Source organism: Citrobacter sp. Cf072, assembly GCF_030334485.1.
Classification (GTDB): domain Bacteria; phylum Pseudomonadota; class Gammaproteobacteria; order Enterobacterales; family Enterobacteriaceae; genus Citrobacter; species Citrobacter freundii.
The window spans coordinates 57672-113955 of the sequence record NZ_JAOWDX010000043.1 but is presented as its reverse complement, the minus strand read 5'-3'; the positions used below and the strand labels follow the sequence as shown (position 1 = coordinate 113955).

At 53.6% G+C, this 56284-nt stretch carries 57 protein-coding genes (2 of these 57 only partly in view); 20 read left to right on the top strand and 37 right to left on the bottom strand.

Annotated elements, in window-relative coordinates; all coding sequences use genetic code 11:
- The 9 genes from OGX66_RS08580 to pmbA form a co-directional block, all read right to left on the bottom strand.
- Positions 1–1070: the 5' portion of a DgaE family pyridoxal phosphate-dependent ammonia lyase gene (locus OGX66_RS08580; protein WP_044713096.1), read on the bottom strand. 49 nt of this gene lie to the left of the window's left edge; only the first 1070 of its 1119 coding nucleotides appear in the window; its start codon is at positions 1068–1070; its stop codon lies beyond the left edge, outside the window.
- Complete coding sequence (locus OGX66_RS08575; protein ID WP_270924626.1) at positions 1054–2187, bottom strand: amidohydrolase/deacetylase family metallohydrolase; 1134 nt, start codon at positions 2185–2187, stop codon at positions 1054–1056. Before OGX66_RS08575 ends, OGX66_RS08580 begins: the two co-directional genes overlap by 17 nt.
- Positions 2188–2245: 58 nt before the next feature.
- On the bottom strand, positions 2246–2890 hold the full coding sequence (locus OGX66_RS08570) for a DUF4310 family protein (RefSeq protein ID WP_003830379.1): 645 nt from the start codon (positions 2888–2890) through the stop codon (positions 2246–2248).
- Positions 2891–2901: 11 nt separating this feature from the next.
- Entirely contained in the window at positions 2902–3678 is a 777-nt protein-coding gene (locus tag OGX66_RS08565; RefSeq protein ID WP_003025764.1) for a DUF4311 domain-containing protein, read from the bottom strand.
- A gap of 22 nt (positions 3679–3700) precedes the next feature.
- Complete coding sequence (locus OGX66_RS08560; protein ID WP_003025762.1) at positions 3701–4000, bottom strand: DUF4312 family protein; 300 nt, start codon at positions 3998–4000, stop codon at positions 3701–3703.
- Between the two features lie 2 nt (positions 4001–4002).
- Complete coding sequence (locus tag OGX66_RS08555; RefSeq protein ID WP_003830384.1) at positions 4003–4365, bottom strand: SFCGS family glycine-rich protein; 363 nt, start codon at positions 4363–4365, stop codon at positions 4003–4005.
- A 10-nt stretch (positions 4366–4375) separates the two neighbouring features.
- Positions 4376–4684 carry a glycine dehydrogenase gene (locus tag OGX66_RS08550; RefSeq protein WP_003025758.1) on the bottom strand — a complete coding sequence of 103 codons (309 nt, stop codon included), beginning with the start codon at positions 4682–4684 and terminating at the stop codon, positions 4376–4378.
- 331 nt (positions 4685–5015) lie between these two features.
- Complete coding sequence (gene cybC, locus OGX66_RS08545) at positions 5016–5402, bottom strand: cytochrome b562 (protein WP_003025756.1); 387 nt, start codon at positions 5400–5402, stop codon at positions 5016–5018.
- A 46-nt stretch (positions 5403–5448) separates the two neighbouring features.
- Complete coding sequence (gene pmbA / locus OGX66_RS08540) at positions 5449–6801, bottom strand: metalloprotease PmbA (protein WP_003830385.1); 1353 nt, start codon at positions 6799–6801, stop codon at positions 5449–5451.
- A 95-nt stretch (positions 6802–6896) separates the two neighbouring features.
- Here pmbA and yjgA point away from each other — a divergent pair, with 95 nt between their 5' ends.
- Positions 6897–7448, top strand: a complete 552-nt coding sequence (yjgA, locus tag OGX66_RS08535) for a ribosome biogenesis factor YjgA (protein WP_003025750.1) — start codon at positions 6897–6899, stop codon at positions 7446–7448.
- A 107-nt stretch (positions 7449–7555) separates the two neighbouring features.
- Here the strand turns inward: yjgA and mpl are convergent, their stop codons facing one another.
- On the bottom strand, positions 7556–8935 hold the full coding sequence (gene mpl / locus OGX66_RS08530) for a UDP-N-acetylmuramate:L-alanyl-gamma-D-glutamyl-meso-diaminopimelate ligase (protein WP_003844936.1): 1380 nt from the start codon (positions 8933–8935) through the stop codon (positions 7556–7558).
- Positions 8936–9110: 175 nt separating this feature from the next.
- Between mpl and fbp the strand changes: the two genes are divergently transcribed.
- A complete protein-coding gene (gene fbp, locus OGX66_RS08525; RefSeq protein WP_003025742.1) occupies positions 9111–10109 on the top strand; it encodes a class 1 fructose-bisphosphatase in 999 nt (332 codons plus the stop codon).
- Between the two features lie 114 nt (positions 10110–10223).
- Here the strand turns inward: fbp and OGX66_RS08520 are convergent, their stop codons facing one another.
- The 5 genes from OGX66_RS08520 to ytfQ form a co-directional block, all read right to left on the bottom strand.
- Positions 10224–11336: a methyl-accepting chemotaxis protein gene (locus tag OGX66_RS08520; protein ID WP_003839560.1), complete on the bottom strand. Its 1113-nt coding sequence runs from the start codon at positions 11334–11336 to the stop codon at positions 10224–10226.
- A gap of 103 nt (positions 11337–11439) precedes the next feature.
- Positions 11440–12441 carry a galactofuranose ABC transporter, permease protein YjfF gene (gene yjfF, locus OGX66_RS08515; RefSeq protein WP_003025736.1) on the bottom strand — a complete coding sequence of 334 codons (1002 nt, stop codon included), beginning with the start codon at positions 12439–12441 and terminating at the stop codon, positions 11440–11442.
- On the bottom strand, positions 12428–13450 hold the full coding sequence (gene ytfT, locus OGX66_RS08510; protein ID WP_008323019.1) for a galactofuranose ABC transporter, ATP-binding protein YtfT: 1023 nt from the start codon (positions 13448–13450) through the stop codon (positions 12428–12430). Before ytfT ends, yjfF begins: the two co-directional genes overlap by 14 nt.
- 13 nt (positions 13451–13463) lie before the next feature.
- Positions 13464–14966, bottom strand: a complete 1503-nt coding sequence (ytfR, locus tag OGX66_RS08505; RefSeq protein WP_003839558.1) for a galactofuranose ABC transporter, ATP-binding protein YtfR — start codon at positions 14964–14966, stop codon at positions 13464–13466.
- 103 nt (positions 14967–15069) lie between these two features.
- A complete protein-coding gene (gene ytfQ, locus OGX66_RS08500) occupies positions 15070–16026 on the bottom strand; it encodes a galactofuranose ABC transporter substrate-binding protein YtfQ (RefSeq protein ID WP_003025728.1) in 957 nt (318 codons plus the stop codon).
- Positions 16027–16335: 309 nt separating this feature from the next.
- Between ytfQ and ppa the strand changes: the two genes are divergently transcribed.
- Positions 16336–16863, top strand: coding sequence for an inorganic diphosphatase (gene ppa, locus OGX66_RS08495; protein WP_003025726.1), 528 nt, complete (start codon positions 16336–16338; stop codon positions 16861–16863).
- A 104-nt stretch (positions 16864–16967) separates the two neighbouring features.
- Here the strand turns inward: ppa and OGX66_RS08490 are convergent, their stop codons facing one another.
- Genes OGX66_RS08490 through tamA form a run of 3 tightly spaced genes read right to left on the bottom strand, consistent with a single transcriptional unit; the run spans position 16968 to position 22821 of the window.
- Positions 16968–17312, bottom strand: a complete 345-nt coding sequence (locus OGX66_RS08490; RefSeq protein WP_003025723.1) for a gamma-glutamylcyclotransferase family protein — start codon at positions 17310–17312, stop codon at positions 16968–16970.
- A 2-nt stretch (positions 17313–17314) separates the two neighbouring features.
- The gene (gene tamB, locus OGX66_RS08485; protein WP_044699164.1) at positions 17315–21091 is read right to left on the bottom strand and encodes an autotransporter assembly complex protein TamB; all 3777 of its coding nucleotides are present in this window, start codon (positions 21089–21091) and stop codon (positions 17315–17317) included.
- Positions 21088–22821, bottom strand: a complete 1734-nt coding sequence (tamA, locus tag OGX66_RS08480) for an autotransporter assembly complex protein TamA (RefSeq protein WP_003025718.1) — start codon at positions 22819–22821, stop codon at positions 21088–21090. Before tamA ends, tamB begins: the two co-directional genes overlap by 4 nt.
- 212 nt (positions 22822–23033) lie before the next feature.
- On the opposite strand from tamA, the gene msrA reads away from it, so the two are divergent.
- Entirely contained in the window at positions 23034–23672 is a 639-nt protein-coding gene (gene msrA / locus OGX66_RS08475) for a peptide-methionine (S)-S-oxide reductase MsrA (protein ID WP_016149464.1), read from the top strand.
- Positions 23673–23679: 7 nt separating this feature from the next.
- On the opposite strand, the gene OGX66_RS08470 is transcribed toward msrA, so the two are convergent.
- A complete protein-coding gene (locus OGX66_RS08470) occupies positions 23680–24735 on the bottom strand; it encodes a LacI family DNA-binding transcriptional regulator (protein WP_088902799.1) in 1056 nt (351 codons plus the stop codon).
- 190 nt (positions 24736–24925) lie between these two features.
- Here OGX66_RS08470 and OGX66_RS08465 point away from each other — a divergent pair, with 190 nt between their 5' ends.
- The 7 genes from OGX66_RS08465 (at position 24926) to paeA (ending at position 33707) form a co-directional block, all read left to right on the top strand.
- The gene (locus OGX66_RS08465) at positions 24926–26080 is read left to right on the top strand and encodes a Gfo/Idh/MocA family protein (RefSeq protein WP_088902800.1); all 1155 of its coding nucleotides are present in this window, start codon (positions 24926–24928) and stop codon (positions 26078–26080) included.
- Positions 26081–26096: 16 nt separating this feature from the next.
- On the top strand, positions 26097–27281 hold the full coding sequence (locus OGX66_RS08460) for a Gfo/Idh/MocA family protein (RefSeq protein ID WP_088902801.1): 1185 nt from the start codon (positions 26097–26099) through the stop codon (positions 27279–27281).
- The gene (locus OGX66_RS08455) at positions 27278–28345 is read left to right on the top strand and encodes a Gfo/Idh/MocA family protein (protein WP_044713112.1); all 1068 of its coding nucleotides are present in this window, start codon (positions 27278–27280) and stop codon (positions 28343–28345) included. Before OGX66_RS08460 ends, OGX66_RS08455 begins: the two co-directional genes overlap by 4 nt.
- An 11-nt stretch (positions 28346–28356) precedes the next feature.
- Positions 28357–29379 (top strand): Gfo/Idh/MocA family protein, encoded by a 1023-nt coding sequence (locus OGX66_RS08450; protein ID WP_003839535.1) that lies wholly within the window; start codon positions 28357–28359, stop codon positions 29377–29379.
- Positions 29380–29460: 81 nt separating this feature from the next.
- Positions 29461–31005 carry an MFS transporter gene (locus tag OGX66_RS08445; protein ID WP_003839533.1) on the top strand — a complete coding sequence of 515 codons (1545 nt, stop codon included), beginning with the start codon at positions 29461–29463 and terminating at the stop codon, positions 31003–31005.
- Positions 31006–31015: 10 nt separating this feature from the next.
- Complete coding sequence (locus tag OGX66_RS08440) at positions 31016–32086, top strand: glycoside hydrolase 5 family protein (protein ID WP_044713116.1); 1071 nt, start codon at positions 31016–31018, stop codon at positions 32084–32086.
- A gap of 280 nt (positions 32087–32366) precedes the next feature.
- Complete coding sequence (paeA, locus tag OGX66_RS08435; protein WP_003025713.1) at positions 32367–33707, top strand: polyamine export protein PaeA; 1341 nt, start codon at positions 32367–32369, stop codon at positions 33705–33707.
- 66 nt (positions 33708–33773) lie between these two features.
- On the opposite strand, the gene OGX66_RS08430 is transcribed toward paeA, so the two are convergent.
- Positions 33774–33980 (bottom strand): DUF1107 domain-containing protein, encoded by a 207-nt coding sequence (locus OGX66_RS08430; RefSeq protein ID WP_003025710.1) that lies wholly within the window; start codon positions 33978–33980, stop codon positions 33774–33776.
- Between the two features lie 328 nt (positions 33981–34308).
- Between OGX66_RS08430 and OGX66_RS08425 the strand changes: the two genes are divergently transcribed.
- Positions 34309–34866, top strand: coding sequence for a YtfJ family protein (locus OGX66_RS08425; protein ID WP_106902706.1), 558 nt, complete (start codon positions 34309–34311; stop codon positions 34864–34866).
- On the opposite strand, the gene cysQ is transcribed toward OGX66_RS08425, so the two are convergent.
- Complete coding sequence (cysQ, locus tag OGX66_RS08420; RefSeq protein WP_003025705.1) at positions 34856–35596, bottom strand: 3'(2'),5'-bisphosphate nucleotidase CysQ; 741 nt, start codon at positions 35594–35596, stop codon at positions 34856–34858. The two genes, OGX66_RS08425 and cysQ, sit on opposite strands and share 11 nt — an antisense overlap.
- A gap of 188 nt (positions 35597–35784) precedes the next feature.
- Between cysQ and cpdB the strand changes: the two genes are divergently transcribed.
- The gene (gene cpdB / locus OGX66_RS08415) at positions 35785–37728 is read left to right on the top strand and encodes a 2',3'-cyclic-nucleotide 2'-phosphodiesterase (protein WP_192468482.1); all 1944 of its coding nucleotides are present in this window, start codon (positions 35785–35787) and stop codon (positions 37726–37728) included.
- Between the two features lie 42 nt (positions 37729–37770).
- On the opposite strand, the gene OGX66_RS08410 is transcribed toward cpdB, so the two are convergent.
- Complete coding sequence (locus OGX66_RS08410; RefSeq protein ID WP_270927896.1) at positions 37771–38151, bottom strand: winged helix-turn-helix transcriptional regulator; 381 nt, start codon at positions 38149–38151, stop codon at positions 37771–37773.
- Between the two features lie 90 nt (positions 38152–38241).
- Here OGX66_RS08410 and OGX66_RS08405 point away from each other — a divergent pair, with 90 nt between their 5' ends.
- From OGX66_RS08405 to OGX66_RS08395, 3 genes are all read left to right on the top strand, one after another.
- On the top strand, positions 38242–39090 hold the full coding sequence (locus OGX66_RS08405) for an SDR family oxidoreductase (RefSeq protein ID WP_270924623.1): 849 nt from the start codon (positions 38242–38244) through the stop codon (positions 39088–39090).
- An 81-nt stretch (positions 39091–39171) separates the two neighbouring features.
- Entirely contained in the window at positions 39172–39996 is an 825-nt protein-coding gene (locus tag OGX66_RS08400) for an AraC family transcriptional regulator (RefSeq protein WP_016149455.1), read from the top strand.
- 76 nt (positions 39997–40072) lie between these two features.
- Positions 40073–41038, top strand: a complete 966-nt coding sequence (locus OGX66_RS08395; protein WP_106107785.1) for a DMT family transporter — start codon at positions 40073–40075, stop codon at positions 41036–41038.
- A gap of 63 nt (positions 41039–41101) precedes the next feature.
- Here the strand turns inward: OGX66_RS08395 and OGX66_RS08390 are convergent, their stop codons facing one another.
- Positions 41102–42655: a methyl-accepting chemotaxis protein gene (locus tag OGX66_RS08390; RefSeq protein ID WP_200057964.1), complete on the bottom strand. Its 1554-nt coding sequence runs from the start codon at positions 42653–42655 to the stop codon at positions 41102–41104.
- A 245-nt stretch (positions 42656–42900) separates the two neighbouring features.
- Between OGX66_RS08390 and ytfE the strand changes: the two genes are divergently transcribed.
- Positions 42901–43563, top strand: coding sequence for an iron-sulfur cluster repair protein YtfE (gene ytfE / locus OGX66_RS08385; RefSeq protein ID WP_003025690.1), 663 nt, complete (start codon positions 42901–42903; stop codon positions 43561–43563).
- 83 nt (positions 43564–43646) lie between these two features.
- On the opposite strand, the gene cycA is transcribed toward ytfE, so the two are convergent.
- Together cycA and bamJ are read right to left on the bottom strand one after the other, a co-directional pair.
- Positions 43647–45056, bottom strand: a complete 1410-nt coding sequence (cycA, locus tag OGX66_RS08380; RefSeq protein WP_003025688.1) for a D-serine/D-alanine/glycine transporter — start codon at positions 45054–45056, stop codon at positions 43647–43649.
- Between the two features lie 308 nt (positions 45057–45364).
- Positions 45365–45985: a BamJ family beta-barrel-assembly machinery protein gene (bamJ, locus tag OGX66_RS08375; protein ID WP_003025685.1), complete on the bottom strand. Its 621-nt coding sequence runs from the start codon at positions 45983–45985 to the stop codon at positions 45365–45367.
- Positions 45986–46204: 219 nt separating this feature from the next.
- Here bamJ and OGX66_RS08370 point away from each other — a divergent pair, with 219 nt between their 5' ends.
- Positions 46205–46855: a LysM-like peptidoglycan-binding domain-containing protein gene (locus OGX66_RS08370; protein ID WP_003025681.1), complete on the top strand. Its 651-nt coding sequence runs from the start codon at positions 46205–46207 to the stop codon at positions 46853–46855.
- A gap of 29 nt (positions 46856–46884) precedes the next feature.
- Here the strand turns inward: OGX66_RS08370 and OGX66_RS08365 are convergent, their stop codons facing one another.
- The 6 genes from OGX66_RS08365 to OGX66_RS08340 form a co-directional block, all read right to left on the bottom strand.
- Positions 46885–47808, bottom strand: a complete 924-nt coding sequence (locus tag OGX66_RS08365) for a DMT family transporter (RefSeq protein ID WP_286511365.1) — start codon at positions 47806–47808, stop codon at positions 46885–46887.
- A 142-nt stretch (positions 47809–47950) separates the two neighbouring features.
- On the bottom strand, positions 47951–48400 hold the full coding sequence (gene rplI / locus OGX66_RS08360) for a 50S ribosomal protein L9 (protein WP_003025676.1): 450 nt from the start codon (positions 48398–48400) through the stop codon (positions 47951–47953).
- A 41-nt stretch (positions 48401–48441) separates the two neighbouring features.
- Positions 48442–48669: a 30S ribosomal protein S18 gene (gene rpsR / locus OGX66_RS08355; protein ID WP_000135199.1), complete on the bottom strand. Its 228-nt coding sequence runs from the start codon at positions 48667–48669 to the stop codon at positions 48442–48444.
- A gap of 4 nt (positions 48670–48673) precedes the next feature.
- Positions 48674–48988, bottom strand: a complete 315-nt coding sequence (gene priB / locus OGX66_RS08350; RefSeq protein ID WP_003025674.1) for a primosomal replication protein N — start codon at positions 48986–48988, stop codon at positions 48674–48676.
- Positions 48989–48994: 6 nt separating this feature from the next.
- A complete protein-coding gene (gene rpsF, locus OGX66_RS08345; RefSeq protein ID WP_003025672.1) occupies positions 48995–49390 on the bottom strand; it encodes a 30S ribosomal protein S6 in 396 nt (131 codons plus the stop codon).
- 158 nt (positions 49391–49548) lie between these two features.
- Positions 49549–50313 (bottom strand): TSUP family transporter, encoded by a 765-nt coding sequence (locus OGX66_RS08340; RefSeq protein WP_003025670.1) that lies wholly within the window; start codon positions 50311–50313, stop codon positions 49549–49551.
- 298 nt (positions 50314–50611) lie between these two features.
- Here OGX66_RS08340 and yjfY point away from each other — a divergent pair, with 298 nt between their 5' ends.
- Positions 50612–50887, top strand: coding sequence for a DUF1471 family protein YjfY (gene yjfY / locus OGX66_RS08335; protein WP_003025668.1), 276 nt, complete (start codon positions 50612–50614; stop codon positions 50885–50887).
- Positions 50888–51019: 132 nt separating this feature from the next.
- Here yjfY and OGX66_RS08330 read toward each other — a convergent pair whose 3' ends face one another.
- Genes OGX66_RS08330 through ulaA form a run of 6 tightly spaced genes read right to left on the bottom strand, consistent with a single transcriptional unit; the run spans position 51020 to position 55429 of the window.
- Positions 51020–51706: an L-ribulose-5-phosphate 4-epimerase gene (locus tag OGX66_RS08330; RefSeq protein WP_044713128.1), complete on the bottom strand. Its 687-nt coding sequence runs from the start codon at positions 51704–51706 to the stop codon at positions 51020–51022.
- Positions 51706–52560 carry an L-ribulose-5-phosphate 3-epimerase gene (locus tag OGX66_RS08325; RefSeq protein ID WP_003839508.1) on the bottom strand — a complete coding sequence of 285 codons (855 nt, stop codon included), beginning with the start codon at positions 52558–52560 and terminating at the stop codon, positions 51706–51708. Before OGX66_RS08325 ends, OGX66_RS08330 begins: the two co-directional genes overlap by 1 nt.
- A gap of 9 nt (positions 52561–52569) precedes the next feature.
- Positions 52570–53220, bottom strand: a complete 651-nt coding sequence (gene ulaD / locus OGX66_RS08320) for a 3-keto-L-gulonate-6-phosphate decarboxylase UlaD (protein ID WP_003025660.1) — start codon at positions 53218–53220, stop codon at positions 52570–52572.
- A gap of 12 nt (positions 53221–53232) precedes the next feature.
- Entirely contained in the window at positions 53233–53700 is a 468-nt protein-coding gene (gene ulaC, locus OGX66_RS08315; protein ID WP_003025658.1) for a PTS ascorbate transporter subunit IIA, read from the bottom strand.
- A 10-nt stretch (positions 53701–53710) separates the two neighbouring features.
- A complete protein-coding gene (gene ulaB, locus OGX66_RS08310; RefSeq protein ID WP_003025655.1) occupies positions 53711–54016 on the bottom strand; it encodes a PTS ascorbate transporter subunit IIB in 306 nt (101 codons plus the stop codon).
- 15 nt (positions 54017–54031) lie between these two features.
- Positions 54032–55429 carry a PTS ascorbate transporter subunit IIC gene (ulaA, locus tag OGX66_RS08305; RefSeq protein WP_003025652.1) on the bottom strand — a complete coding sequence of 466 codons (1398 nt, stop codon included), beginning with the start codon at positions 55427–55429 and terminating at the stop codon, positions 54032–54034.
- Between the two features lie 367 nt (positions 55430–55796).
- Here ulaA and ulaG point away from each other — a divergent pair, with 367 nt between their 5' ends.
- Positions 55797–56284, top strand: the 5' end (the start) of a protein-coding gene (gene ulaG, locus OGX66_RS08300) for an L-ascorbate 6-phosphate lactonase (protein WP_003025649.1). The gene runs 577 nt beyond the window's last position; only the first 488 of its 1065 coding nucleotides appear in the window; its start codon is at positions 55797–55799; the stop codon falls past the right edge of the window.

Below are 56284 nucleotides of genomic sequence, written 5' to 3'. Positions count from 1 at the left end.
ATCTCCAGCTGCGCACGATCGACGCTGCGCACATCGGCTTCGATAATGCCTTCGTTAGCTTTGTAACCTCGGAAGTAAATCGCGTACTCGCCTTGTTTCAGGGCTTCAACCAGTTCGCCCGTGGCGATCCCGGTTACCGCTTCATCAAACTTAATTTCCGTGCGTGCGATGTCGCGCCCTGCGCTATCCCACACCACGCGGGCGCTCACGCCGTTAAGCTGGTTCAACGCATTAATGAACGGCGTCATTTTCTCGACCATCTCCGCGCCACTCTCTTTCTGCGCGTTCAGATACAGTTCGATGGCGCAGGTTAGGCCAAGAATTCCCTCTTTCCCCACCTTCATCGCCCGGCCAATTCCCGCCGTCTGGCGTTTCACCCACTCAACGTACTGGGTTTTACCTATCACCAGACCGCTGGTTGGTCCTTCAATCGCCTTCGCGCCACTATAAATAACCAGATCTGCGCCAACCCGGTAGTAGCATTGCAAATCTTCTTCCGCCGCCGCGTCCACGATCAGCGGCAGGTTATGCGTACGCGCCACCACCGCAGCCTGCTCCACGCTGAGCATACTTTTCTGGACGCAGTGGTGAGATTTGATATACAGAATGGCCGCCGTACGCGGTGTAATGGCCGCAGCCAGCTGCGCCGCGGAACATTCGTTGGCATAACCAGCCTCCACTAACTTACCGCCGCCAAGCGCCACCATGGTACCCACCGGAGCACCAAAGTTGACGTTGTGGCCTCTGGGCAGCACGATTTCGTTGTTCTCGATGGGCGTGACGTGCAGGTTCTCCAGCAGCCAGTCGCTGTCTTTAACCAATACGCCAGCCACCGACAGGGCGATCCCCGCCGAGGCGCAAGAGACAACGGTTGCCCCTTCCACTTCCAGCAATTTCGCGATGTAGTCGCCGGTTTTATTGACCAGATCTTTCATCTCGAAATAGTGGTTCATCCCCGCCATCGCCGCTTCAACCACTTCTGGTCGCGGCGTGGAAACGCCAAGCGCCGTCATGCGGCCGGAGGTATTAATCACCAGTTTTAAATCGTATTTCTCAAAAATCGAAGGCATGTTCCGCGCTCCCTTGTTCGGTCATATAGCCCTTGCCCGCACGTATTGCGGCAAGCGGCACCAGCAGTTGTTCAGCCTGCAGGCTGTCGTTTTCTGCATCTACCAGCACGGTTGGCTGGCGCTTAAGCGTAAAGAGGGTTAAATCAGCATCCAGACCGACCTGCAGTCGCCCCTTCTGTTTCAGGCGCAGGCCGTCGGCAGCATTGGCGGTAACGCACTCAATGACCTGCGGAAGCGACATCCCAATGGCGAGAAATTTCGACATCACATTCGCCAGAGAATGCACCGGGCCGCTGATACGGTTGCGACAGTAAATATCGGAACTGATGGTGTGTGGCAAAATCCCCAATTCAATAGCGCGTTTTGCCACCGCAAAGCTCAGGCTGGCGGTGCCATGCCCAACGTCCAGACGCACGCCGCGTGAAATCGCCCGCGTCACTGACGCCCGCAGCTCGCCTTGCGGCGTCAGAATGCGGTTCGGCTTACCGTTGTAGCAGTGGGTAATGATGTCACCCGCGCTCAGGCGCTCGGCGATCTCATCCAGGTCCGGCGGGTTGTTGCCGATGTGCACCATCAGCGGCAGGTCGCCGTTCTCTTTTTGCATCGCTTTGGCGCGCTCCAGCGGCATGATGCCATTTTCACCGACTACGCTGCTGCTCATACGTGCCTTCAGACCGACGATAAAATCAGGGTGGCGTTTCACCGCCTCTCGCACCGCATCAGCGTCAATATTGGCCATGTTGGCCAGCTCGTTCTGGGCGATAAGCCCAACGCGGGAGATATTCAGCAACGCATACACCTCGGTGGCAGCTTCCCGGGTCAGGGTGTAAAAATCGTCGATGTCATCCGCCCCGGTACTGCCCGCATCCACCACGGTAGTGACGCCGGTCGCAATACCGACGCTATCCGGCTGGTCGTGGTAAATCGGGGATTTCGGGTAGCAATGAACGTGGGAGTCAATCCAGCCTGCGCTGACGTAGCACTCGCCGCCCAGCTCAATGGTTTTCAGCGCCGGGCCATCAACGTCGCCCAACGCCGCGATCTTGCCGTCTTTGAGCGCAATATCGCTCACCGTATCGTCAACGAAGCGCGCACGGCGCAGGAGTAAATCAAACATCGCTCTCTCCTATGCCGGATGGCGGCGTAACCGCCTTATCCGGCCTGCAAATCAACAGTTAGCTAATGGCAATCGGGAAGATGGACCCGAGGATCATTGCCCCAAGAATCGCCCCGCCGGTAATCGGTTTTTGCCACAGATAAAACAGCAGCGCACCCGCCAGAGAACCGATTCCGATAGGAATAGAAGCCGTCATCGCGCTGAGGATAATCAACGGTCCGAGGAAGCGGCCGGAGGCGTTACCGGCCCCCATCATGACGTCCGCACCGTAGGTTGAATCACTCTGGTTGATGGTGAACTTACGCGCCAGAATGATGATGTAGCCAATCGCCAGACCAATCACCAGACCAGTGACCAGCGAGGCGGCAAAGTTGGCGACCGGGAAGATAATGCCCGCGCCCAGCAGCAGCGCCGGAACACCTAACCCAACCCCGGTCTGAATCGCCCCGCCGATATCCAGAATACCCACCAGCGAACCTTCAATGATGCGGGCAAACAGGAAGCTTGCGCCAAACGCCGCCACCGCCCCGTAGGAGCCGGTATCCATTCCCGCCTTCAGCATCGCCACAAAAGCCACTTCGTTAAATGCGCCAATACCGTACAGGTAGTACATGTGCGTTCCGGCAAATACGCCGGATGAGAGCAGGCCCACGAAGATCGGGAACGACCAGTCAGCGAACCAAAAACCTTTATTCTGTTCCATGATGACCTCCGTTATTTGCCGCTGAGCGAGTTGTGGATAAGTTCGAGCCAGTTAGGCACGGTCAGATGGAAGGATTCGATCATCTTCATGTCGAAACCGCGGAAGAAACCGCTCAGGACAAACAGCGCGACGATAGCTACCATCATCACTTTCGTGACGTGGTTCCAGCCGCTTTCTTCAACACCTTTGCCGATCAGAATGCCGAGCACCAGCCCCGGAACGGCGTTGCCCATGATCAGCTGCGCCGCGCCGCCAAAAACGGTGGCCCAGAAGCCGGATTTCTTACCGGCGTCGATCGCCGCCAGCCAGAAGATCACCGGCATCACGGTGTTAACCAGCAGGTTAGCCGCGGGCACCAGCACCTTGACGGCGGTAACCTGCAGCGCTTCCGGTACGGATGACGCAGTGAGGTTCAGGAAGGTCACTACGATCATCCCGATAACGCCGCAGGCAATTGCCATGCGCTTAGGATCGTGCAGCGTTTCACCGACGTTGCGATTTTTAATCATCAGCGCGGCGGCGCCCCAGTTGGGGATGATGCGATGGTCGACGTCCTGAGTGAACGCCCCCGCCGCAACGGAGGAAGCCCAGGCGTTAAAGAAGAAGCCCAGACCGAACGAGAAGTGAGAAGCCGGATCCCCTTCGCAGGAATTCAGTTCTCCAAGAGTACGAAACGCGCCCATTCCTTGAGTGGTAGGCGCATGAAACATGCGTGCAGCCCCAGCGCCGACACCAACGCCAACCAACGCGCCGATGATGAGCGATTTTATTAATATTATCAGGAACATAATTATGCCTTTTAATAGAAAATCAGCGTTGCGTAACGAAATCCACCTTGTCGAGATTGATGGCAGTCACGTTGACGGTCACGTCCAGCTCCACGCTGAAAGTGCGTCTTTCCCGGCGCAAAAAGAGGAATAAAAACGCCTCTTTACGCACCGATTCACGCGCTTGAACAACCTGCACATCCTGTGGCTCAATACGCAGTAAGATATGCGGCGACGCTTTCATCACCGCAGCCTGAACGTGGTTCAGGGCATCGGCAAAGGCGCGAGCTTTGGTCTCGCCCTTACCCGTGACTCTCACCGTGGTGGTGAATTGCTCTTTCATGCTTAAGCGCCGTGTTTCTTTTGCCAGGCCTGCACCAGGCGCTCGCCGAGCTCTTCTTTGTCCATAAAGCCGAATCCCAGTACGTTGCACCCTTCGTTGATGGCGGTTACCCCTTCATCGACCGAACGCATGCCGTATTTCGCCTTGTAGCCGTATTTGGTCTGCGCAGTAATCGCACCCGCACCACCGCTGCCGCAAAACGAGATACCAAAGGTGGCGTTTTCCGCCTTCATCACGTCACCCAGCTTCATATCTGCTGCAACACCCGGCACCACAACGGCACGGCCACCCGCTTTCTCTACGCCTGCCGCCACTTTCTGGCCTTTACCCAGACGATCGCCAATCACTACGGTAATCTGTTCCATCTTTTTCTCCTTAAAGGTTGTCTTTCGCGACTTCAAAGTGCACCGACAGCAGCCAGGCCTCTTCCTCAGGAAGATTGCCAAACTCGGCGACCACGTCGCGGGCAAGCGCCATTGACTCGGCAGATATTTCATCAAACAAGCTGGCATCGACTTCTGGTAAGGGTTCACCCGTTACCGAGCGGTGCGCCATGGCGCGAACATGCGACGTCAGCATCTGTTCCTGTACGGCGTTGGGAATAATGTTGCGTTCACGCAGCAAGGCATACACCTGCGCCAGCATGCGGTCGGCCAGTTCCACCGATTCCCCCATGTCATTCATTACAGCTCCGTTATTCACTCGTCTTACCCCGTTAATGTCTCTGAGGGTAAATTAGCGACGGAGGTTATAAGTTTGTAGCGAGTTGTTTTCCACTTCGAAGTGGAAAGGTGTGCAGCGATAGTGATCTGTGCCGCAAAAAGGGCTGGAACCACGATTTATCACCGGAAGAATGTGATTGAGATCGCAAGAGTGGGCAGCAAAATGGAAGGAAGTGCGAACAATGAATGGACGATAAAAATGAAAAAATGTGATGGGGATAGAGTTTACTTATGGGCGTGTAGTAGCGGGGGATTTTGTCCGGCCTACGGGTATGCAGGCCGGGTAGCGCAGATTAGCGGAACTTCTTGTGATTTTCGTTGCGCGTGGTTTTCAGCTCTTCCGCAACGGCTTTCGCCTCTTTAACTTTACCTTCGTTCGCCAGCTTCAGCGCGCCGTCAATCTGGCCGATCAGCGTGTCAAAGCCGTGGCGGAAATCTTTCATCTCCGGGCTGTCCGGGGATTTGTTTTCCAGCTTCGGCGGCGTACCTTTTTGCGCGTCCAGCGCGGCTGCACGCATTTTGGTTAACGCGTCTTTCAGTTCAGTCGCATTATCCGTTTTTTCGACAATTTTCAGGTTGTCGTTGAGGATCCCCATGTCATCTTCGAGATCGGCTGCAAACGCAGAAGAACCAAGAACCAGCGTTGAAGCCGCGACGATCGCTAACAGGTGTTTACGCATTGCTCACTTCCTTTTTTATTATTAAAAATTAACGCCTTAACGAGTATTACTGCCCGGCGATTTTCATCTCCGGTAACAATACCGAACCACATTGGATATTACTGCGCGTTTCAATATCGTTCCCCACGGTCACAATATTGCGCCACATCTCTTTTAAGTTACCGGCGATGGTAATTTCACTCACCGGATACTGAATTTCACCATTTTCGACCCAGAAGCCCGCCGCGCCGCGCGAGTAATCGCCGGTAATGCCGCTTACGCCCTGTCCCATCAGCTCAGTAACCACAAGACCTGTGCCCATCTCTTTGAGCAACTGCTCGAAGCTTAGACCTTGTCCCGGAATTCGCCAGTTGTGGATCCCGCCTGCATGACCAGTGCTCTTCAGCCCCAGCTTACGTGCGGAATAGTTGGTCAGCAGCCACTGAGTCAGCACGCCGTCTTTAATAATGTCGCGGCGTTCGGTCCGTACCCCTTCGCTGTCGAACGGCGACGACGCCAGTCCCTTCAGCAGGTGCGGATGTTCTTCAATAGTCAGCCATTCCGGCAGAATTTGTTTGCCCAGCGAATCCAGCAGGAAGGTGGATTTGCGGTACACAGAACCGCCGGCGATCGCGCCGACCAGGTGTCCGAACAGTCCGGTCGCCACTTCGTTGGCGAAAATCACCGGCGCTTTCATGGTGGACAGCTTACGCGGAGACAGGCGTGATAAGGTACGGCGAGCACAGTCAGCCCCCACCCACTCCGGCGTTTGCAGATCGCCCATCGCCCGGCCAATGGTGTAGGCGTAATCACGCTCCATATCACCATTTTCTTCCGCGATCACGCAGCTGGAAAGGGAATGACGCGTGGAGCAGTAGCCCTGCAGCATGCCGTGGCTGTTACCAAACACTTTGATGCCATAGTGGCTGTTAAAGCTGCCGCCTTCGGTATTGGTGATACGCTTATCAGCCTGCAGCGCCGCCTGTTCAGCACGAGCGGCCAGTTCGATGGCTTCATCAGGGGAAACTTCCGCCGGGTGGAACAGGTCCAGATCGGGCGCATCAAAGGCCAGCAGTTCTTTATCTGCCACGCCTGCGCACGGATCCGGCGAAGTGTAACGTGCAATGTCCAGCGCAGCCTGCACGGTGCGTGCAATCGCCTGCGGGCTTAAATCGGTGGACGATGCGCTGCCCTTACGGTTCTGGTGGTAAACCGTAATCCCCAGTGCACCATCGCTATTGAATTCGACGTTCTCCACTTCACCATAACGGGTGCTGACGCTAATACCCGTGGTCTTGCTCACAGCGACTTCCGCGCCATCCGACTTACCTGACGCTAATTCCAGTGCCGTCGAGACTGCTTCTTCCAGAATCTTACGCTGCGCTTCAACTTGTGAGATTACTTTCATCGCAAATGCCATAATGTAGAGAGAGTTTCTCTGAAGTCTAACAGAGAACCGTTTTTCAGTGCGCATCTTAACTGGTAACATTAGCCTCTTTTTTTAAGGAGCCTGAAATGACAAAGCAGCCCGAAGACTGGCTCGACGACGTTCCCGGTGATGACATCGAAGACGAAGACGATGAAATTATCTGGGTCAGTAAAAGTGAAATTAAACGCGATGCCGAGGAGTTAAAACGCCTGGGTGCGGAACTGGTTGATCTGGGGAAAAACGCGCTGGATAAGATCCCGCTTGATGCGGATTTACGTGCCGCCATTGAGCTGGCCCAGCGTATTAAGATGGAAGGACGTCGCCGCCAGTTGCAGTTGATTGGCAAAATGTTGCGCCAGCGCGATGTTGATCCTATCCGTCAGGCGCTGGACAAGCTGAAAAATCGTCACAACCAGCAGGTCGTTGTCTTCCATAAGCTGGAGCAACTGCGTGACCGTATGGTTGACGGTAGCGATGAAGCCATCGAAGAAGTGATGAATCTGTGGCCTGACGCCGACCGCCAGCAACTGCGTTCGCTGGTGCGTAACGCCAGGAAAGAAAAAGCGGGCAACAAGCCGCCAAAATCTTCCCGTCAGATCTTCCAGTATCTGCGTGAACTGGCGGAAAACGAAGCCTAACCTCTTCGTCTGCTGAAAGTGCCGGATGGCGGTGCAATCACCTTATCCGGCCTACAATCCGTTAACACGTTGTAGGCCCGGTAAGCGTAGCGCCACCGGGCATTTTTTTACTCTTCCGCTTCTGCCTGAGCTTTCTTCGCCAGGCCATCCAGCAGTTTTTGATGAATACCACCAAATCCGCCGTTGCTCATCACCAGAATGTGATCGCCTGGCTGCGCGGTTTTCACCACCATATCTGCCAGGGCATCCACATCGCCACTCCAGTGTGCCGGCTGAACGCAGGCTTCAGCGACTTCGGCTACCTGCCACGGAATATGCGGAGGTTGCAGCAGGAACACTTCGTCCGCACGGCCTAACGACGGCGCCAGATCGTCTTTGCACAGGCCCATTTTCATGGTGTTCGAGCGAGGCTCCAGCACTGCGATGATGCGCGCCGTACCGCCCACTTTACCGCGCAACGCCGCAAGCGTTGCCAGAATGGCCGTCGGGTGATGGGCAAAATCGTCATACACCGTCACGCCATTGGCTTCACCGCGCAGCTCAAGACGACGACGGGCGTTAATGAATGAACCGAGCGCATTAGCTGCATCTGCAGGCACGACGCCCACATGGCGCGCGGCCGCAATCGCCATCAGACCGTTATGCATATTGTGCTCGCCCACCAGGCCCCACTTCACTTCGCCGACTTTTTCACCGTCCAGCCACACTTCCCACTCAGAAGCATCGGTGGTCAGTTTTTTCGCCTGCCAGTGACCTTGTTCGCCCACCAGCTCTTGTTCGCTCCAGCAGCCCATCGCCATCGTCTGTTTCAGATTGATGTCGTTTTCCGGGTAGATGATGCGTCCCTGGCCCGGCACGATACGTACCAGGTGATGGAACTGTTTCTGGATCGCTTTCAAATCGTCAAAGATGTCCGCGTGATCGAACTCAAGGTTGTTGAGGATCAGCGTACGCGGGCAGTAATGCACGAATTTAGAACGCTTGTCGAAGAACGCGCAGTCGTACTCATCTGCTTCAATCACGAAGAAGTCGCTTTCGCCCAGACGCGCAGAAACCTCGAAGTTACCCGGTACGCCGCCGATCACAAAGCCAGGCTTATAGCCGCAGGCTTCGAGGATCCAGGTCGCCATTCCGGCGGTAGTGGTTTTGCCGTGCGTACCCGCAACCGCCAGTACCCAGCGGTCGCGCAATACAAAGTCATGCAGCCACTGCGGGCCAGACATGAACGGAATGTTCTTCTCGAGAACCGCTTCCACGCACGGATTACCACGGGTCATGGCATTGCCGATGATCACTAAGTCCGGCTGCGGGTCGAGCTGGCTGGCATCGTAACCCTGAATCAGATCAATGCCTTGCTTCTCAAGTAAGGTACTCATCGGCGGATACACATTGGCGTCCGAACCGGTTACTTCATGACCGAGCGAGCGCGCCAGCATCGCCAGACCGCCCATGAAAGTGCCACAAATTCCCAAAATATGAATGCGCATACGTCACTATCCTTTTTTAATCTGGGGGCCATTTTACGCACATGTCCGGCAAGTGAGAAACGCATTTCAGGATATTCCGCAGTTTGCTGGCGCGATTCACCTAAGCGCAACAATGGAAATATTTGTTAATATTGTTGCGGTCGCTTTACTCCACATAAATTGCAGGGAAAGTGTTATGAAAACGTTAGGTGAATTTATTGTCGAAAAGCAGCACGAGTTTTCTCATGCTACCGGTGAACTCACTGCTTTGTTGTCGGCAATAAAGCTGGGCGCCAAGATCATCCACCGCGATATCAACAAGGCCGGTCTGGTCGATATCCTGGGTGCCAGCGGTGCTGAGAACGTGCAGGGAGAGGTTCAGCAAAAACTCGATCTGTTCGCGAACGAAAAACTGAAAGCTGCACTGAAGGCGCGCGACATTGTGGCGGGCATTGCCTCGGAAGAAGAAGATGAAATCGTCGTCTTTGAAGGCTGTGAACACGCTAAATACGTTGTGCTAATGGATCCGCTGGATGGCTCATCCAACATCGATGTTAACGTCTCTGTCGGTACGATTTTCTCTATTTACCGCCGCGTAACCCCAGTCGGTACTCCGGTCACGGAAGAGGATTTCCTGCAACCGGGCAACAAGCAGGTTGCTGCAGGTTACGTGGTTTATGGTTCTTCCACCATGCTGGTGTACACCACCGGCTGTGGCGTGCACGCCTTCACCTACGATCCTTCTCTGGGCGTATTCTGCCTCAGCCAGGAACGTATGCGCTTCCCGGCGAAAGGCAGCACGTACTCCATTAACGAAGGTAACTACATCAAATTCCCGAACGGCGTGAAGAAGTACATTAAATTCTGCCAGGAAGAAGATAAGTCAACCCAGCGCCCGTACACCTCGCGCTACATTGGCTCTCTGGTTGCTGACTTCCATCGCAATCTGCTGAAAGGCGGGATCTACCTGTACCCAAGCACCGCCAGCCACCCGGAAGGGAAACTGCGTCTGCTGTATGAATGCAACCCAATGGCCCTGCTGGCCGAGCAAGCGGGCGGCAAGGCGAGCGACGGTAAAAATCGTATTCTGGATATCATCCCGGAAAGCCTGCACCAGCGCCGCTCCTTCTTCGTGGGTAACGACCATATGGTTGAAGATGTAGAACGCTTTATCCGCGAGTTCCCGGACGCGTAAGCGCAACATCCGGCCTACAGCACGTTGCAGGCCGGATAAGCGAAGTGCCATCCGGCACAATACGGTGATATTGCCGGATGGCGGCGTAAACGCCTTTATCCGGCCTACGCACAGTTACGCTGTCTGTAGCTTAAATACGGCCATTGCTTCGATTAGCGCTGAAGACTGTTCTTCCAGCGAGCGGGTAGCCGCTGACGACTGCTGTACCAGCGCCGCATTTTGCTGCGCCGTTTCATCCATCTGAATCACCGCAATATTCACCTGCTCTATGCCGCGACTCTGTTCCTGGGACGCACTGGCAATTTCACGCATTAGTTTGGTCATGCGCATGACTTCATTGGCAATCTCATCCATGGTTTCGCCCGCCTGCTGCGCCAGCTCACTACCTTCCCCTACGTGGGTGTGTGAATCACTGATTAACGTGCGGATCTCTTTGGCCGCCTCGGCGCTGCGGCTGGCCAGATTACGTACTTCACCTGCAACAACCGCAAAGCCCCGCCCCTGCTCACCGGCGCGCGCCGCTTCAACGGAAGCGTTGAGCGCCAGGATATTGGTCTGGAAAGCAATACCGTCGATTACGCTGAGGATGTCGGCGATTCGGCTGGAGCTGCCAGAAATATCGCGCATTTTCTCGATCACATAGCACACCATTTCGCTACCGCGATCGGCGGTATCCGACACCGATTTTGCCAGTTGGTGAGCCTGTTCCGCGTTCTGCGCATTCTGTTTCACCGTCGCCGTGAGTTCTTCCATGCTGGCGGCGGTCTGCTCCAGTGAAGTGGCTGTCGATTCAGTGCGTTGCGCCAGATGCTGGTTCCCGGCCGTCAGTTCACGACTGCCAATATCAATTTGCGAACTGGCATCGCGTACGCGTTGTACCGAGTCGCCCAGCGCATGGCGCATGTCATCCATTGCCGCGTTCAGTCGGTTGAATTCAGCGCTGGCCGACAGCGTGGTAACCGGTGATAAATCCCCCGTCGCCAGACGTTCCAGTTGCTCAACCATATTATCCAGCGGTTTGAGAAACTTATTTCGCAGCATAAACCAAATAACCGCCAGCAATGCGATAGCAGCCAACATCGCAGCGCTCATAATACCGTGATAAATCAATGATGTAATGACACGCGTCGAGGCATATAGCCCCATACCACCGGTCAGTAACAGAAGGAAAGTCAGCAAAGACAATAACACCAACAAACTTGATCGAATTGAAAGGGATTTTGGCATCGTTATATTTCCGGTTGTAGGGTTAAAACAGACCTGTACAGAACCTATCGACTACAACCGGAAAAAGTTTAGGTATTTAAATGTTTTGTGCAAAATCAGGATGTTACTTTGGTGTTGCCGCCGTACCCACTCGGGTAACCGGCGAGCTTTGACGATTTTCCCAAAGCACCGTCAGACCGCGTTGTAACGCTATAAAAATAAACAATAAAATGCCAATCGCGATCTTCGTCCACCAGGAACTTAATGTGCCATCAAAATTAATGTAGGTCTGGATTAACCCCTGAATGGCGACGCCAAACAACGTACCCAACACCGTTCCCACGCCGCCGCTTAGCAGCGTTCCGCCAATCACCACTGAGGCAATCGCATCCAGCTCAACGCCAACGCCCGCCAGCGCATAACCCGCCTGGGTGTAAATGGAAAACACAATGCCGGCAAGCGTCGCCAGCCCGGTAGACAGCATATAAATGCGGATCGTTGTGCTGCGAGTAGAAATGCCCATCAGGTTAGCAGAGGTGGCGTTGCCGCCAATGGCGTAAACCTGATTACCAAAGCGCGTACGGTGCGCAAGGAAGATGCCAATCACCACCACGCCCAGCATTAACAACCCCATCGCGCTCAGGCGACCGCCGCCAGGAATTTTCCATGCCAGACTTGAGAGCGTGTCATAAATCGGATGGTTAATTGGGATCGACTCTTCAGAGACCAGATAGCTGACGCCGCGCAGGAAAAACATTCCCGCCAGCGTAATAATGAATGCTGGGATCTTCAGCGCATCAATCAGTAACCCCATAAACGCGCCAAACGCACAGCCCATCAGCAAAATCAGGGGGAACGCCAGCAGCGGGGAAATACCCCAATAGCCAATGGCCTTCGCCAAAAATACACCGGTAAACGCGATCACCGAGCCAACGGAAAGGTCGATCCCGCCAGAGAGGATCACGAAGGTCATGCCCACGGCAATAATCCCTAAAAAAGCGTTATCGGTCAGGATATTGCAAATCACCCGGGTGGAAGCAAAAGCTGGAAACTGCGTCAGGCAGTAAAGGTAGCCCAGCACAAACACGCCGAGGGTGATCATCAGCGGTAAATTACGTTTTATCATGACCACGCACTCCTTTTATCAGGCTGATAAAGCGTTGTGATTGCACGACCAGCACACACAACACCACCACGGCTTTGACCACCTGATTCAGTTCCGGCTGGAAGCCCGACAGCAAAATCCCGGTGTTCATGCCCTGAATAATCAACGCGCCTACCACCGACAGCAGCAGGTTAAAGCGCCCGCCCATTAGCGAGCCACCACCGATGACTACCGCCAGGATGGCATCCAGTTCCAGCCATAATCCGGCGTTATTGGCGTCTGCCCCGCGGATATCCGCCGTGACGATAATGCCAGCGATAGCCGCGCACAGGCCGCTCAGCACATAGGTGAGCATCACGATAATGCGGGTGTTCACCCCAGCGTTTTTTGCCGCACGAATGTTGATACCCACCGCTTCGATAAACATACCCAGCGCCGTTTTCCGCGTCAGCAGCCAGAACACCACCAGCGTGAGCAGTGCAATAATTACCGGCGTAGGGAACAGTAAGAGCGAGCCGCTACCAAACCACGACAGCTCGGGCGAGTTGAAAGTGACGATTTGCCCGGAAGTGATAAGCTGCGCCACTCCACGCCCGGCCACCATCAGGATTAGCGTGGCGACAAACGGTTGGATCTTGAGTATGGCCACCAGAATCCCATTCCACAGCCCAGCCAGAATGCCGGAGCCTAAGGCGGCAAGCAGCACCACCGGTAGACTGTGCCCGGCCACCGTCATCGCCGCAGTAGTGGCGCCAGCAATAGCCATGACGGCCCCCACGGAAAGGTCGATGCCGCCGGTGGCAATCACCAGCGTCATACCAATCGCCAACAGCGCCACGGGAGCGGCGCGGTTGAGAATATCAATCGGGCTACCAAACAGCCGACCATCCTGCAAAATCACCTGGTAGAAGTGCGGGGCGACCAGGCTATCCACCAGCAGCACCAGCAGTAGCGCCACCAGTTGTGGCATCCCCTTTGGCCAACGGAACCGCCGTTTAGGCGGATTGGATTGAGGGAGAGATTGAGGCATCACCATAGTCTCCTTAGGCCGCAATGGCGTTCATGATCGCCGGTACGGACAGTTCAGCCAGTGGGATCTCGGCCACTTGTTTGCGATCGCGCATAATAATGACCCGATCGGCATAGCCCACTAACTCTTCCAGTTCGGATGAGATGACCAGCAGCGCCAGACCATCCGCGCACAGCGTTTCGATCAGGCGGATAATCTCCGCATGCGCGCCGACGTCGATCCCACGCGTGGGTTCATCGAGGATCAGGAACTGCGGTTTGGTCAGTAACCAGCGCGAGAGCAATACTTTTTGCTGATTGCCGCCGGAGAGAAACTCGATCGGCTGTTCAGCGTTGGGGGTGCGAATTCCGAGCTGGCGGATAAAACGCTCGGCAATCTCGTTTTGTTCTTTCCGTGGGATAGGCCGCAGCCAGCCGCGCTGCGCCTGCAATGCCAAAATGATGTTTTCCCGCACCGAAGCGGCGGCAATAATGCCATCCGTTTTGCGATCCTCCGGACAGAAACCGATCCCCAGACACGAAGCCTGATGCGGCGATCGCAAGGTCTGCGGTTTGCCTTTGATCAGCGCTCTTCCGCTGTCGGCGGGTTTAATACCGAAGATCACCTCTGCCGTTTCCGTTCGCCCGGATCCCAGCAGCCCTGCGAGGCCGACGATCTCACCGGGACGCACCTGTAGATCAAACGGCGCGATGGTGCCTTTTTTGCCAAAGTCGCTAAAGGCCGCCACCGGCTTATCGCTAAGCAATGTGCGTCCCGCACGCTGTAGCGCATGGGTATCCAGTTCTCTACCCAGCATCATTTTGACCAGTTCAATTTGCGGTAATTCCCGGGTTTCACGGCAGCCAACGAAGCCGCCGTTACGTAGAACGGTGATGCGATCGCTGACCTGATAAACCTGATCAAGGAAATGAGTGACGAAGATCAGGCTGACGCCCCGATCGCGCAGATGACGCATCAGGCCGAACAGCATTTCAACTTCCTGGGTATCGAGGCTGGCGGTCGGCTCATCGAGGATCAGCACTTTCGCGGAGAGATCAATCGCCCGACAGATGGCGACGATTTGTTGCATCGCCACGGAAAAGCGGTTCAGCGGCTCACGCACGTCAAGGGAAAAACCGTATGACGCCATCAGCTCCGTCGCGCGTTTTTCCATCTGCTTGCGCTGAAGCAGGCCAAAACGCCGCGGCTCACGACCAATAAATAAGTTATCGGCAACCGACATATTGGGCAGCAGGTTCACTTCCTGGTACACGGTGCCAATCCCCAGTTGCTGGGCATGGGCGGTGTTTTTGGGGGAGATCGGTTGGCCTTCGAGCCAGATAGTGCCGCGATCTGCATGGTAAACGCCGGTCAGCGCTTTGATGAGCGTCGATTTGCCGGCTCCGTTTTCCCCCAGCAGCGCCATAATTTCACCGCGACGCAAGCTGAAATCCACGTTATCCAACGCTTTGACGCCGGGAAAGAATTTGCTTAATCCTTCGGTGCGGAGGATTTCCTGATGTTGGTCGGTGGTCATGATTCCCCCTGCATCACGCCGGATGGCGCTACGCTTATCCGGCCTACAAAAGAGCGTAATGTAGGCCGGGCAAGCGCAGCCCCCCCGGCATTTTCATGAAGGCTTAGTAGCCCATGTTTTTCTTCTTCTCTAACTCTTCTTTCGCCGTATCCGGCAGATAGAGGATCGACTTGGTAATGGTCAGCTTCTCAGGCATCGTGCCGTCTTTTTTGAATTTCTCCAGCGCGTCGAATGCCGGCCCCGCCATATTCGGCGTCAGTTCGACACTGGCGTTGGCTTCACCGTCAATCATCGCTTTGTAGATATCCGGTACGCCGTCGATAGAACCGGTGAGAATATCTTTGCCGGGTTTCAGACCCGCTTCTTTGATCGCCTGGATAGCACCGATCACCATGTCATCGTTGTGGGCGTAAACCATGCAGATGTTCTTGCCGTTGTTTTCTGCTTTGATAAAGCTCTCCATCACTTCTTTCCCTTTACTGCGGGTGAAGTCACCGGACTGAGAGCGGATAATTTTGATGTTTGGCGCACTGGCGATGGCTTCAGCAAAGCCTTTTTTACGATCGATCGCCACGCTGGCCCCGACGGTCCCTTGCAGCTCAACGACGTTACACGGCTTGCCGTCCACTTGTTTAATCAGCCAGTCGCCAATCAATTTGCCTTCCAGCACGTTGTCGGCGGTGACGGTGGTCATATAGAGAGATTTGTCTTTTACATCGATGGAACGATCAAGCAAAAAGACCGGAATGTCGGCATCTTTCGCTTCTTTTAAAACCGGCTCCCAACCTGTTGCCACGACCGGCGCAATAAAGATGGCGTCGACGCCCTGCGCAACAAATGAGCGAACTGCTTTAATCTGGTTTTCCTGCTTTTGTTGGCCATCAGCGATTTTCAGCGTAATTCCCCGCTTTTCGGCCTCGCTTTTCGCGACGTTGGTTTCTGCTGCGCGCCAGCCCGATTCAGAGCCAACCTGCGAAAATCCTACGGTTAAAGGGGCTGCCATTGCCATAGACGACATGGCTGCCGAAACTGCTGTGACTAAAAGTAAGCGCTTCCACATAAGTGCGTCCTCGTAGGGTGATTATTGTTGGTTAATTAACCGTTGCGAAAAAACTATAGACAATTGAGCATGTAACGGATTGCGTTACATCACACTTCAAAAAAGTAAATAAAACGTTAATCACAACTTTGTAATCGCTTTCATCACGCTATGAAAAATGCGGCTGAAGATATGGATTTTTCTGTCACGAGAGAGAGGCGAAGAGAAGAAAATGCACGCAGAGAAAGCGAAAACAAGCGGAGACATTCCGCGCGAGTTGGCTATAATACCCGCCACTTGTTTGCCATAGCTTATTTAAAGGAAACAGACATGAGCTTACTCAACGTCCCTGCCGGTAAAGACCTGCCGGAAGATATCTACGTTGTTATCGAGATCCCTGCTAACGCAGATCCGATCAAATACGAAGTTGACAAAGAGAGCGGCGCCCTGTTCGTTGACCGCTTCATGTCCACCGCGATGTTCTATCCGTGCAACTACGGTTACATCAACCACACCCTGTCTCTGGACGGTGACCCGGTAGACGTTCTGGTCCCGACTCCGTACCCGCTGGAGCCAGGTTCAGTGATCCGTTGCCGCCCGGTTGGCGTACTGAAAATGACCGACGAATCCGGTGAAGATGCGAAACTGGTTGCGGTACCGCACACCAAGCTGAGCAAAGAATACGATCACATCAAAGATGTGACCGACCTGCCGGAACTGCTGAAAGCGCAGATCACCCACTTCTTCGAGCACTACAAAGACCTCGAAGCTGGCAAATGGGTAAAAGTTGACGGTTGGGACAACGCTGAAGCTGCTAAAGCTGAAATCGTTGCTTCCTTCGAGCGCGCGAAGAAGTAATTCTTACTTTTGATGCTTAGCCCCGCATGTCGGGGCTTTTTTGTGCCCTGATACAAGTGCAACAGGCACATAAAACAACGCCACCCGAAGGTGGCGTGTTCACATCAGTACTGGTCTCTGTCTAACCAGTTACCGCTTTCAATCAGCGTTAAGCCATCAACCGGACGTTGGTACACGTACATCCATGCACTTCCGTACGGCGTTTGAATTAACTGGCGTGCGTATTCACCGCCGCGGGTACGCAGAGCGTCAAGCTCTGCCAGCGTGGCGTTATCAATACGATAAACTTCCCCGTGTACTGTTCCATTCCCCGGAACGGCGCCTGGATAGTGGCCCAGGCTGTACAACTGGTAGTTATCGATACTGAAATTTCCCAGCAACAGGGCATTGGTCATCCAGTGGCTGTTGCCTTGTTTGGTTCGTAAACTGCCGTAGACAAATATTCGCATTGCTAAAACTCGAACTGATAGAGCAAATCAAGTGCCTGATCTACGCCAGACACTGCTTCCAGATATAGCTTAGGCATCAGACGATAACGTAGCGTGAGTGTCGCTAAGGAGTCAAATATACCCACACCATATTTCACCTGCAGACCTGGCAGTACGTATCCGCTGACAACCACCTGAGATGAGTCGCCCACCCCTTGCGTGTCCAGTGCCAGATTGCTTACGCCAAATGTCTCCCCGATTTTACCCACAACCTGACCACTTTGTGCAACCCCCAGACCAATAAGCATTGAGGTCATCGCTGCGCTATCGCTCTGCTCGCTATCCAGCCCTTGTCCGCGTAGCAGGTAGGAAAGCGCCATTTGCTGCGACATTGCCGGGTCAGAGAAGATCTCCGCCTTCGGTTCATCGGCGGTACCAGTGACGCGAACGCCAGCGATCACGTCGTCTTCGGTGGCATCAGGGTTACGAATCGCTTCGATGTTAAGCAACGGCTGATCCGGCGGACCGGAGAACAACAGCTCGCCCTTACGCACAATCAGATCCTGACCATAGGCATGGAAGCGACCGCTCGGAATATTAATTTGTCCGTTCAGCCCCAGCCCCTGCTTATCCTGCACCACTTTCAGATCGCCCGTCAGACGCGCTTTCAGACCAAAGGCGTCAAGACGCACGTTGTTACCGACGTGGATGTTCAGGTTGCTGTTGATCGGAATGCCGGCAGTCTGCGGTTTCTCGGGCTGCAGATTGTTGTTAAGCATGACCATATCGCTGGAAACCCCAACCGCGCTTTCCGGCAGGTCATGTACCACGATACGCGCCCACGGCACATCTACGTTGCCATCCAGGGTAAACAGGCTCGGCGTGGCTTCAAAGACCACGTCCGGCGAGACATCCAGGCGAACCATCGGCGGCACGGTAATACGTACCCTGCTGCCTTTAGCCGCGACGCGCGCCCGCCAGTTGTCTATCTGACTCCAGTCGGCATCGCCGCTCAGGTTAATTTCTCCCTGCTGCGTACGCACCACACCCGCCAGCGTTGAGCGTGTTCCTGTGAAGTTAACGGCTAACTGGCTTGGCTGCATGTCAAACGGCATAAAGTTACCGTCTATATCCAGACCGCTCAGTTGCAGCTGTCCGAGCAACTGCGGGCTTTGCACATCGCCGCCCAGCCGCAGGTTGGCGTTGATCATCCCTGCCGCTTTTTCACCGCGCGAGAAGATGGGGTTCACCATCGCCAGATTGAAGTTGCGAATATTGACGTTACCGCCCAGATTACGGCGCCCTTGCGGGTCTGTTACCTGCACCTGTCCGTCAAACTGTCCGTTGTTGGTCAGACGAATCAGCCAGCCCAGCTCGGCACGGTTATTGTGCAGGTCGGCGGTGAGATTCAACGTTTCAAACGCCACGGGGAGCGGTGCATCATTCACGCTTTGCGTGACCTTCACGTTACGTCCGCTCAGGGTGACCTGCCCCTGTGGCAGACCCTCTTTGGTGGTGTCCCAACTCACATCGGCTTTACCGGTGAACACACCGCTGGCCTGGGTTGTCTCCGGCATAAACGGTTTTAGCATCGCCAGGTCGAAGCGGTTTAGATTCACCACCGCGCGCCCTTCCGCACCCGCATCAATCGTCTGTGGTACGCACAGCTCCGCATTCGGGTTGTTCCAGCAGTGCGGTCCGATACTAATTTTTTGTTCCTGATTACGGTAATCCAGCGCGATAGCCCGGTTGAGCGACCACGGACCAACCGGCGTCTGGAAGCGGGTATTGCTTAACTCTCCTTTCCAGCGCTGTTCTTTGCGATCAAAGCTCCCGGCAAGATCCAGTTGCCCGGAAACCGGTTCCCCCTGAATGCGCAACTGCAGCTCGTGCTGCTTTTCACTGCCTTTGGCGTTGAGCGTCACCAGGCCAATATTCACGTCAGGTTGTACAATCCGCTCTACGCGAACATTAAGATTACCGGCGATTTGCTCGGCCGATTTAACATCCCCTTCAACACGTACCTGAGCAACGGAAAGTTCCTGCCAGCGCAGACCACGGGCGGTAATATCCGCCAGCAGCTGTGGTGCTTCAACCGTACCGCGAACTTTTACCAGCCCTTTCGCCGTACCGCCCAGCCCCGGCAGCGCGTTATCCAGGCTTGGGGCATCAATCGTCGCGTCGAGGTTGAGGTCTTTAACCCCCAGTTCACCTTTTACGTCCGCACTGTTGCGTCCCAGTTCCAGATGCAGGCCCGGGATCGTCCACTGCAGGTAGCTGTTCCCCTTCAGCGAACCGTTCACATTGACCTTATTCTGCTTCACGTTGCCGGTCAGCTTCAGCTCGGGAACCTCCATCTGCCAGCTTCCGCCGTACAAACTGCCGCGAGTTTTCACCAGGCCATTCAGTTTTGACGGCCAGTCCGGGATCGCTTTTGCGGTGTTGATACCATCCAGCGTTAGCTCCCCGCGCCAGCTGATCGCCTGCTGCCAGTCCACCAGCGCTTTCAGCTCGGTTTTCCCTTCCAGTGCCGCAACGCTGAGTTTGTCGAGATTGATCTGCTGTTCGTTGCCTTTGGCGTCCAGCGTGATGGTAGCCGGTGGAATATCCTGACCTTTCACGGCGGTACGCATCGACAGCGTATAGTCGGTCATCTTACCGGTCAGTTTGAGTTTAATGTCATCGGCCTGGAACTGTTTCTCACCGGTAAACGGCCAGTAAACCTGCTTACTCACCACCTCAATGTTGAGCGGTAATCCGGCTTCAGCCAGACGCGTCTGTGCACGCAGGTCCATATCCACCGGACCAGACAGATTGACGCCGACTTCCAGCTGCTCGCGCAGCGCGCCGCCGACCTTCAGCTTCACCTTTTCGCCTTTTAACGGGTCAATGTTTAGCGTACTGTTTAACGTAATATCAACCGGCCACGTGTTGGTCAGTTGCGCTGTGCCGCTGGCTTTTACCGTTCCCTGATTCGAGTCGATGTCCAGCGCGTCGAGCTTCATGTTGCCGTCAATGCTGCTCACTTTTAGCAGCATGCTATGGACCGTTAAATCCGTATCTCCGGTCACGCGCAGTTGCTCGCCGCGAAACTCTTCAATATTGAGATTGAGCGGCAGATGGACATCGGTCATTTCCGGCAGCACCGGCTTTGAGAACAGATCTTTTAGCGTTTCGCCGAGCGGCTTTTCATCCGGCTGTGGGTTTTGAATCTTCGGTTCGACAACCTCTTCCTGCGCCACTTCCGCCACTTTGGGCAGAGCAATCAGCAGCCCCTGTAATGACGTTGGCTTCAACGTCAGCGTTTTTTCCTGCCAGTTCAGGCCAGAGGTAAAATCCAGCACCGAAACCGTGGTGTCATCGATTTTGATATTGATGTTGTTCAGCGCCACGCGCGAAAGCGTGATGGGGTAAGGCGTGGAAAGATTAAGCGGACCGCTCTCTTCTTCCTCAACCGGCGCGGATGGCGGCATCTTTTTGCTGTCGATCGCCACATTGATATTTTTCAGCGACAGATCGTTGACGCACAGACTGCTGTTCCACAGGCAGTTAAGCCCCACGGCCAGGTGTACTTCGCCAGCATTCACCGCCACGCCAGGCTGGTCATAACGAATATTTTTCAGTGATAAATCCCGCCAGCCACCGGTGACCTGACCAATCTCCAGCCCCGGAACCCAACGATTAGCGGCTTTGAAGATCAGATGCAGGCCCGAGGTGGTACCGACGAGGAACGCCACCGTGCCTAACAACAGCAGGATAAAAATCAGCACACCGAGGCTTATCTTCTTCCATAAACTCATAATTCAGGCCCCAGACCGATGTAAAACTGTAAACCATGTTCATCTTTGTCGCCGACCGGGACGGCAAAGTCGAGCTTGATAGGGCCCACTGGTGATTGCCAGCGTACGCCGACCCCGGCACCGGTTTTGAAATCGCTTCGGCGAATATCGCTGACCGCTTCACCGCTATCGACAAACATCGCGCCCCACCATTTACCGGTCACGTTGTACTGGTATTCCAGCGAGCCAGTTGCCAGCTTGGAGGCCCCTTTCAGCTTGCCGTCGCTACCTTCCGGCGAAATAGATTTGTATTTATAGCCGCGAATACTGCGATCGCCCCCGGCGAAGAAACGCAGGTCCGGCGGTACTTTGTCGAAGTCTCCGGTTTCAATCCAGCCGAGATTACCGCGCATCACAAAACGATGGCGATCGTACAGCGTGCGGATCCAGACGTTTTGCGCCTGGAAAACGGAGAAATCAACATCTGACCCCCAGGCGGTGTTGGAGTAATCAATAGAATAACGCTGAGAGTCGCCCCAGACAGGCATCAAGCCGCCGCGTGAACGCGTCCGGCTGATCATCACGCCCGGATAGAGCAGCATAGTGGTGTTGGTGACGTTACCCTGGGTAAAGTGGTCGAGGCTCCAGCGCAGGTTAATCGCGCGCTGCCAGCCGCTGGAGAGGTCCCAGTAGCGGGAAACCGCAAGCGTTGTGGAATCCTGCTCGGTATCGTTTAAATCGGTTCGCTTAAAGCCGCCCTGTACCAGGTAATACTGTTCCAGCGGGTTCTTTAACAGCGGCATTTTATAGCTGAAATCAAGCACCTGCTCTGGCGCCGAGATACTGGCGCTGGTTGTCAGGCTGTGGCCGTAGGAGTTCATCCACGGCTTTTTCCACGAGGTCTTCACCCGTGGTCCAACATCAGTTGAATAACCGACCCCGGTTTCGATGGTGTTTTCGGTGCGCGGTGAGACCACGCCTTTCAGCGGCAGCACTTTGGTTTTGCGGGCTTTATCAAACTCCGGCGCGACGACCACGGAGTTAAACCATCCGGTCGCCGACAGACGACGGTTCAGTTCGCCCAGATCTTTCGACTCGTACTCTTCACCTTCTTTAAAGGGCACCAGATTTTGCAGATACTCATCGCGAATTTGCGAGCCTTCAAAGGTGACATGCCCAAAGCGATAGCGTTCGCCGCTGTTGTAATCGATATCCCAGAACGCCTGGCGACGCTCAAGCGCTATTCCAAGCTGGCTTTTATTAAATTCACTGTCGAAATAACCTTTGCGCAGCGCCACGCTGGTGAGTGACTTTTTGAAGTTGTCATAGTCCCCCTGATTCAGCACGGTGCCGATTGCCGGGCGCGTTTTCAACAGATCCAGATAATCTTTATCCGTACGCGCGCCACCACGCAAAATCACCTCGGTGCCACCAATCAGCACCGGCTCGCCGGGGGTCACTTTGGCGATCAGCACCTGGCGGCCTTTCGCCGGCGGTGGACGTAGTTCAAAATCAATGGTCGGCTCAAAGTAGCCCAGCGCTTTTAGCCCTTCGCGGATGGCATCATCAACGCGCGCACGAAAGCGTCGGTCTGGAGTGACTTCATCACTTTGAATCGTGGACAGCTGCGCACGGACGTTTTTCTCCAGCGGTCCTGATAATCCTTCGACCTGTAAGCGAACATTCGCGGCGGCGGCGGAGCCACTTAAGCACAGTAATCCCACCCAACATAACTGACGGATATGTGGCACATTTTCTCCTGAATATCCTTTTTTCCCACCCCTGGAAAAAAATACTATGCCGTTCCTCGGCTTAACAAAAAATCAACAATAAGAGTTGAAAAACAGACGGCAACCCAAATATTTCTTATGTTTAACTCTAGACGTATTCACGCCGTTTATTGTGGGCAAAGACGCGTCTCGTTACAACCTTAACCCAAATGACTGATTTCGGGAGAACGGCCATGAGTTTATTTGATAGAAAGCATCTTGTTACTCAAGCAGATGCGCTACCTGGACGCAACACCCCGATGCCAGTGGCAACGCTGCATGCGGTTAACCAACATTCGATGACCAACGTGCCTGACGGTATGGAGACCGCTTATTTCGCCATGGGATGTTTCTGGGGCGTTGAGCGTTTATTCTGGTCATTACCCGGTGTATACAGCACGGCAGCCGGATACACCGGCGGCTACACCCCAAACCCAACCTATCGGGAAGTGTGTTCTGGCGACACTGGACATGCCGAAGCGGTACGCATCGTCTATGACCCGCATGTTATCAGCTACGAACAACTGCTGCAGGTGTTCTGGGAAAATCACGATCCGGCGCAGGGCATGCGTCAGGGGAACGACCAGGGTACGCAGTATCGCTCCGCCATTTACCCGTTAACGCCGGAACAAACCGCCGCCGCACAGGCCAGCCTTGAGCGTTTTCAGGCAGCAATGACCGCCGCAGGCGACGAGCGCACTATTACCACAGAAATCACTACGGCAACGCCTTTCTACTATGCCGAGGACGATCACCAGCAATATCTGCATAAAAATCCTTATGGATATTGTGGCATTGGCGGAATTGGCGTTTGCCTGCCGCCAGAGCGTTAATCCGCGATTAACGCGCTACCGTCACCCGCGCGGCATGGCGCGTTGCGTGGGTAACGGTACCTCGATCCGTCACCTTTCCTTTCAGCAACAGGTTAAAAACCGGCGCAGAGGGGCGATTAAGACGGTTCTGCAGCAAATGCACCGCTTCCACGCCCAACGCCCGACAAGGAATCGTTATACTGGTCACCGCAGCAACGATATGCGCGTCCAGTTCCTGAACATCCGTCGTCATCAGCGACAACTCACCGGGTATCTCCACGCCAATCTTTTCCAGCACCCGCCGGATGCCCGTCGACATTGACGCCCCGGCGCAGAAAATAACTTCCGGCCACGCTTCACGCGGTGTCTCATTTAGCCAGTTGCCTATCGCCCGCTCTGATTCGTCCTCAGAAAAGCCCTCCGTTACCAGCAGATCGCGCCCGGTATCAAACGGTATTTGATACTGTCGGTAGACCTCCTTGATGCCCTCCAGACGCCAGTACATCGTTTCCCGACGCAGGCTGGTGACATGGAGAATACGCCGGTGCCCCTGATCAAAAAGATATTGCACAGCACGGTTGCCAATCGCCCGATGATCGGGGGATACCGCATCCAGCAACCCTTCCTTGTCCTGCGAATTAATCAACACGCAGGGTTTATCCAACAGTTGCGCCAGTTTATGCACGGTCGGGTCATCAATGCCGATAAGAATAATCGCATTAATATTCTTATTGTTGGCCTTTTCCTGAAAGACCTTGATGTCCGCACGTTGCTCATCCAGTCCGCAGTAACTCAGATAGACATCATGCGGCGCTATCGCCTCGGCAATGCCGCGTGTCACTTCGAGGTAAAATGCATCGCCACGGGCGGTAAAGGTGCGCAACGGGGCGAAAACAGCAATGCCGTTGATCAACAACCGCCCGCTGGACAACGAGTCCAGAACCCCCAGCCTGCGCGCGCAACTGACAATCGCCTCACGTGCTTTATCGCTGGTGTATGACTTTCCGCTAAGCACCCTCGACACCGTACTCACCGAGTAGCCCGTCAGAGCAGCAATTTCATCCATTTTTAGCTTGCCAGACATTCTGTGACCTCACTCGCAATCAATCTTTGCAATTTTTTGCAAACGCAGTTCATTGACTCTAAAACACTTTTTCAATGACTGGACCAACTTCTTTTTCATCCTGCAACCGTTCTCACAAAATCACATTGTCGATATTCCAGGCGTTTCTTATGTTCCGCATATCCCTTATTTCTGACGAAAAAGGCACGACATGAAAAAAATACGCTTTGGCATTATTGGGGTTGGCAACATTGGTACCGTCCACGCACGCTACCTGCTGGCCGGAACGGTACAAGAAGCAGTGCTCGCCGCAGTGTGCGATAACAATCCGGATAAACATCCGGCGATCCGCCGGCTGGTCGGCGAAGAGGTGAGATTGTTCAGCGATGCGCGAGAGATGCTGGTAAGTGGGCTGATCGATGCCGTCATCGTCGCCACGCCGCATTATGACCATCCGGGTTTATCGATGATGGCCATGCGTCTTGGTATTCATACGCTATGTGAGAAGCCTGCAGGGGTCTACACCGCGCAGGTACAAGAGATGAACGCCTGCGCGCGTGAATGCGATGTGGTGTTCAGCATGATGTACAACCAGCGCCCCAATCCGCTGTATCAGAAAGTCAAAGATCTGATCGACAGCGGTGAACTCGGCGAGCTGCGTCGATCTAACTGGATCATTACCAACTGGTATCGTTCGCAAAGCTATTACAACTCCGGCGGCTGGCGCGCGACCTGGAAAGGTGAAGGCGGCGGCGTGCTGCTGAATCAGGATCCGCACCAACTCGATTTATGGCAATGGCTGGTCGGCATGCCGGTACGCTTGCGCGCTTTTTGCCAGTTTGGCAAGCATCGTCAGATTGAGGTCGAAGATGACGTCACGGCCTACGCAGAATACGCCAACGGCGCAACCGGGGTGTTCATAACCACCGTAGCCGAAACGCCTGGCACCAACCGCCTCGAAATTGTCGGCAGCAGGGGAAAAGTGGTGGTAGAAGAAGGTCGCCTGCGCTTCTGGCGACTGCGTGAATCCGAAACCGAGTTCAACGCCCGCTGGCAAAACGGTTTTGGTGAGCCGGAATGCTGGGAGGTCACCATCCCTACCGAACCGGAATGCAGCGAGCACTATGTCATTACCCGCAATTTTACCGCCGCGATCCTGCACGACGAGCCGCTGATCGCCCCTGGCCTTGAAGGCATTCGCGGCCTGACGCTTTCCAATGCGATGCACCTCTCTACCTGGACAGATGACTGGGTAGAGCTGCCGCTTGACGAGCAACGCTACTTCCAGCTGTTACAGGAACGTATCGCCTCTTCAGTGGAAAAAAATACGGCCAGCCGCACGCTGGACGCTTCCGGTAGCTGGTAACGCGCAGGAGAAAATCATGCTGAACATTGCGATTGTCGGTACCGGGAATATCTCCCACAACCACATTCAGGGCTATTTACAGTTCGCGGATCGTTGTCGGATTGTTGCGCTGGTCGATATCTACCCGGAGAAAGCAGAGGAGAAGAAATCACGCTATGGCCTGAGCGAAGCGCAAGTCTTCCACAGCCATCAGGCGATGCTGAACGCGGGTATTGAGGTCGATGTGGTCGATGTCTGCACGCCGCCGTACGTACACGCAGGCATCAGCATTGATGCGCTGCACGCCGGAAAACATGTGTTGTGCGAAAAGCCGATGGCCGCCTCGCTCGAAGAGTGCGATGCGATGATCGCCGCGCAAAAGGCCAGCGGGAAAATCTTATCGGTCATCGCCCAAAACCGCTTTACCGATGCCTTCTGGCGTTTGAAAACCGTGGTTGATTCCGGGCTGGCGGGCAAGATTTGCCATGCGCAGGTGGATTCGTTCTGGTGGCGCGGACACTGCTATTACGATTTGTGGTGGCGCGGCACGTGGCAGAAGGAAGGCGGCGGCTGCACGCTGAATCACGCGGTGCACCACATCGACGCCATTCAGTGGATGCTCGGCTTCCCAACGGAAGTGGTGGCGATGATGACCAACGTCGCCCACGACAACGCCGAAGTCGAAGATCTTAGCGCGGCTATTTTCAAATACCCACACGGGGCGCTGACGCAACTGACCGCCTCGGTGGTGCATCACGGTGAAGACCAGAAAATTGTTATTCAGGGCGAAAAAGCGCGAATTTCTGCGCCGTGGCAAGTCCATGCCAGCCAGTCGGCGGACAACGGCTTTCCGCAAACGGAAAATAACGGTGAGCTGGAACAAGGTCTGGACGCGCTTTTTCACGCTACGCCAGCGCTGCAATGGACGCTGCATACCGGGCAAATCGACAACCTGCTTAGCGCCATCGAACGACAAACCCGTCCGCTGGTCGATGGCGAACAGGGCAAACGCTCGCTGGAGCTGATCACCGCTATCTATAAATCCGCCATCACCCGCACGGTGGTGACGCTGCCCATCCACCACGGCGATGCGTTTTATCGCACCGGCGGCCTGATTGAAATCGCCCCGCATTTCTATGAGAAATCCGCCTCCGTGAGCAATTTTGCGGAAGTGGGCGCCATCCCTCTGGGTAAAGACTTAGATTCAGGAGTTAAATCATGAACAAGCAAGACGGAATGAACTACGCCCCTACCGGGAAGCCTCAGCCGGTCGTGAAGCCTGGCGAGTTTGTCATTGCCGCCGCCACGCTCGACCACGGCCATATCTACGGCATGTGCAACGGGTTGATTGAGGCAGGCGCCACGCTGAAATGGGTTTACGATCCCGATCCGCACAAAATAGATCAATTTTTGCAGCAGTATCCGCAGGCGCAGGTGGCAGATTCGCTCGAAACCATCCTCAACGATCGTGAGGTACAACTGGTTGCCGGGGCGGCTATTCCGTCTGAACGCTGCCCGCTGGGGCTAAAGGTAATGGCGGCAGGGAAAGACTACTTCACCGACAAGGCTCCGTTAACCACCCTTGCACAACTGGAAGACGCCAAAGCGATGGTGGCGAAAACCGGACGCAAATACGCAGTCTATTACAGCGAGCGTCTGCACGTTGAAAGCGCTGTCTTTGCTGGTCAGCTCATTCAGCAAGGGGCGATTGGTCGCGTGATGCAAACCCTGGGCACAGGGCCGCACCGTGAAGGCAATGGGCGCCCGGACTGGTTTTATGACAAACGCTACTTTGGCGGCATCCTGTGCGACATCGGTAGCCATCAAATCGAACAATTCCTGTTTTATACCGGCAACCACGAGGCACACGTCGTCGCCAGCCAGGTACGTAACGTCAATCATCCGCAGTTCTCGCAGTTTGAAGACTTTGGCGATGCCATGCTGGCGGGCGACAACGGCGCAACGGGTTATTTCCGCTGCGACTGGTTCACGCCGCAGGGGCTCAGTAGCTGGGGGGATGGACGCCTGACGTTGCTGGGTACCGAAGGTTACATTGAGATCCGCAAGTATGTGGATATCACCCGAGGCGAACAGGACGTGGTGTATCTGGTGAATAAAGAAGGAGAGTTTCGTTTCCCGGTCGCAGGAAAAGTCGGTTTCCCGTTCTTCGGTGAATTCATTCTCGATTGTCTGAATCGCACGGAAAACGCCATGACTCAGGCCCACGCCTTTAAAGCCGCAGAGCTATGCGTGAAAGCGCAAATGCTGGCGAATGCCCGCACATAACCGGAGGTGACATGACAACACTCAATGCCGCCATCATCGGCGCGGGGGCGATTCACCGCAGCCACGTTAACGCCCTCCGGCTTTTGCCGGGGGTCACGCTGCGCGCGCTGGTCGATATTGATAGCGCCAACGGTTTGCAACAGGCCATGGCGTATAACTGCCGCTTTTACCAGAATTACCGTGAAATGCTGCTGGATAATGACATCGACGTCGTCCATATCTGTACACCTCATTTCGAGCACAAAAACATGATTACCGCCGCGCTTGCCGCCGGGAAACATGTGTTTTGTGAAAAGCCGGTGGGGTTGAATTGCACAGAAGTCGCAGACATCGCTAACGCAGCAGCGTCCGCCCAGGGCTTGCTGGGCGTGTGTTATCAAAACCGGCTTAATCCAACCAGTTTACGTATCCGCGACGAACTGGCGAAAAATACGCTGGGTAGAATGTTGAGTATTAAAGCGGTTTTGACCTGGTCACGCTCTAAAGCGTATTACAGCGAAAGCCCGTGGCGTGGGCGTTTTGCCAGCGAAGGCGGCAGTTTACTGATCAACCAGGCCATTCACACTCTCGATCTGATGCAGTGGTTCGCCGGCGGTGTAACGCGTTTGAAAGGCGTGGTGGACAGCGGCGAGCTGGCAGACGTTACCGAAGCCGAAGACTGCGCGATGGCGACCCTGCACTTTACCAACGGTGCCCGCGGTCTGTTTTATGCCAGCAACTGCAATACCCTCGATTCACCGCTGCTGCTGGAGATCCATTGCGAACACGGCATGCTGCAGCTCACGGATAACACCCTGTGGCGCGTTACAACGGATCGGCGCCTGAAGCTGGATTGCGACGGTTCACCGGACGGCCACAGTAAAAGTTACTGGGGCCTGGGCCACCAGCAGGCCATTCGTCAGTTTTATCATGCTATTACTCATGGAGGTCAAACAGAATATATCAATATTAATGATGCCCGCAAATCACTGGCGATGGTCGATGCTATTTATCATTCGTCTAAAACCCGACAATGGATAACCATTAATAATTAAAAATTAACCTGGCACTACAGAATTAATAAACATCAGCCGGATAATACCGGAGTACAAATACCCTACATACTGGAAAATATTATGGTCAAACCAACTGAACGCAGAGTCAGTTATGGTGTAGCGATCGGCTATGGCATTACTGATTTATTTGGCGGCGGTGCTTTCGCCATTATCGGAACCTGGCTTTTATTTTTTTATACCACCTACTGCGGTTTAAGCGTACTGGAAGCAGGCTCAATATTTGCTATTGCCCGCGTGATTGATGCGGTACTCAGCCCAATTATGGGTTACATCACTGATAACTTTGGCAACACGTGGCTGGGTCGACGATTTGGCCGCCGTCGCTTCTTTTTATTACTCAGTTCTCCTTTAATGTTTCTCTATGCTCTACTGTGGCTGACCGACATGGGTTACTGGTATTACCTGGGAACCTATCTGTCAATTGAGCTACTGTCAGCGATGGTGCTGGTGCCGTGGGAAACCCTCGCCGCAGAGATGACCAATCGCTACGAAGAACGCAGTCGCCTCTCCGGCGTGCGCATGATCTGCTCGCAGTTGGGCGGATTCCTTGCCGTCTCGGTACCCGGTATCCTGATGCAGTTCACCGGCAAAGATAATCCCTTTACCTATACGCTAACCGGACTGATTTTTTCCGTCGTGTTCTGTCTTGCCGTGTTTATAACCTGGCGCTGTACATGGGAAGCCAAAGACGTTCAGGAAGAGACATTTCAGGCTGACTTACAACGAAATAGCGGGCTACTGAATCACCTTAAATATTTAATACTTGATCTGTTTTCGTCATTCCGTATCCGGGCATTTCGCTTGCATATCATTATTTATATTTTCTCATTTACCGCCATGGATGTATTCGGTTCGGTTTTCACCTATTACGTGGTGTATTGTTTAAGCCAAGATGCCGCCTCCGTTTCGGGCTGGTTAAGTATTGCCGCCTTTGCTTCAGTATTTGGCACCTATGGATTTATGCTACTACTGAACAAACTCAATATCACCCCGTCAGCGGCACTACGTCTTTCTTACACCTGTATATTTAGTGTATTACTCTTTTTATTTATTATTTATTACACTGAAACCCAGGTATCCAACATTCTGTTCTCGGCGGTATTTATTCTACTCGGTATGGCGCGTTCCGGCCTTTACTATATCCCATGGAATATCTACAGCTTTATTCCTGATATCGACGAAATGGTTACCCAACAGCGCCGTGAAGGGATTTTTGCAGGCGTTATGGTACTCACCCGCAAAAGTACCGTGGCAATCGCTATTTTGCTTATCGGCATGGTGCTGGAAGAGTCTGGCTTTATAAAAGGCAGCGGCGCACAGCCGGAAAGCGCGCTCCACGCTATTATCGGATTGATGATCTTTGCTACCGCGGCGCTGCTGGCGGTGAGTTTCTACGCGACCTACAAATTCAAACTCACCCGCGAAACCCACAAAGTTCTGCTTAAAGAGATCGCTCGCCGCAAGCTGGGTGGCAACTATCGCGACTGCGATGAAGAAACTCGGGTGGTGATCAAGCAACTTACTGGCTACGAGTACGATGAAGTTTGGGGTGGCAGCGCCACGCAGCGTGCGACGGGACGCGTCAGTCTCTCAGATGCAGAATAAGGAGCGCATCATGTATAACCCATGGAACAAAGCACGGGCGCAAAGCTGGTATCAACAGCAACCCTGGGGCTGCGGATTTAACTACTTGCCGCGCACCGCGGTTAACTGGCTCGAAATGTGGCAGGCAGAGAGTTTCGATAGCAGTACTATCGATCAGGAACTCGGCTGGGCCAGCCAGTATGGCTATAACCAGCTGCGAACAAATTTACCGTTTACCGTCTGGCAGTATGACCGTGACGGGCTTCTCGAGCGCATAAATCTCTTCCTGAGCATTGCCCATAGCCACCGTATAAAAGTGATGTTGACGCTGCTCGACGACTGCGCTTTTTCCGGTGATGAGCCCGTTATCGGTCAGCAAAAACCGCCGGTTCCCGGCATTCACAACAGCCAGGCGGCGGGTAGCCCTGGGCGCGCCTGCGTGCTGGATCGACGCTGTTGGCCGCACATTGAAGCCTACGTCAGAGATATCATCCGTTACTTTCGCCATGACTCGCGCATCAGCGTCTGGGATTTATATAATGAGCCAGGCAACGGCGGGATTTTTTGTCATACTGGCGAATTTGCCCGCTATGATGACAGGCTGGAAATCTACGCCTTAACCCTGATGACCCATCTGTTTAGCTGGGCCCGACAGGAGTCACCCTCTCAACCGTTGACCGTAGCAGCCTGGCATATTGACGATCGCGCGGCGTGCGGGAATGCGTTTACGCATCCTGTTGATATAGCGGCGCTGCGGCTTTCCGATGTGATTAGCTACCATGCCTATGTCGACACCCCTGGCCAGCTGTCTCTTCTGTCACAGCTGGCCGAATTTGGCAGGCCGCTCTTTTGTACCGAGTGGCTGGCACGCCATGTCGATAGCCGAATAGAAGAACAGCTGCCGCTATTTCGCGCCCAGCGCGTTTCCAGCTTTCACTGGGGGCTGGTACAGGGGAAAACGCAAACCTGGTTACCGTGGCCGGATATCCCGCGGAACGAGACGACGGCGCAGCTATGGTTCCACGATGTGCTGAAGTCGGATGGTTCGCCTTATAGCGAAAAAGAGATGCAGATGGTGCGCAGGCTTAACGCCGCAGGATAAGGCCAAAAAAGCTCCTCTGGCGACTTTACAGTACCTTACGCTATACTAGCTTCTGAAATTACCGGTCCACTCCCTTCGGACCGGTTTTCATTGAATATTCCATTGGATTTATACTCTATGGATTTCGAGTTGCAGGCAGGCGGCAAACTCGTGAATCCCCAGGAGCATAGATAACTATGTGACTGGGGTGAATGAGTGCAGCTAACGCACCTGCAGCTTGAAAGACGACGAGTATCAACTTCTCCCTTCCGAGGATCTGACCTGAACGGTCGGATAAGATATGTTAAACAGTATTTTAGTCATTCTCTGCCTGATCGCCGTGAGTGCGTTTTTCTCGATATCTGAGATCTCGCTTGCTGCATCACGCAAAATAAAACTTAAACTGCTTGCCGATGAAGGCAACGTAAACGCACAACGTGTTTTGAAGATGCAGGAAAACCCCGGCATGTTTTTTACCGTCGTGCAAATTGGCCTTAACGCGGTCGCCATTCTCGGCGGTATCGTCGGTGATGCAGCATTCTCCCCGGCGTTTTACAGCCTTTTCTCGAAGTACTTCGCTCCAGAGCTGTCCGAACAGTTAAGCTTTATTCTGTCATTCTCGCTGGTTACTGGCCTGTTCATCCTGTTCGCGGATTTAACCCCGAAACGCATCGGTATGATTGCGCCAGAAGCTGTGGCTTTGCGTATCATCAACCCGATGCGCTTCTGCCTGCTGGTCTTCCGCCCGCTGGTGTGGTTCTTTAACGGTCTGGCAAACAACATTTTCCGTCTGTTTAAGATCCCAATGGTGCGAAAAGATGACATCACCTCAGACGACATTTACGCCGTGGTCGAAGCCGGTGCGCTGGCGGGTGTTCTGCGCAAACAGGAGCATGAGCTGATTGAAAATGTGTTCGAACTGGAATCGCGTACCGTCCCGTCTTCAATGACCTCGCGCGAGAATATTATCTGGTTCGATCTCCATGAAGATGAGCAAAGCCTGAAGAACAAGGTGGCGGAACATCCGCACTCCAAATTCCTGGTGTGTAACGAAGATATCGACCACATCATTGGTTATGTCGATTCAAAGGATCTCCTCAACCGCGTACTGGCGAACCAAAGCATGGCGCTGAACAGCGGCGTACAGATCCGCAATACGCTGATCGTCCCGGACACGCTGACGCTCTCTGAAGCACTGGAAAGCTTCAAAACCGCAGGCGAAGACTTTGCCGTCATCATGAACGAGTACGCGCTGGTGGTAGGGATTATCACGCTCAACGACGTGATGACCACGCTGATGGGTGATTTAGTTGGCCAGGGTCTGGAAGAGCAGATTGTGGCGCGTGATGAGAACTCATGGTTGGTTGATGGCGGTACGCCGATTGATGACGTTATGCGCGTGCTGGATATCGACGAGTTCCCGCAGTCCGGCAACTATGAAACCATCGGCGGCTTTATGATGTTCATGCTGCGTAAAATCCCGAAACGCACCGACTCGGTGAAGTATTCTGGCTACAAATTTGAAGTGGTGGATATCGATAACTACAAGATCGATCAGCTGCTGGTGACGCGTCTGGACAGCAAACCTACTGTTCTGGTACCAAAACTGCCAGATGCAAAAGAAGAGGCAAAGGCGTCGTAACGCCTTACAGAAACATCAACGGCTCCTGTCCAGGAGCCGTTTTTTTAACTACTGCATAGCACTTGATCAAGCCATCTCAGTTTGCAGACGCAAGACCTGACGGTTAACTTCGGACATCACGGAAAAATGCAGCTTGTCCTTCACTTTTGGGATAAGAATCTTACCCTTATCAAATTCAAAAGCGCCTACATCCTTGATATATAACCGTCCACGAAACAGGATCTTCACGTACTTCGCCACCTGCAGCGGGTTGTATCGTTGGAAAATTTTCATTGTTGTCTCCTGCTGAGCATTACGCCTTTGCGGTACCACAATCGGTCCGACAATCCTCAGGCGCAAATTTTAATGCCCTATGACTATAGACTATCTCGTTGATGTTTCCAGCGTGTATAAGTTTATTTACCTTCAGGTTACAATTATTCAGAATTATCTTTTCAACGCTTCGCTGTCTTCAGTATAAGCCTTCATTTTTCGCAGGATTTGTGCGCCCGTCCGCAAACTGGCATCGCGCTTGCGGGAAAAAGCATCAATCGCACATATGATTAAATTCCAGACCCAAGTGGTCGGATCACCTGCAAAATAAAAGAAAGAAGGAAAACCTATGACCTTACGAAAACTGTTGGCAATGTCGTTTCTGCTGCTGCCGATGATTGCCTCCGCACATAAGTTTGAGACTGACCAACGCGTACCACCGGTGGGGATCGCCGATCGCGGCGAACTGATTCTCGATAACGATAAGTTTAGCTACAAAAGCTGGAATAGCGCGCAGTTGCCTGGGAAAGTGCGAATTGTGCAACACATTGCCGGACGCACCTCAGCCAAAGAGAAAAATGCGACACTGATCGAGGCAATCAAAGCCGCCAACCTGCCGCACGACAAATACCAGACCACCACTATCGTCAACACTGATGACGCCATTCCCGGCTCCGGTATGTTTGTGCGCAGCAGTCTGGAGAGCAATAAGAAGCTCTACCCGTGGTCGCAATTCATTGTCGACAGCAATGGCATTGCGCGTAAAGCCTGGCAACTGGATGAAGAGAGCTCCGCTATCGTCGTACTCGACAAGGACGGACGCGTGCAGTGGGCAAAAGATGGCGCATTAACGCAGGAAGAGGTGCAGCAGGTGATTGCCCTGCTGCACAAATTGCTCAGTAAATAGAAACGCGGAAGCCGGGGTTGAGGAACGATTCACGTGGGGTGTAATCCAGAGGTTTCCCCTGCCAGTCGTGAACGTGCGCTCCGGCTGCGGCGGCAACAGCGTGGCCCGCGGCGGTGTCCCATACGTTAGTGGGCCCAAAACGCGGGTACAGCTGTGCGTGCCCTTCCGCCACCAGGCAGAACTTCAACGATGAGCCAATCGACGTGGTCTGGTGCTCGCCCAACTGTTGCAGATACTCTTTTAACTCATTATCGGCATGCGAGCGGCTAATGACCACCAGCGGCGGACGCGCGTCACGAACCTGAATTTGTTTACGTACGCCGCACTCTTCTTTCCACGCTTTACCTTCTGCTGCGCTGTACATCACTTTCATTACCGGCGCGTAAACCACGCCCAGAACCGGCTTTCCCTTTTCGATCAGCGCAATATTGACCGTAAATTCACCGTTACGCTTAATGAACTCTTTGGTCCCGTCCAGCGGGTCCACCAGCCAATAGCGCTGCCAGTGCTGGCGGACATCCCAGCCAGGAGGCGCTTCTTCAGACAGGACGGGAATATCCGGCGTCAGCGCCAGTAATCCCTCGAGGATAACCTTGTGCGCGGCGATATCCGCCGCCGTGACCGGAGAATCATCCTGCTTGCTGGTAATCTCCATCGGTTTGATTCCATCGTAGACCTGCATAATGGCATCGCCCGCGTTCCGTGCAAGCTGGCATACATGTTCTAGCATTCTCCACCTCGTTTCTGTCAGTGGTGTTAACTCGTTGTTTTACTTATACCCGATCGTCAGGGGATCCGCCAACTGTGATAGCGTCTGCGGTTTTAAACGCTATATTCATGTCATGATTCACAGTTCTGTAAGCAAGAAGATTTATATACATTTTCTTTTGTGGCTTAGATCTTAAAAGGATGCCCCTGATGATTAAGTTTAGTGCAACGCTTCTGGCAACGCTGATTGCAGCCAGCGTCAATGCCGCGACCGTCGATCTGCGTATAATGGAAACCACTGATTTGCATAGCAATATGATGGATTTCGATTATTACAAAGATACACCGACTGAAAAATTCGGTCTGGTACGTACGGCAAGTCTTATCAACGCTGCGCGTGGAGAAGTCAAAAACAGCGTGCTGGTTGATAATGGCGATCTGATTCAGGGCAGCCCGCTCGGGGATTACATGGCGGCCAAAGGGCTGAAAGCGGGCGAAACTCACCCAGTATATAAAGCGCTGAATACCCTGGATTACGCGGTGGGTAACCTCGGCAACCATGAATTCAACTACGGTCTTGAGTATCTGCACAACGCGCTGGCAGGGGCGAAGTTCCCTTACGTTAACGCCAATATCATCGACGTTAAGACCAAAAAGCCGCTATTTACGCCTTATCTGATCAAAGACACTGAGGTTGTCGACAAAGAAGGGAAAAAGCAGACGCTGAAGATTGGCTATATCGGTTTTGTGCCACCGCAGATTATGACCTGGGATAAAGCCAACCTCAGCGGTAAAGTGACGGTGAACGACATTACGGAAACTGCACGCAATTACGTTCCCGAAATGCGAGAAAAAGGAGCCGATGTCGTGGTGGTAGTTGCTCACTCCGGGCTTTCTGCCGACCCGTATCAAACCATGGCGGAAAACTCCGTTTATTACCTCAGTGAAGTCCCAGGCGTGGATGCCATTATGTTTGGCCACGCTCACGCCGTTTTCCCTGGTAAAGACTTTGCCAACATCAAAGGTGCAGATATCGCAAAAGGTACGCTGAATGGGGTTCCGGCGGTGATGCCGGGTATGTGGGGCGATCATCTGGGGGTGGTGGATTTAGTGCTGAATAACGACAGCGGTAAATGGCAGGTCACCCAGGCGAAAGCCGAAGCACGTCCGATTTATGACGCGGCAGCGAAAAAATCACTGGCCGTTGAAGATAAGAAAATCGTTGAGATCCTGAAAGCCGATCACGACGCCACGCGTGAGTTTGTCAGCAAACCGATCGGTAAATCCGCCGACAATATGTACAGCTATCTGGCGCTGGTACAGGATGACCCGACCGTACAGGTGGTGAACAACGCGCAGAAAGCCTATGTGGAACACTTTATTCAGGGCGATCCGGATCTGGCAAAACTACCGGTACTTTCCGCCGCCGCGCCGTTTAAGGTCGGTGGACGCAAGAACGATCCGGCAAGCTTTGTCGAAGTCGAAAAAGGCCAGTTAACCTTCCGTAACGCCGCTGATTTGTATCTCTATCCCAACACTCTGGTGGTGGTGAAAGCCAGCGGTAAAGAGGTGAAAGAGTGGCTGGAATGTTCCGCCGGGCAGTTCAATCAGATTGATATCCACAGCAGCAAACCACAGTCGTTGATTAACTGGGACGGCTTCCGTACCTATAATTTCGACGTGATTGACGGCGTAAATTACCAGATTGATGTATCGCAACCCGCCCGCTACGACGGGGAATGTCAGACCATTAATCCGAAAGCGGAACGTATTAAAAATCTGACCTTTAACGGCAAACCAATCGATCCGAATGCTACCTTCCTCGTCGCGACCAACAACTACCGCGCCTACGGCGGTAAGTTTGCCGGAACCGGCGACAGCCACATCGCGTTTGCTTCTCCGGATGAAAACCGCTCGGTGCTGGCCGCGTGGATTGGTGCACAGACGAAGCGTGCCGGTGAAATTCATCCGGCGGCAGATAACAACTGGCGTCTGGCGCCAATTCACAGCGATACGCCACTGGATATTCGCTTTGAAACATCACCGTCTGATAAAGCCGCGGCGTTTATTAAAGAGAAAGGCCAGTATCCGCTGAAAAAAGTCGCGACCGATGACATCGGTTTCGCCATTTACCAGCTGGATTTAAGTAAGTAATTTTCGTGCCGGATAAGGCGTTAGCCGCCATCCGGCAATACTTTACGCCGCCCGCTCTTCCCGCTGCGCTAAAACCTGCGGCAAATTCACTTCTATCCAGTCCGCCAGCGCGGCGACTTTATCGCTCACCTGCTCACCCAACTGCGTCAAACTATATTCCACGTGCGGCGGTACCACCGGATATGACACCCGATTGATAAACCCGTCCTGCTCCAGCGCCTGCAGAGATTGCGCCAGCATCTTTTCACTGACCCCGCCCATCTTACGGCGCAAATCGCTGAAACGGTGCGTACCGTCGCGCAGCGCCACCAGAATCAATACACCCCAGCGGCTGGTGACGTGTTTTAACACCTCGCGGGAGGGACATTGTTCGGCAAACAAGTTGCCATCGCGTAACTGCTGGGAGAGCGTCGAAGCTGTCATTTTCATACTAACCTTTTTGTACGTACTTACTAAAAGTAAGTTTAGGTGTTAACGTGATTAAACACAAGACCAATACCAAGGAGTCACCCCATGATCGCGATTACCGGCGCCACCGGCCAACTGGGCCAACACGTTATTGAATCTCTGCTGAAAACCGTTCCTGCCAGCCAGATTGTGGCAATCGTGCGTAATCCCGCTAAAGCGACGGCGCTTAGTCAGCAGGGCATTACCATTCGTCAGGCGGATTACAGCGATGAAGCCGCCTTTACAACTGCCTTACAGGGTATCGACAAGCTACTGCTGATCTCCTCCAGCGAAGTGGGACAACGTGCCCCGCAGCATCGCAACGTGATTAACGCAGCGAAAGCCGCTCACGTGAAATTTATCGCCTACACCAGCCTGCTGCACGCCGACACCTCTCCGCTGGGGCTGGCTGATGAGCATGTGGCAACCGAGCAGATGCTGGCTGAATCCGGTATCGCCTACGCGCTACTGCGTAACGGCTGGTACACCGAAAACTATCTCGCCAGCGCACCGGCTGCTCTGGAACATGGCGTGTTTATCGGGGCTGCAGGTGAAGGCAAAATTGCCTCAGCGACCCGCGCCGACTATGCCGCTGCCGCCGCGCGCGTCATCAGTGAAGACGGTCACGCCGGTAAAACCTATGAGCTGGCGGGCGACGCAGGCTGGACCCTGAGTCAGTTGGCTGCCGAGCTGGCAAAACAGAGTGGTAAAAAAGTGGTGTATCAGAACCTGAGCGAAGCTGATTTTGCCGCCGCGCTAAAAGGTGTAGGTCTGCCTGCCGGACTGGCGGACATGCTGGCTGACTCAGACACTGGCGCCTCCAAAGGCGGTCTGTTCGACGACAGCCATACGCTGAGCAAACTGATTGGTCGCCCGACCACCTCGCTGGCTGACAGCGTCAAAGGCATCGTGTAAGTGTTAAAAATTAGTTAATTGTGGTGGCATCCCCACGCATCCTCTCTGATAATGACAGGATGATGCGTGGGGAGAGAAAACGTGCAAGGTGTACCTGAGCAGTTTATTGATGAGAAAGACAGCGCCCGCTTTCGCCATCTGGCGCAGGTGCCGGGCGTAGAGCTGTATCATGCGCACATCTCACGTTACGCCTTTGAGCCGCACACACATGAAGCATTCGGCATTGGCGCGATAGAAGCCGGAGCCGAACGTTTTCGTTATCGCGGCACGCAGTACGTGGCCCCCGCCCATTCCGTCGTAACCATGAATCCCGATGAGCTGCACACCGGCGAGGCCGAAACCGCCGATGGCTGGCGCTATCGGATGATTTATCTTGAGCCCGATCTTCTGGAAGAGGTCACTGGGATCCGCCACTGGTGGTTTCATGACGTAACGCGTCACGATCCGCTGCGCTCGCGCCAGATCTGCTCGCTGATCCACGGCCTGTGGAACACGGAAGATCCGTTGGCGCAAAAAGGACTATTGCTCGATCTGATCGACACGTTCCAGCCGCTGGCCCGCCATGCACCGGTATTGCCGGAGGGGGCGCATCGCTTTGAACGAGTACGCGAGTATCTGCACGATAATTATATGCATCCGGTCACGCTCGACGAGCTGGCGCAGGTTGCATCGCTGAGTCCCTGGCATTTTCAGCGCCAGTTTAAATCTCATTTCCACGTCACGCCGCACCAGATGTTGATGGCGATCCGCCTGTGGCGAGCCAAAGGTTTTCTCACTTGCGGTATGCCCGCCGCAGAGGTCGCCGCCGCAACCGGCCTCACCGACCAGTCGCATCTCACCCGCGCGTTTACCCATCGCTACGGCATTACGCCAGTGCGATATCAGAAACAAGTCGTCCGGCGTTGATCAGCAATCTCATACAATACGGCGGCATTTTTCCTGCCTACACTCGACGTATTGTTAAGCGATGTGGATATCAAAAATGATTAGCGGTGTGTTGTATGCCCTGCTGGCCGGGCTGATGTGGGGATTAATTTTTGTTGGACCGCTGATCGTACCGGAATACCCGGCGGTATTGCAGTCGATGGGGCGCTATCTGGCGCTGGGGCTGATCGCATTGCCGATTGCCTGGCTGGGACGTGTGCGCCTGCGTCAACTCGGGCGGAAAGACTGGGTAACTGCGCTGACGCTAACAATGATGGGAAATCTGATTTATTACGTTTGCCTGGCAAGCGCTATCCAGCGCACCGGCGCACCGGTCTCCACGATGATTATTGGTACATTGCCGGTGGTGATCCCGGTCTTCGCTAACCTGCTCTACAGCCAGCGTGACGGCAAATTATCATGGTGGCGTTTGTCGCCTGCGCTGGTGTTGATTGGTATAGGCCTGCTGTGCGTGAATATCTCGGAGCTGAATCAGGGACTCCCTGACTTTAGCGGCTGGCGATATGGCTCTGGCATCGCACTGGCGCTGATTTCGGTGGTGTGTTGGGCGTGGTATGCGCTGCGTAATGCCCGCTGGCTGCGCGAGAATCCGGAAAAGCACCCGATGATGTGGGCGACGGCTCAGGCTCTGGTAACGCTGCCTGTTTCTCTGCTCGGCTATATTGCCGCCTGCCTGTGGTTGAACGGGCAAACGCCGGACTTCGCTTTGCCCTTCGGTCCGCGTCCAGCCGTGTTTATCGGCCTGATGATAGCCATTGCGGTATTGTGTTCTTGGGTTGGCGCACTGTGCTGGAACGTCGCCAGCCAGAAGCTGCCGACGGTGATCCTCGGCCCGTTGATTGTCTTCGAAACGCTGGCTGGTTTGCTGTACACCTTTATACTGCGCCAGGAATTTCCGCCGCTGCTGACGGTAAGCGGTATTACGCTGCTGATGGTTGGGGTAGTGATAGCCGTCAGAGCCAAGCCACAGAAACCGAGCGTCATGGTGGTTTCACAATCATAATGTGCCGGATGGTGCTCCGCTTATCCGGCCTACTGGATAATATCTTGTAGGCCGGAGCAGACGTTAAACTTTAAACACCGCCACCGTCTGGTTCAACCGTGCGGCCTGCTCTTCGAGCGCGGCAGCGGCGGAAGCGGATTCCTCCACCAGCGAGGCGTTTTGCTGCGTGACGCGATCCATCTCAGCCACCGCCTGACCGACCTGATCGATACCCCGACTCTGTTCATCAGAGGCCGACGCAATTTCTCCCATAATATCGGTAACCTGGGTGACGGCACTGACAATTTCCGCCATCGTCTCACCCGCCTCATGCACCAGCGCCGTACCGGCATTGACCCGATTCCCTGAGTCATCAATCAACGCCTTAATTTCTTTTGCCGCCTGAGCGCTACGCTGCGCCAGCGTGCGCACCTCGCCTGCGACTACAGCAAAGCCACGCCCCTGTTCGCCCGCTCGCGCCGCTTCTACCGCCGCGTTCAGCGCTAGGATGTTGGTCTGGAAAGCAATACCGTCGATAACAGTAGTAATTTGCGCAATTTTGCTGGAACTGGTGGCGATTTCATCCATCGTACGCACCACGCCATCAACCACGGTTCCGCCTTTCTGCGCCGTCTGCGAAGCATTTTTTGCCAGGCTGGTCGCCTGACGCGCGTTATCTGCATTCTGTCTCACGGTTGCAGTAAGTTGTTCCATGCTGGCTGCGGTCTCCTCCAGAGAGGCGGCCTGCTGTTCGGTACGTGAAGAGAGATCGTTACTGCCAGCGGCAATTTCACCCGCGCCGGTATAGATGGTGTCAGCCCCGTCACGCACCACGCTGACCGTGTTCGCCAGCGCCTGCTGCATGTCGCGGACGTTGCCTGCCAGCAGCGCCATTTCATTACTGCCATCGGCATTGATGCGGTGAGTCAAATCACCTGCGGCAATATGGCGAATATGTCCCATCACCTCGTGGAGCGGCTTGAGCAGCACTCGCTGCATCGCCAGCCAACTGGCGATAATCACGGTGACGACAATCAGCATCACCGCGGACAGCAGCCAGATTATCTTCTGGTAGTCACTCTCATTGTCCTGTACCCCGGCAGTGGCCAGCGCCGTTTGCGCGCTACGCCATTCCCGATAAACTTCCTGCATGGCCGTTTGCTTTTGCTCGGCGTTCTGCTTGAACATATCTTCCAGCTTTCCTTCAGCCAGCAGCGCGTTCATTTTTGCCAGCGTCGCAGAATAGATGCCGTACTGTTCTTCCAGTCGATCGGCCAGATGCTCATCCAACCCCGGCGTTTCCGGTAGAGCGTAGTATTTATCGTAATGCTCTTTCGATTCGGCCAACAGGCGATTTGCTGTGTTCACCAACTCCTTCAACTGACCGCCGTTAATCTCGCTAGCCATCGTTCCCTGTAAACGCAGCATGCCCCGGTTGAGCGTGACGCGAGCCTGGTTCAGGCTAATCCACGCATCGGTAAACTCGGCCACATTCTGGCTGGAAAGTTGAGACACGTTAAAGTTCTGCTTATCGTTATTGAGCGCGCCAATAAAGACGCCCGCGGAGATGAGCTGCATTGCGCCCAGGGCGAGTAACACGGTGATAAGTAAGGTTATCACTTTGATTCGTTTGAACATCTGTAGCCTTTTTATTATGCAGGTATTGTCTGAGGTCTAACTATCGGCAGCGGCGTGCGCTTATTTAATCCTGTCGAGCCGCTTTTTTCGCCGCCCCTCACCTTTCCAATAAGATTCAGCACCTTAACGAAATAAGAAATTTTCGTGACGTTCATCACAAAACACCCCACCCCGAAAGGGTTATATCCTTCGCCATAAGTTGTATTTAAAATACATCTTATATTATTGAGAATGAGGTAACGGCAATGTCTTATCGCGATCAACCTTTAGGTGAACTGGCGCTCTCTATTCCTCGCGCTTCGGCCCTGTTTCGTAAATACGATATGGATTACTGCTGCGGCGGTAAGCAAACGCTGGCACGCGCTGCCGCGCGTAAAGAGCTGGATTTAGACGTTATTGAGGCGCAGCTTGCGCAGCTGGCTGAACAGCCGCTGGAGAAAGACTGGCGTACCGTGGCTCTGGCTGAAATCATCGACCATATCATCGTACGTTATCACGACAGACACCGCGAACAGCTGCCGGAGCTGATCCTGCAGGCCACAAAAGTTGAACGCGTTCACGCAGACAAACCGAACGTACCGCGCGGTCTGGCGAAAAATCTGACCATGCTGCATGAAGAGCTGTCCAGCCACATGATGAAAGAAGAGCAGATCCTGTTCCCGATGATCAAACAGGGCATGGGTAGCCAGGCGATGGGGCCAATCAGCGTGATGGAAAGCGAACATGACGATGCGGGTGAACTGGTGGAAGTGATCAAACACATCACCCACAACGTGACGCCGCCGCCAGAAGCCTGCACCACCTGGAAAGCCATGTATAACGGCATTAACGAAATGATCGATGACCTGATGGAACACATCAGCCTGGAAAACAATGTGTTGTTCCCGCGTGCCCTCGCAGGTGAATAAAAAAAGGCGCCCGAGAGCGCCTTCCTGAAGTCCGAATTCGGCCACTGCTTATGTGGCCTTTTTTGTGTCCGATATGACAACGCTTAACGCATACCCGCCATACGTTTCTTACCGATAAACAACCAGCCCAGACCCAGCGCGATGAACCACAGCGGCGTCACCATCAACGCCTGACGGGTATCATCTTCCAGCGTCAGCAGTACCAGTACGAAGACGAAGAACGCCATACATACCCAGCACATCAGCTTGCCTAACGGCATCTTGTAGATTGATTTTTCATGCAGGTGAGGACGTTGCTTGCGGTACACCAGGTACGAGCAAAGAATGATGGTCCAGACGAACATGAACAGAATCGCCGACACGGTGGTGATCATGGTGAACGCGCCAATCACGCTCGGGTTCACGTACAGCATCACCACGCCGCCCAACAGACAGATACAGGAGAAGGTTAACCCCTTCGCCGGAACTGCGCGTTTAGACAGCTTGGCAAATGCTTTAGGCGCAACGCCTTCCTGCGCCAGGCCGAACAGCATACGGCTGGTAGAGAACACGCCGCTGTTTGCGGAAGAGGCAGCTGAAGTCAGAACCACAAAGTTGATCAGGCTCGCCGCAGCAGGCAGACCAACCAGCACAAACAGTTCAACGAATGGGCTCTTGGTTGGTACTACCGAGCTCCACGGCGTTACGGACATAATCACGATCAGCGCGAACACGTAGAACATGATAATACGGATTGGAATCGAGTTAATGGCGCGCGGCAGAGATTTCTCAGGATCCTTGGTTTCCGCAGCGGTCGTTCCCACCAGCTCAATACCCACAAACGCGAACACCGCTATCTGGAAGCCGGCAAAGAAGCCGCTCAGACCTTTCGGGAACCAGCCACCGTCATTCCACAGATGCGTGAACGATGCCTGAACGCCGGTTGGCGACTGGAAGTGCGTCAGCACCATCACCAGACCGACGACAATCAGGCCGATGATGGCGACGATTTTGATCATCGCAAACCAGAACTCCATCTCACCGAACATTTTTACGGTGGCGAGGTTGAGGCTCAGCAGCAGCACAATCACCGCCAGCGAGGCGACCCAGTCTGACAGTTCGGGGAACCAGAATTGCGCATACGCGGTAATCGCGACAACGTCTGCCATCCCAGTAACGACCCAGCAGAACCAGTAGGTCCAGCCGGTAAAATACCCGGCCCACGGCCCGAGCAGGTCGGAGGCGAAATCACTAAACGATTTGTACTCCAGATTCGAGAGCAGCAATTCACCCATTGCCCGCATCACGAAAAACAGCATAAAACCGATGATCATATATACAAAGATGATCGACGGTCCGGCGAGACTGATGGTTTTACCGGAGCCCATAAACAGGCCAGTACCGATAGCACCACCAATAGCAATAAGTTGAATATGACGGTTTGTGAGATTGCGCCGTAGCGACTGTTCAGACGACGCCTCTTCAGCGGTGTCGACTTTTACCTGATCTACCATGTTTTTTCTTCCTGTACCTGTCTGTGTTGTTCAGGCTCTACGGCCTTTAGTGTGTCTATGATACGACGATCCTGTTATCAGGACTCATCGATATTAGGTAAGAATTGGCGGGATGAATACTAAGATTTAGATATAATGTTAATTTAATGTTTAAAGTGAGTGTCATATCACTCTGATAGCGCGAATCAGCTCACAAAAATACACGCTGATGCGGCATTTGCAAGATAAAATATCGACAACGACGTAACTATAGCTTTTCACGCTATTTATTTGTTCCCCCCGACCTCGGGGGGAACAGAAGTCACTGCTTACAGGATCTCAAGCAGCTCAACGTCGAACACCAGCGTGCTGAACGGAGGAATGGACGCGCCAGCACCACGCTCGCCGTAAGCCAGTTCCTGAGGAATAGTCAGTTCCCATTTCGAACCTACCGGCATCAGGGTCAGTGCTTCAATCCAGCCAGGGATTACGCCGTTAACCGGGAATTCAGCCGGTTCGCCACGTGCGACAGAGCTGTCAAACACGGTACCGTCGATCAGTTTACCGGTATAATGCACGCGAACGCGGTCAGTACGCGCCGGAATAGCCCCTTCGCCCTGAGTCAGAACACGGAACTGCAAACCGGATTCAGTGCTGTTCACACCCTCTTTCTCACGGTTTTCTTCCAGATATTTGACGCCATCAGCCGCCATAGCCTGGAAGCGTTCGCGACGTACTGCATCAGCGCGTTCATGGATTTCACGCAGCGCGCGATGCACAACATCAACCGGCACTGCCGGGTGCTTACCTTCCAGCGCGTCAGCGATACCCGCTACCAGCGCTTCAGGCAACAGTCCTTCCAGTCCGGATTCGCTCAGCTGTTGTCCTACCTGCAAACCAATGCCGTAGCTTGCTTGCGCTTCGATAGTGTCAAAAGTCGGGTTAGCCATCATATTTCCTTTCATCGGATGTAAAGTAGCGGGCAGCATATCAGCCATGCCGCATCCGGTAAAACTTTGTCTCGGGAACAGATGACAAATCGCGAGGAAACATAAACAATAGGAATATCCCGCGTTGACGTCACGAAAGCGGGTAATATGACGAACATCATAGCGTTAGCCATCTATACTCTATGATCGAGGAACGAGACGCGGAGCAGGAGGAAAGCCATGCCCGGGCGCTTTGAATTAAAACCAACCCTGGCGAAAATCTGGCATGCACCGGACAATTTTCGCATTATGGATCCGCTACCGCCTATGCACCGCCGCGGCATTATTATTGCTGCTATCGTGCTGGTGATAGGTTTCCTGCTTCCTTCCAGTGACACCAGCGATGCCCCTGTGGTGACGCGTACTGCCCAGCTGGATTTACAGTCACAGTCGCAGCCACCAACCGAGGCTCAGCTACAGGCACAGTTAGTCGCCCCGCAAAACGATCCCGGCCAGGTCGCTCCGGTTGCTCCAGAGCCAATCCAGGAAGGAGAACCTGATGCGCAGCCGCAGGCTCAGCAATCTCAGCCGCAGACGCAACCTTTCCAACAGGATAGCGGAATTGAGCAACAGTGGCGCTCTTATCGCGTAGACTCGGGCAAAACGCTGGCCCAGGTCTTCCGTGACCATAACCTCCCGCCAACCGATGTGTATGCAATGGCGCAGGTTGAAGGCGCGGGAAAACCGCTAAGCAACCTGAAAGACGGTCAGATGGTGCAGATCAGGCAGAATGCCAATGGCGTGGTGACGGGATTAACCATTGATACCGGGAATGGCCAGCAGGTTCTGTTCACCCGCCAGCCTAACGGCAGTTTTATTCGCGCCCGTTAAGCGGCGCCATCAGGCATCAAGGTGAAGCGTCAGCGCTTCACCTTATTCACCCACCAGATCCCCGAACAGACCAGCACCAGCGCCAGTGAGTATTTCCATTCGAGAATGTTTTCGCCGAGGAATATCGCCGACAGCACCGCCCCCGAAACCGGGATCAGGAAGTTAAACGGCGCAATCATCCCCACACGATTATGCTTGAGCAGAATACTCCACAAGGCAAAGGCGACCGAAGAGAGTAACGTCAGGTAGCCCAGAATTGCTACCGAAGACGCACCGTGTACGGTCAGCGTGCCGCCAAAAGCGTAGCCACCGATAACCAACGCCAGACCGCCACCGCCCAACTGGTACCCTGTCATTACCGTCGGGTCCACCGTCTGAGAAATACGTTTTCCATATAGCGTGGCAGCAGAAAGAATAAAGGCCGCCATCACTACTGAGCCGTCTCCTAACAGGCTGAAACTAAAATCCATTCCGCTGCTAAAGTTCACTACCATCACCCCAGCAAAGCCAAGGATACAGCCCAGCGCTTTGTTGTAGCTCAGTTTGTCATTATGGTAGATAAAATGGGCCAGTAGCACGCTGAAGAAGGTCCCTGTCGCATTCATGATGGACCCTTTCACCCCCGTCGTGAAAGCCAGGCCAATATAGAAGAAGATGTATTGCAGCGAGGTTTGCGTCAGCCCCAACAGCGTGAGTTGGCCGTACTGACGCGGGCTTAACCGGCCAATCGGTTTTCGCTGCGCCATCGCCAGCATTAGCAGCAATATTCCCGCAAACAGAAAGCGATATCCGGCAAAGACAATCTTTGAGGGAATGTCATCCGTGGCAATCTGGAAGATCTCATATCCGCTTTTGATCGCCGGATAGGCGCTCCCCCACAGCAGGCAGCAGAACGCCGCGCTCAGATAGACAACATTTTTACGCGCAAACAGAGGTTGGTGCGTTGGTTCCATTCCATCACCACTTTGAAATAATGTTTTATTTTTGTGATTATCCCGAAAAGGATAAAGAATAGCCAGAGAGAAAAGCGGGGGAACAGAAAAGCAAAACGCCGGCACAGGGCCGGCGCTTTTACGCGGTCATCAGAATAAAAACTTATTCTGCAACTACGTTTACAGTCAGCTTAGCAAACACTTCGCTGTGAACCTGGAAGCTCACTTCGTGCTCACCAGTGGTACGCAGAACGCCGTTCGGCAGACGAACTTCGCTCTTAGCAACTTCAACGCCAGCTGCAGTTACAGCGTCAGCGATGTCGCGAGTACCGATGGAACCGAACAGTTTACCTTCGTCGCCAGCTTTAGACGCGATGGTTACGGTTTCCAGTGCGTTGATTTTCTCAGCACGAGCTTCAGCAGCGGACAGAACGTCAGCCAGTTTAGCTTCCAGCTCAGCGCGACGCGCTTCGAAAAATTCAACGTTTTTCTTGGTAGCAGGAACAGCTTTACCCTGTGGTACCAGGAAGTTACGAGCATAGCCCGCTTTAACGTTAACCTGATCACCCAGGCTACCCAGGTTTGCTACTTTATCAAGCAGAATAACTTGCATTACCTTATCCTCTCAAAGTCGTATTAATGGACCGTGACCGATTACTGATGACGATCAGTGTACGGCAGCAGAGACAGGTAGCGAGCGCGTTTGATAGCGCGAGCCAGCTGACGCTGGTATTTTGCACGGGTACCGGTGATACGGCTTGGGACAATCTTACCGCTTTCGGTGATGTAGTTTTTCAGCGTAGCGATATCTTTATAGTCGATCTCTTGAACGCCTTCCGCGGTGAAACGGCAGAACTTGCGACGACGGAAATAACGTGCCATATGGCTAGTCTCCAGAATCTATCAATTCAATCTGCTCGGCATGCAGAACCATTTTGCTCAGGCCGTTCTTTGCCTTGTGGCAAGAGATGAACCCCTGAACGGTCACTGCGCTACCGACCGTTATACTGTGAGTAATGGCCTGGTTTTCGTGTCCGCTAATAATAACGGGCATTTGGCACCACGCCTGCCGGTGAAACCCGGCTTCCTCCTGCACAGAACGATGCTCAAGCACGAACTGGCAATGAGGAATTCCTGATGGACTGACCTTTCGAAGGGGAGCCCTGCACACGGTGCCGGACAACGCCAGACGGTTGGTCATCAGAAATTACTCTTCAGAATCCCCAGCTTCAGCATCATCTGCGGTTTCGTTAGCGAAATCATCGCGACGCTCACGGCGCTCGTCTTTCGCTTTAACCATCGGAGATGCTTCGGTAACAGCGTGTTTAGTACGCATAACCATGCTGCGGATAACGGCATCGTTGAAGCGGAAGGTAGTTTCCAGCTCATCGATCACTTCCTGCGGCGCTTCAACGTTCATCAGAACGTAGTGAGCTTTGTGCAGTTTGTTGATCGGGTAAGCCAGCTGACGGCGGCCCCAGTCTTCCAGACGGTGGATCGTGCCTTCTGCACCAGTGATGGCAGCAGTGTAGCGTTCGATCATACCCGGAACCTGTTCGCTCTGGTCAGGATGGACCATAAAAACGATTTCGTAATGACGCATCGAATTGCTCCTTACGGATTATTCAGCCTCCTGTCTGGGTCAGCCGAGGCCCATGGAGGCAAGGAACGTGTTAAAGGTCGGCTGAAAAATGACGCGTCATAATACTGGGGTCAGCAGTTAAACTCAAGGTGCTTGTACGATTATTTATCATGTCGCCATTAATACATATCCAGCAGCATTTTGACGCTGATACAAATAGAGACGATGACAATCATGGGTCGGATGACTTTCTTGCCGCGCGTCAGTACGACTGTCGCACCCAGACGTGCGCCAAGGGATTGCCCGGCAAACATCACCAGCCCCAGCGACCAGATCATTTTACCGCCGAAAATGAAGAACAGAATCGAGGCAATGTTCGACGCCAGGTTGATAAAATTCGAGTGGATTTGCGCTTTATCGATACTGTACCCCCACAGCAGGATATAGCAGAGCGTATAAAAGGAGCCGGCCCCGGCACCGAGAAAACCATCATAAAACCCAATACCTCCCCCGCAGATCAACGAGAAGAGAAACAGGGATACCTGCTGCTTTCTTTTCGGTTCGCTAAGATTAGGCGCAGAAATAAAGTAGATAGCGACCGCGATAATCAGGATCGGCAGCAGTTTCTTCAACACGTCCGGTTCAATAAACTGGATAAGCGTTGTGCCCATCGCAGAACCGATAAAGGCAGATAAAAAGACATATTTATGCTCCTGCACATTAATATGTCCCCGGCGTAAAAAGTAAATTCCGGAGGTTAGCGAGCTACCCAGTGCCTGAATTTTATTGGTTGCCAGCGCATTAGCCGGGGGTAAACCAGAAATTAAGAGAGCGCCAATAGAGAGAAAACCACCGCCGCCCGACACCACGTTAATAAAGCCAGCCACCAGCGCGACCATAAACATAATCACGAAATAGCTGAAATCCATGAATGAAGTATCCATAAGTTTTTGCCTAATTATCATAAAGTTATATTAATTATCTGGCTCACTATAAACGGCGTACTCACCCGATTAAATTGACTATTTGGTAAGAGCTTATGCGCGTAAGGCAGGTATTTTTAACCGTAGCGGAAGGCATCAGCTGATTGTTAATTAAAGAAAAGATGGCTTTGCGGTAATTTTTTGAACAACTGCATCAGAAATGGTCGCTATCGACTGCGCCGGCAGCGGTTAAAATTAAATCAGAAGTTATCCACTCACAGGAGAGAGCTAACCAGAGACCGCAGTCGAGGAGGTACATATGCGAGCCCGTGTTTTGACCCTTCTGGCTGTACTTTTGCTCAGTGCAAATGCAACGGCAGCCATCAAAATTGACAATCATCAGGCCAGGAATATGGATGATGTGCAGAGCTTAGGCGTTATTTACATAAATCATAATTTCGCCACTGAAAGTGAAGCCACTCAGGCCCTGAATGAAGAAACCGATGCGCAAGGCGCAACCTACTATCACGTGATCCTCACCAGGGAACCCGGTAGTAACGGAAATATGCACGCCAGTGCAGATATTTATCGCTAGCACCAGAAACAACCAACGAGAACATTGCCACAGTTTGACTTGCCCCCTTCACTGGGGGCTTTTTTTTGCAAAACAATCCCGAAGCCAGACCGATCTCATCCCCATGAAGAGTTGGCTCCGGAACGTTTTTTCTTACTTCTGGCCGTAATAGGCATTTGGGCCGTGCTTACGCATGAAGTGCTTATTCATCAGGTAACTGTCGATGGGGCTGAGCGCCGGATTAATGCCACGCGCAATCCATGCCATTTTTGCCACCTCTTCCATCACCACAGCGTTATGTACCGCGTCGTGAGCATCTTTGCCCCAGGCAAACGGGCCATGTTGGTACACCACTACGCCAGGCGTATGTAAAGGTTCCACCTCCCCGAGCGTTTCAATAATCACCCTACCGGTATTAAGTTCATACTCCTCCTGAACTTCAGCTTCAGTTAAAGCCCGGGTACAGGGAATATCGCCAAAGAAGTAGTCAGCATGCGTCGTGCCGAGCGCAGGAATTGCCAGACCTGCCTGCGCCCATGCCGTCGCGTGGGTTGAGTGGGTATGCACCACGCCGCCGAGAGAGGAAAAACGGCGATACAGCGCCAGATGGGTGAGGGTGTCGGAAGAAGGACGATAGCGTCCCTCCACCACATTACCGTGCAGATCCACAACCACCATGTCATCCACTGTCATTGTTTGGTAGTCGACGCCACTGGGCTTAATCACCACCAGCCCGCGTTCGCGGTCAATGGCGCTGACGTTACCCCAGGTAAACGTCACCAGCCCGTAGCGCGGCAGATCCATGTTGGCCTCAAAAACCTGCTGTTTACGTTTTTGCATTACACTGCCTCCACCAGGCCCGCGCTGGCCATACGCGCTTTCACCCAGTCGCGCGCCTTCGCCACTTCACGTGCCGGGTCGTCCGACGTTTCGCTCCACATCTCAATCAGGTATGGCCCGCAATACCCACTCTGTTTGAGCGTCGCAAAACAACGTTCGAAATCGACAACCCCTTCACCAAACGGCACATTTTTGAATACGCCGGGTTTGGTATCTTTCACGTGTACGGCAACTATATGGCCCATTCCCGCCTGCAGCTCCATCTGCACGTCGTTATCCCACGCCGATAAATTGCCAATATCGGGATACAGCTGGAACCACGGATTGTTGAGATAGTGGGCGTATCCCAGTGCCTTACTGATCGAATTCATCAGTGGATAATCCATGATTTCCATCGCCAGCGTCACCTGTGCACGGCTCGCCATCTCTACGCTCTCTTTCAGCCCATCGCGGAACCGACGACGCGTTTCGTTATTGGCCTGCTGGTAATAAACGTCGTAACCCGCCAGCTGAATCACACGGATGCCGATATCCTGGGCGAACTGGATGGCTTTACGCATGATCTCCAGCCCCTGTTCGCGTACCGCATCATCTTCACTACCAAGCGGAAAACGACGATGAGCGCTCAGGCACATGGACGGTACCCGTATCCCGGTGTCGGCGATAGCGGCCACCAGCGCCAGTCGCTGCTCGCGGTTCCAGTCAAGACGCGCCAGGCGAGCGTCGGTTTCATCAACCGACATTTCGACAAAGTCAAAGCCCAGTTCCTTCGCCAGTTGCAAGCGTTCCAGCCAGCACTCCCCGCCGGGGAGTGCTTTTTCATAAATACCGAGCGGGACCTGTTTCGACAACATAGTCGCTCCTCATCCCCACAGTTGGGCGATAGAACGTTTGAACTGACGGGCCGCTTCCACCGGAGAGGCGGCATCGCGAATACTGCGGCCGGCAATAAAGACGTGAATCGGAATTCCCTGGAACAGCGGCAGATCTTCCAGCGCCAGACCGCCGGTGACGGTGACTTTAAAGCCCATCTCGGACAGACGCTTGATCGCGCTGATATCCGCTTCTCCCCACGCCACGCCCGCCGCCTGCGCATCACGACTGCGGTGATATACAACTTGCCCAATCCCTGCGTCACGCCACTCTTGCGCCTGCTCCCAGGTCCAGTAACCAGTCAGTTCAATCTGTACATCACCGTTAAATTCTTTCGCCACCTCCAGCGCACCCTTGGTGGTGTTGATATCGGCACAGCAGATGACGGTGACCCAGTCGGCGTTGGCTTCGAAACACATGCGGGAGAGGATTTTTCCCGCATCGGCAATTTTGGCGTCCGCCAGCACAATTTTATGTGGGTAAAGCGCTTTCAGATCGCGAACGGCGCGCACGCCCTCTGCCACGCAAAGAATAGTGCCCACCTCAATGATATCGACCTCTTCGGCAATCAGACGCGTCGTTTCATACGCGGAAGACATTGATTGGTTATCCAGCGCAACCTGCAACATAGGTAATGACATTTTGGTATCCTTTTAAACAGCCGCCGCAGTGGCGTTATCAATTAAATCCAACACTTCCTGCGCGGTGCGGCAGGCGCGTAAACGGTCGAAATTGGCTTCGTCATCAAAGAGATTCACGATCTGCATGATGCCCACTTCCTGATGCGTGTTGGCGTCAACTGCCGCCATCGTGATCAGAATGTCGACCGGGTCGTTATCCTCGTGGTTAAACACCAGCGGCGTTTTCAGCGTCACCAGCGCAAAACCGGTTTTCTTGACCCCTTCCTCCGGACGGCCGTGCGGCATCGCCAGGCCTGGCGCAATCACAAAGTACGGGCCAAACTGCTCAACGCCATCAAGGATGGCCTGGTAGTAGCGTGGTTCAACCACATCAGCCTTAACCAGCAGATCCACGCCAAGCTTTACCGCTTCCTGCCAGGTACTGGCCTCGGCTTGCAAAAGGATGGAACTATTGTCTGCCAGCGAGTCACGTAATTTCATATGCCGCCCCTTACTTCACGTCCTGCGGAAAATGCGCTTTGATCACTTCCAGCAGTTTTGGTCCAAAATCGGCAGGAGACAGCATGTTGCGTACGCCAACGACATATTTATTGCCAGAAACGGTAATCTCACCGGCGATATGCGTAGAGGCGATGATAATATCCGCTCCGCTCAGTTCACTTTTGTATTCGCCCACGGCGCAGCTGTTTACCGTATGGTCAATATTTGACTGGGTTAAAAACTGGTCCACCTTCATTTTCATGATCATGGAACTGCCCTGCCCATTGCCACACACAGCCAGAATACGTACGGTCATAATCGGAACTCCTTATTAAGCAGAGTGTTCTGCCAGTTGTTTTTCTGCGTCTTCCTCAGCACGCAACGTGCGTCCTGCGAAAAACATATAAGCCAGTGCAATCAGAATAATGACGGCCATAAACACGATGCCGATGGAGGCAAAGCCTTGCATCATCGGCGGTGCCAGAATTGACCAGTCCGCCATGCCCATCCAGGCGCTCATACCGGTGAGCTTCACCGCCCAGACGCAGCCGAAGATTTCGATCATCCCCATCACCAGGCAAATCTTGAGCGCTGCGCGCCAGCCGCCAAAGTGGTTAGCAAATACGCCGATAGTGGCGTTCGAGAAGAACATCGGGATAAAGCCTGGGATAATCAGAATGGAAGAGCCGCAGGCCACAAGGATGCCCACCGCAATCAGTTGGCCGATGGTCCCCCACATAAAGCCCCAGACCACCGCGTTAGGAGCAAAGCTATAAATCGCCGCGCAGTCGATGGCCAGTACCGCGCCCGGGATCAGGCGTTGAGAGATACCGTTGAACGCTTCTGAAAGTTCAGCAACGAACATACGTACGCCCTGGGTGATGATGAAGATAGCGACAGCAAACGAAAAACCGGTTTGCAGGATATACACCGTCCAGTGGGTTTTACCCGCCATCGCCTGAACCACATCAATGCCGAAAGAGAGCAGGATCGCCCCGAAGAAGATGGTCATCACAATCGCGGTAGAAACGATGTTGTCGTGGAAGATATTCAGCCAGCCTGGCAGCTTGAGATCTTCTACGCTCTCCTCTTTCTTACCCAGATACGGCGCGACTTTGTAAGCAATCCAGGAGGCGAACTGCTGCTGGTGACCGATGGAAAAACCACAGCCGTCGGTCACTTCCTGGGTCGGCTTGTACATCATATTGGAGGTAATGCCCCAGTAGAGCGACACCAGCACCGCGGTACAGATGATGGTGGTCCACATGGAATAGCCAAAGATGTAGAAAGAGACGGCGATCAGGCCCGCCTGCTGGAACATGATGTGCCCGGTCAGCATGATGGTACGAATACCGGTAATCCGCCGTAGCAGCACGTAACAAATGTTTAGCGCCAGCGCCAACAGTACCGCGTACCCTACCCAGCTATAGGCATCCCCCATACGTTCGATGGTTGCCATCATGGAGGCATAGGTATCGGAAATCGCACCGTTGATACCGTAAACCTCGGACATCTTCGCCACTACCGGTTTAAACGTGCTGGTCAGAATGCCCGACCCTGCCTGCAATAACATAAAACCGATAATCGTTTTGATCGTGCCTTTGATAATAACGCTGACACTTTTACGCAACAGGATGTAGCCGAGGCAGGTCACAATACCCAACAGCAACGGTGCATTGGTCATGACCTGATTAAAAAAGACGGTAAAGATGTTGTAGAGGATCTCCATAACGATCTCCAGTAGACGAAGTTGCTGAACATTCATTACAGATGCCCAGGATGTTGTGCTCTCACTCTAATTTTCAAAAGTAATCACAACAAGATTGAATTTGATTAAATGTGATGCAGTACGCAAATAATTCTCTCACTTGCAGAGTGGATTTGCTCCGAATTCATTCACTTCAAAATAAATCCATTTAAAACAATAAAATAAAAAAATACATTTCATATAAACCATCTTGTCACGTTGTAATTTGTTAACAATTTTTCATTCAACATCAAAAATCAACGCATTGCCTTCTTGAGAAAATGATGTCAGTATCAATCAAAACAAATCACAATTTGATTCAACTTGAATAAACATGAAGGTAATTGCGATGAGTAAAGTAAAAAGCATCACGCGTGAATCATGGATCCTGAGCACATTCCCGGAGTGGGGAAGCTGGCTGAATGAAGAGATCGAGCAGGAACAGGTCGCACCAGGTACTTTCGCGATGTGGTGGCTCGGCTGCACCGGAATTTGGCTGAAGTCGGAAGGCGGGACTAACGTCTGCGTCGATTTCTGGTGCGGCACGGGCAAACAGAGTCACGGTAACCCGCTGATGAAAACCGGTCACCAGATGCAACGCATGGCAGGGGTGAAGAAGCTGCAGCCAAACCTGCGCACCACGCCGTTTGTTCTTGATCCGTTTGCCATTCGTCAGATCGATGCGGTGCTGGCCACGCACGATCATAACGATCACATCGACGTAAATGTTGCGGCAGCCGTCATGCAGAACTGTGCCGACGACGTGCCGTTTATTGGACCGCAGACTTGTGTGGATCTGTGGATCGGTTGGGGTGTACCAAAAGAGCGCTGCATCGT

Excerpts from the sequence above, each read along its gene's own strand:
- OGX66_RS08575 (WP_270924626.1), bottom strand. The coding sequence starts at position 2,187 with ATGTTTGATTTACTCCTGCGCCGTGCGCGCTTCGTTGACGATACGGTG.
- OGX66_RS08570 (WP_003830379.1), bottom strand. The coding sequence starts at position 2,890 with ATGGAACAGAATAAAGGTTTTTGGTTCGCTGACTGGTCGTTCCCGATC.
- OGX66_RS08565 (WP_003025764.1), bottom strand. The coding sequence starts at position 3,678 with ATGTTCCTGATAATATTAATAAAATCGCTCATCATCGGCGCGTTGGTT.
- OGX66_RS08560 (WP_003025762.1), bottom strand. The coding sequence starts at position 4,000 with ATGAAAGAGCAATTCACCACCACGGTGAGAGTCACGGGTAAGGGCGAG.
- OGX66_RS08555 (WP_003830384.1), bottom strand. The coding sequence starts at position 4,365 with ATGGAACAGATTACCGTAGTGATTGGCGATCGTCTGGGTAAAGGCCAG.
- OGX66_RS08550 (WP_003025758.1), bottom strand. The coding sequence starts at position 4,684 with ATGAATGACATGGGGGAATCGGTGGAACTGGCCGACCGCATGCTGGCG.
- cybC (WP_003025756.1), bottom strand. The coding sequence starts at position 5,402 with ATGCGTAAACACCTGTTAGCGATCGTCGCGGCTTCAACGCTGGTTCTT.
- pmbA (WP_003830385.1), bottom strand. The coding sequence starts at position 6,801 with ATGGCATTTGCGATGAAAGTAATCTCACAAGTTGAAGCGCAGCGTAAG.
- yjgA (WP_003025750.1), top strand. The coding sequence starts at position 6,897 with ATGACAAAGCAGCCCGAAGACTGGCTCGACGACGTTCCCGGTGATGAC.
- mpl (WP_003844936.1), bottom strand. The coding sequence starts at position 8,935 with ATGCGCATTCATATTTTGGGAATTTGTGGCACTTTCATGGGCGGTCTG.
- fbp (WP_003025742.1), top strand. The coding sequence starts at position 9,111 with ATGAAAACGTTAGGTGAATTTATTGTCGAAAAGCAGCACGAGTTTTCT.
- OGX66_RS08520 (WP_003839560.1), bottom strand. The coding sequence starts at position 11,336 with ATGCCAAAATCCCTTTCAATTCGATCAAGTTTGTTGGTGTTATTGTCT.
- yjfF (WP_003025736.1), bottom strand. The coding sequence starts at position 12,441 with ATGATAAAACGTAATTTACCGCTGATGATCACCCTCGGCGTGTTTGTG.
- ytfT (WP_008323019.1), bottom strand. The coding sequence starts at position 13,450 with ATGCCTCAATCTCTCCCTCAATCCAATCCGCCTAAACGGCGGTTCCGT.
- ytfR (WP_003839558.1), bottom strand. The coding sequence starts at position 14,966 with ATGACCACCGACCAACATCAGGAAATCCTCCGCACCGAAGGATTAAGC.
- ytfQ (WP_003025728.1), bottom strand. The coding sequence starts at position 16,026 with ATGTGGAAGCGCTTACTTTTAGTCACAGCAGTTTCGGCAGCCATGTCG.
- ppa (WP_003025726.1), top strand. The coding sequence starts at position 16,336 with ATGAGCTTACTCAACGTCCCTGCCGGTAAAGACCTGCCGGAAGATATC.
- OGX66_RS08490 (WP_003025723.1), bottom strand. The coding sequence starts at position 17,312 with ATGCGAATATTTGTCTACGGCAGTTTACGAACCAAACAAGGCAACAGC.
- tamB (WP_044699164.1), bottom strand. The coding sequence starts at position 21,091 with ATGAGTTTATGGAAGAAGATAAGCCTCGGTGTGCTGATTTTTATCCTG.
- msrA (WP_016149464.1), top strand. The coding sequence starts at position 23,034 with ATGAGTTTATTTGATAGAAAGCATCTTGTTACTCAAGCAGATGCGCTA.
- OGX66_RS08470 (WP_088902799.1), bottom strand. The coding sequence starts at position 24,735 with ATGTCTGGCAAGCTAAAAATGGATGAAATTGCTGCTCTGACGGGCTAC.
- OGX66_RS08465 (WP_088902800.1), top strand. The coding sequence starts at position 24,926 with ATGAAAAAAATACGCTTTGGCATTATTGGGGTTGGCAACATTGGTACC.
- OGX66_RS08460 (WP_088902801.1), top strand. The coding sequence starts at position 26,097 with ATGCTGAACATTGCGATTGTCGGTACCGGGAATATCTCCCACAACCAC.
- OGX66_RS08455 (WP_044713112.1), top strand. The coding sequence starts at position 27,278 with ATGAACAAGCAAGACGGAATGAACTACGCCCCTACCGGGAAGCCTCAG.
- OGX66_RS08450 (WP_003839535.1), top strand. The coding sequence starts at position 28,357 with ATGACAACACTCAATGCCGCCATCATCGGCGCGGGGGCGATTCACCGC.
- OGX66_RS08445 (WP_003839533.1), top strand. The coding sequence starts at position 29,461 with ATGGTCAAACCAACTGAACGCAGAGTCAGTTATGGTGTAGCGATCGGC.
- OGX66_RS08440 (WP_044713116.1), top strand. The coding sequence starts at position 31,016 with ATGTATAACCCATGGAACAAAGCACGGGCGCAAAGCTGGTATCAACAG.
- paeA (WP_003025713.1), top strand. The coding sequence starts at position 32,367 with ATGTTAAACAGTATTTTAGTCATTCTCTGCCTGATCGCCGTGAGTGCG.
- OGX66_RS08430 (WP_003025710.1), bottom strand. The coding sequence starts at position 33,980 with ATGAAAATTTTCCAACGATACAACCCGCTGCAGGTGGCGAAGTACGTG.
- OGX66_RS08425 (WP_106902706.1), top strand. The coding sequence starts at position 34,309 with ATGACCTTACGAAAACTGTTGGCAATGTCGTTTCTGCTGCTGCCGATG.
- cysQ (WP_003025705.1), bottom strand. The coding sequence starts at position 35,596 with ATGCTAGAACATGTATGCCAGCTTGCACGGAACGCGGGCGATGCCATT.
- cpdB (WP_192468482.1), top strand. The coding sequence starts at position 35,785 with ATGATTAAGTTTAGTGCAACGCTTCTGGCAACGCTGATTGCAGCCAGC.
- OGX66_RS08410 (WP_270927896.1), bottom strand. The coding sequence starts at position 38,151 with ATGACAGCTTCGACGCTCTCCCAGCAGTTACGCGATGGCAACTTGTTT.
- OGX66_RS08405 (WP_270924623.1), top strand. The coding sequence starts at position 38,242 with ATGATCGCGATTACCGGCGCCACCGGCCAACTGGGCCAACACGTTATT.
- OGX66_RS08395 (WP_106107785.1), top strand. The coding sequence starts at position 40,073 with ATGATTAGCGGTGTGTTGTATGCCCTGCTGGCCGGGCTGATGTGGGGA.
- OGX66_RS08390 (WP_200057964.1), bottom strand. The coding sequence starts at position 42,655 with ATGTTCAAACGAATCAAAGTGATAACCTTACTTATCACCGTGTTACTC.
- ytfE (WP_003025690.1), top strand. The coding sequence starts at position 42,901 with ATGTCTTATCGCGATCAACCTTTAGGTGAACTGGCGCTCTCTATTCCT.
- cycA (WP_003025688.1), bottom strand. The coding sequence starts at position 45,056 with ATGGTAGATCAGGTAAAAGTCGACACCGCTGAAGAGGCGTCGTCTGAA.
- bamJ (WP_003025685.1), bottom strand. The coding sequence starts at position 45,985 with ATGGCTAACCCGACTTTTGACACTATCGAAGCGCAAGCAAGCTACGGC.
- OGX66_RS08370 (WP_003025681.1), top strand. The coding sequence starts at position 46,205 with ATGCCCGGGCGCTTTGAATTAAAACCAACCCTGGCGAAAATCTGGCAT.
- OGX66_RS08365 (WP_286511365.1), bottom strand. The coding sequence starts at position 47,808 with ATGGAACCAACGCACCAACCTCTGTTTGCGCGTAAAAATGTTGTCTAT.
- rplI (WP_003025676.1), bottom strand. The coding sequence starts at position 48,400 with ATGCAAGTTATTCTGCTTGATAAAGTAGCAAACCTGGGTAGCCTGGGT.
- rpsR (WP_000135199.1), bottom strand. The coding sequence starts at position 48,669 with ATGGCACGTTATTTCCGTCGTCGCAAGTTCTGCCGTTTCACCGCGGAA.
- priB (WP_003025674.1), bottom strand. The coding sequence starts at position 48,988 with ATGACCAACCGTCTGGCGTTGTCCGGCACCGTGTGCAGGGCTCCCCTT.
- rpsF (WP_003025672.1), bottom strand. The coding sequence starts at position 49,390 with ATGCGTCATTACGAAATCGTTTTTATGGTCCATCCTGACCAGAGCGAA.
- OGX66_RS08340 (WP_003025670.1), bottom strand. The coding sequence starts at position 50,313 with ATGGATACTTCATTCATGGATTTCAGCTATTTCGTGATTATGTTTATG.
- yjfY (WP_003025668.1), top strand. The coding sequence starts at position 50,612 with ATGCGAGCCCGTGTTTTGACCCTTCTGGCTGTACTTTTGCTCAGTGCA.
- OGX66_RS08330 (WP_044713128.1), bottom strand. The coding sequence starts at position 51,706 with ATGCAAAAACGTAAACAGCAGGTTTTTGAGGCCAACATGGATCTGCCG.
- OGX66_RS08325 (WP_003839508.1), bottom strand. The coding sequence starts at position 52,560 with ATGTTGTCGAAACAGGTCCCGCTCGGTATTTATGAAAAAGCACTCCCC.
- ulaD (WP_003025660.1), bottom strand. The coding sequence starts at position 53,220 with ATGTCATTACCTATGTTGCAGGTTGCGCTGGATAACCAATCAATGTCT.
- ulaC (WP_003025658.1), bottom strand. The coding sequence starts at position 53,700 with ATGAAATTACGTGACTCGCTGGCAGACAATAGTTCCATCCTTTTGCAA.
- ulaB (WP_003025655.1), bottom strand. The coding sequence starts at position 54,016 with ATGACCGTACGTATTCTGGCTGTGTGTGGCAATGGGCAGGGCAGTTCC.
- ulaA (WP_003025652.1), bottom strand. The coding sequence starts at position 55,429 with ATGGAGATCCTCTACAACATCTTTACCGTCTTTTTTAATCAGGTCATG.